59 protein-coding genes and 1 pseudogene (1 of these 60 cut by a window edge) are annotated in these 57,337 nt (G+C 44.1%); 13 read left to right on the plus strand and 47 right to left on the minus strand.

Annotation, left to right across the window (positions count from 1 at the left end; all coding sequences use genetic code 11):
* Window positions 1-892: 892 nt before the first annotated feature.
* Both AB6E51_RS18550 and AB6E51_RS18555 read left to right on the plus strand, forming a co-directional pair.
* Window positions 893-1,371, plus strand: a pseudogene (locus tag AB6E51_RS18550) (GGDEF domain-containing protein); the annotation flags it as partial.
* Between the two features lie 87 nt (window positions 1,372-1,458).
* Window positions 1,459-1,725, plus strand: coding sequence for a hypothetical protein (locus AB6E51_RS18555; protein WP_372058724.1), 267 nt, complete (start codon window positions 1,459-1,461; stop codon window positions 1,723-1,725).
* A gap of 193 nt (window positions 1,726-1,918) precedes the next feature.
* Here the strand turns inward: AB6E51_RS18555 and AB6E51_RS18560 are convergent, their stop codons facing one another.
* The 9 genes from AB6E51_RS18560 to AB6E51_RS18600 form a co-directional block, all read right to left on the minus strand.
* Window positions 1,919-2,071: a YoaH family protein gene (locus AB6E51_RS18560; protein WP_017073513.1), complete on the minus strand. Its 153-nt coding sequence runs from the start codon at window positions 2,069-2,071 to the stop codon at window positions 1,919-1,921.
* Between the two features lie 41 nt (window positions 2,072-2,112).
* Window positions 2,113-3,261: a conjugal transfer protein TraF gene (locus AB6E51_RS18565; protein WP_017079243.1), complete on the minus strand. Its 1,149-nt coding sequence runs from the start codon at window positions 3,259-3,261 to the stop codon at window positions 2,113-2,115.
* Between the two features lie 50 nt (window positions 3,262-3,311).
* Window positions 3,312-4,199: a DUF2861 family protein gene (locus AB6E51_RS18570; RefSeq protein WP_065584952.1), complete on the minus strand. Its 888-nt coding sequence runs from the start codon at window positions 4,197-4,199 to the stop codon at window positions 3,312-3,314.
* Complete coding sequence (gene vxrB / locus AB6E51_RS18575) at window positions 4,199-4,858, minus strand: response regulator transcription factor VxrB (RefSeq protein WP_009845363.1); 660 nt, start codon at window positions 4,856-4,858, stop codon at window positions 4,199-4,201. Before vxrB ends, AB6E51_RS18570 begins: the two co-directional genes overlap by 1 nt.
* Window positions 4,833-6,305 carry a sensor histidine kinase VxrA gene (gene vxrA / locus AB6E51_RS18580; RefSeq protein WP_065584951.1) on the minus strand — a complete coding sequence of 491 codons (1,473 nt, stop codon included), beginning with the start codon at window positions 6,303-6,305 and terminating at the stop codon, window positions 4,833-4,835. The genes vxrB and vxrA overlap by 26 nt, the downstream gene beginning before the upstream one ends.
* 289 nt (window positions 6,306-6,594) lie before the next feature.
* Entirely contained in the window at window positions 6,595-7,992 is a 1,398-nt protein-coding gene (pntB, locus tag AB6E51_RS18585; RefSeq protein ID WP_065584950.1) for a Re/Si-specific NAD(P)(+) transhydrogenase subunit beta, read from the minus strand.
* A 10-nt stretch (window positions 7,993-8,002) separates the two neighbouring features.
* Window positions 8,003-9,550 carry a Re/Si-specific NAD(P)(+) transhydrogenase subunit alpha gene (pntA, locus tag AB6E51_RS18590; RefSeq protein ID WP_017069088.1) on the minus strand — a complete coding sequence of 516 codons (1,548 nt, stop codon included), beginning with the start codon at window positions 9,548-9,550 and terminating at the stop codon, window positions 8,003-8,005.
* Window positions 9,551-9,850: 300 nt separating this feature from the next.
* The gene (locus AB6E51_RS18595; protein WP_065584949.1) at window positions 9,851-10,132 is read right to left on the minus strand and encodes an HlyU family transcriptional regulator; all 282 of its coding nucleotides are present in this window, start codon (window positions 10,130-10,132) and stop codon (window positions 9,851-9,853) included.
* Window positions 10,133-10,172: 40 nt separating this feature from the next.
* Window positions 10,173-10,541, minus strand: coding sequence for a late competence development ComFB family protein (locus AB6E51_RS18600; protein WP_017060104.1), 369 nt, complete (start codon window positions 10,539-10,541; stop codon window positions 10,173-10,175).
* Window positions 10,542-11,017: 476 nt separating this feature from the next.
* Between AB6E51_RS18600 and AB6E51_RS18605 the strand changes: the two genes are divergently transcribed.
* Window positions 11,018-12,259 carry a GGDEF domain-containing protein gene (locus AB6E51_RS18605; RefSeq protein WP_065584948.1) on the plus strand — a complete coding sequence of 414 codons (1,242 nt, stop codon included), beginning with the start codon at window positions 11,018-11,020 and terminating at the stop codon, window positions 12,257-12,259.
* Window positions 12,260-12,403: 144 nt separating this feature from the next.
* Here AB6E51_RS18605 and AB6E51_RS18610 read toward each other — a convergent pair whose 3' ends face one another.
* Both AB6E51_RS18610 and AB6E51_RS18615 read right to left on the minus strand, forming a co-directional pair.
* Complete coding sequence (locus AB6E51_RS18610; protein ID WP_029235232.1) at window positions 12,404-13,414, minus strand: Solitary outer membrane autotransporter beta-barrel domain; 1,011 nt, start codon at window positions 13,412-13,414, stop codon at window positions 12,404-12,406.
* 78 nt (window positions 13,415-13,492) lie between these two features.
* Window positions 13,493-14,464: a diguanylate cyclase gene (locus tag AB6E51_RS18615; RefSeq protein ID WP_170791831.1), complete on the minus strand. Its 972-nt coding sequence runs from the start codon at window positions 14,462-14,464 to the stop codon at window positions 13,493-13,495.
* 131 nt (window positions 14,465-14,595) lie between these two features.
* Here AB6E51_RS18615 and AB6E51_RS18620 point away from each other — a divergent pair, with 131 nt between their 5' ends.
* A complete protein-coding gene (locus AB6E51_RS18620) occupies window positions 14,596-15,033 on the plus strand; it encodes a DUF3069 domain-containing protein (RefSeq protein ID WP_017060108.1) in 438 nt (145 codons plus the stop codon).
* Window positions 15,034-15,344: 311 nt separating this feature from the next.
* Here the strand turns inward: AB6E51_RS18620 and modC are convergent, their stop codons facing one another.
* From modC to AB6E51_RS18640, 4 genes are read right to left on the minus strand one after another with little or no spacing between them, the layout of a single operon-like run.
* Window positions 15,345-16,451 (minus strand): molybdenum ABC transporter ATP-binding protein ModC, encoded by a 1,107-nt coding sequence (gene modC, locus AB6E51_RS18625; RefSeq protein ID WP_017060109.1) that lies wholly within the window; start codon window positions 16,449-16,451, stop codon window positions 15,345-15,347.
* The gene (modB, locus tag AB6E51_RS18630; protein ID WP_017060110.1) at window positions 16,448-17,146 is read right to left on the minus strand and encodes a molybdate ABC transporter permease subunit; all 699 of its coding nucleotides are present in this window, start codon (window positions 17,144-17,146) and stop codon (window positions 16,448-16,450) included. The genes modC and modB overlap by 4 nt, the downstream gene beginning before the upstream one ends.
* Complete coding sequence (gene modA / locus AB6E51_RS18635) at window positions 17,147-17,905, minus strand: molybdate ABC transporter substrate-binding protein (protein ID WP_017060111.1); 759 nt, start codon at window positions 17,903-17,905, stop codon at window positions 17,147-17,149.
* A gap of 56 nt (window positions 17,906-17,961) precedes the next feature.
* Window positions 17,962-19,428 carry a cobyric acid synthase gene (locus tag AB6E51_RS18640; RefSeq protein ID WP_171733216.1) on the minus strand — a complete coding sequence of 489 codons (1,467 nt, stop codon included), beginning with the start codon at window positions 19,426-19,428 and terminating at the stop codon, window positions 17,962-17,964.
* Between the two features lie 278 nt (window positions 19,429-19,706).
* Here AB6E51_RS18640 and AB6E51_RS18645 point away from each other — a divergent pair, with 278 nt between their 5' ends.
* On the plus strand, window positions 19,707-20,099 hold the full coding sequence (locus AB6E51_RS18645; protein ID WP_017064574.1) for a YgiW/YdeI family stress tolerance OB fold protein: 393 nt from the start codon (window positions 19,707-19,709) through the stop codon (window positions 20,097-20,099).
* Between the two features lie 98 nt (window positions 20,100-20,197).
* Window positions 20,198-20,722 (plus strand): hypothetical protein, encoded by a 525-nt coding sequence (locus AB6E51_RS18650; RefSeq protein WP_017060115.1) that lies wholly within the window; start codon window positions 20,198-20,200, stop codon window positions 20,720-20,722.
* Window positions 20,723-20,859: 137 nt separating this feature from the next.
* On the opposite strand, the gene AB6E51_RS18655 is transcribed toward AB6E51_RS18650, so the two are convergent.
* From AB6E51_RS18655 to nrdD, 5 genes are all read right to left on the minus strand, one after another.
* The gene (locus AB6E51_RS18655) at window positions 20,860-22,467 is read right to left on the minus strand and encodes an ABC-F family ATPase (protein ID WP_372058722.1); all 1,608 of its coding nucleotides are present in this window, start codon (window positions 22,465-22,467) and stop codon (window positions 20,860-20,862) included.
* A gap of 324 nt (window positions 22,468-22,791) precedes the next feature.
* Window positions 22,792-23,478: a RimK/LysX family protein gene (locus AB6E51_RS18660; protein WP_372058720.1), complete on the minus strand. Its 687-nt coding sequence runs from the start codon at window positions 23,476-23,478 to the stop codon at window positions 22,792-22,794.
* 11 nt (window positions 23,479-23,489) lie between these two features.
* On the minus strand, window positions 23,490-24,674 hold the full coding sequence (locus tag AB6E51_RS18665) for an amino acid aminotransferase (RefSeq protein WP_372058718.1): 1,185 nt from the start codon (window positions 24,672-24,674) through the stop codon (window positions 23,490-23,492).
* Window positions 24,675-24,939: 265 nt separating this feature from the next.
* Window positions 24,940-25,407: an anaerobic ribonucleoside-triphosphate reductase-activating protein gene (gene nrdG, locus AB6E51_RS18670; protein WP_017064571.1), complete on the minus strand. Its 468-nt coding sequence runs from the start codon at window positions 25,405-25,407 to the stop codon at window positions 24,940-24,942.
* Between the two features lie 155 nt (window positions 25,408-25,562).
* Window positions 25,563-27,683, minus strand: coding sequence for an anaerobic ribonucleoside-triphosphate reductase (gene nrdD, locus AB6E51_RS18675; protein WP_372058717.1), 2,121 nt, complete (start codon window positions 27,681-27,683; stop codon window positions 25,563-25,565).
* Window positions 27,684-27,986: 303 nt separating this feature from the next.
* On the opposite strand from nrdD, the gene AB6E51_RS18680 reads away from it, so the two are divergent.
* Complete coding sequence (locus AB6E51_RS18680) at window positions 27,987-28,862, plus strand: endonuclease/exonuclease/phosphatase family protein (RefSeq protein ID WP_102333616.1); 876 nt, start codon at window positions 27,987-27,989, stop codon at window positions 28,860-28,862.
* A 163-nt stretch (window positions 28,863-29,025) separates the two neighbouring features.
* Here the strand turns inward: AB6E51_RS18680 and AB6E51_RS18685 are convergent, their stop codons facing one another.
* The 5 genes from AB6E51_RS18685 to AB6E51_RS18705 form a co-directional block, all read right to left on the minus strand.
* Complete coding sequence (locus tag AB6E51_RS18685) at window positions 29,026-29,457, minus strand: YeeE/YedE family protein (protein ID WP_016787649.1); 432 nt, start codon at window positions 29,455-29,457, stop codon at window positions 29,026-29,028.
* Window positions 29,457-29,918, minus strand: a complete 462-nt coding sequence (locus tag AB6E51_RS18690) for a YeeE/YedE family protein (protein ID WP_010429747.1) — start codon at window positions 29,916-29,918, stop codon at window positions 29,457-29,459. The genes AB6E51_RS18685 and AB6E51_RS18690 overlap by 1 nt, the downstream gene beginning before the upstream one ends.
* 202 nt (window positions 29,919-30,120) lie before the next feature.
* Complete coding sequence (locus AB6E51_RS18695) at window positions 30,121-31,353, minus strand: glycosyltransferase (protein WP_372058716.1); 1,233 nt, start codon at window positions 31,351-31,353, stop codon at window positions 30,121-30,123.
* Between the two features lie 97 nt (window positions 31,354-31,450).
* On the minus strand, window positions 31,451-31,915 hold the full coding sequence (locus AB6E51_RS18700) for a GNAT family N-acetyltransferase (protein WP_372058727.1): 465 nt from the start codon (window positions 31,913-31,915) through the stop codon (window positions 31,451-31,453).
* Between the two features lie 22 nt (window positions 31,916-31,937).
* A complete protein-coding gene (locus tag AB6E51_RS18705) occupies window positions 31,938-33,035 on the minus strand; it encodes a ketoacyl-ACP synthase III (protein WP_372058726.1) in 1,098 nt (365 codons plus the stop codon).
* Window positions 33,036-33,157: 122 nt separating this feature from the next.
* Between AB6E51_RS18705 and trxC the strand changes: the two genes are divergently transcribed.
* Window positions 33,158-33,592 (plus strand): thioredoxin TrxC, encoded by a 435-nt coding sequence (gene trxC / locus AB6E51_RS18710; RefSeq protein ID WP_017060125.1) that lies wholly within the window; start codon window positions 33,158-33,160, stop codon window positions 33,590-33,592.
* Window positions 33,593-33,694: 102 nt separating this feature from the next.
* On the opposite strand, the gene AB6E51_RS18715 is transcribed toward trxC, so the two are convergent.
* Complete coding sequence (locus AB6E51_RS18715) at window positions 33,695-35,374, minus strand: GMC family oxidoreductase (protein ID WP_102333614.1); 1,680 nt, start codon at window positions 35,372-35,374, stop codon at window positions 33,695-33,697.
* On the minus strand, window positions 35,367-36,971 hold the full coding sequence (locus AB6E51_RS18720) for a long-chain fatty acid--CoA ligase (protein WP_017060127.1): 1,605 nt from the start codon (window positions 36,969-36,971) through the stop codon (window positions 35,367-35,369). The genes AB6E51_RS18715 and AB6E51_RS18720 overlap by 8 nt, the downstream gene beginning before the upstream one ends.
* A 369-nt stretch (window positions 36,972-37,340) precedes the next feature.
* On the opposite strand from AB6E51_RS18720, the gene AB6E51_RS18725 reads away from it, so the two are divergent.
* Window positions 37,341-38,366, plus strand: a complete 1,026-nt coding sequence (locus tag AB6E51_RS18725) for an AraC family transcriptional regulator (RefSeq protein WP_372058714.1) — start codon at window positions 37,341-37,343, stop codon at window positions 38,364-38,366.
* 57 nt (window positions 38,367-38,423) lie between these two features.
* On the opposite strand, the gene AB6E51_RS18730 is transcribed toward AB6E51_RS18725, so the two are convergent.
* Complete coding sequence (locus tag AB6E51_RS18730) at window positions 38,424-38,663, minus strand: hypothetical protein (protein ID WP_017060129.1); 240 nt, start codon at window positions 38,661-38,663, stop codon at window positions 38,424-38,426.
* Between AB6E51_RS18730 and AB6E51_RS18735 the strand changes: the two genes are divergently transcribed.
* Window positions 38,635-39,786, plus strand: a complete 1,152-nt coding sequence (locus AB6E51_RS18735) for an MFS transporter (RefSeq protein ID WP_372058712.1) — start codon at window positions 38,635-38,637, stop codon at window positions 39,784-39,786. The genes AB6E51_RS18730 and AB6E51_RS18735 overlap by 29 nt on opposite strands.
* 136 nt (window positions 39,787-39,922) lie before the next feature.
* Here the strand turns inward: AB6E51_RS18735 and AB6E51_RS18740 are convergent, their stop codons facing one another.
* Entirely contained in the window at window positions 39,923-40,816 is an 894-nt protein-coding gene (locus tag AB6E51_RS18740) for a helix-turn-helix domain-containing protein (RefSeq protein ID WP_372058710.1), read from the minus strand.
* 50 nt (window positions 40,817-40,866) lie between these two features.
* On the opposite strand from AB6E51_RS18740, the gene AB6E51_RS18745 reads away from it, so the two are divergent.
* Window positions 40,867-42,264 (plus strand): MATE family efflux transporter, encoded by a 1,398-nt coding sequence (locus tag AB6E51_RS18745; RefSeq protein WP_372058708.1) that lies wholly within the window; start codon window positions 40,867-40,869, stop codon window positions 42,262-42,264.
* Between the two features lie 103 nt (window positions 42,265-42,367).
* Here the strand turns inward: AB6E51_RS18745 and AB6E51_RS18750 are convergent, their stop codons facing one another.
* Window positions 42,368-42,763, minus strand: a complete 396-nt coding sequence (locus tag AB6E51_RS18750) for a nitrous oxide-stimulated promoter family protein (protein WP_017064560.1) — start codon at window positions 42,761-42,763, stop codon at window positions 42,368-42,370.
* A gap of 3 nt (window positions 42,764-42,766) precedes the next feature.
* A complete protein-coding gene (locus tag AB6E51_RS18755) occupies window positions 42,767-43,282 on the minus strand; it encodes a GNAT family N-acetyltransferase (RefSeq protein WP_372058706.1) in 516 nt (171 codons plus the stop codon).
* Between the two features lie 97 nt (window positions 43,283-43,379).
* Here AB6E51_RS18755 and AB6E51_RS18760 point away from each other — a divergent pair, with 97 nt between their 5' ends.
* Entirely contained in the window at window positions 43,380-43,589 is a 210-nt protein-coding gene (locus AB6E51_RS18760; protein WP_017060973.1) for a DUF2986 domain-containing protein, read from the plus strand.
* Window positions 43,590-43,703: 114 nt separating this feature from the next.
* Here the strand turns inward: AB6E51_RS18760 and AB6E51_RS18765 are convergent, their stop codons facing one another.
* The 9 genes from AB6E51_RS18765 to AB6E51_RS18805 form a co-directional block, all read right to left on the minus strand.
* Window positions 43,704-44,627 (minus strand): ABC transporter substrate-binding protein, encoded by a 924-nt coding sequence (locus tag AB6E51_RS18765; protein WP_372058704.1) that lies wholly within the window; start codon window positions 44,625-44,627, stop codon window positions 43,704-43,706.
* Between the two features lie 2 nt (window positions 44,628-44,629).
* Window positions 44,630-45,505: a metal ABC transporter permease gene (locus AB6E51_RS18770; protein WP_372058702.1), complete on the minus strand. Its 876-nt coding sequence runs from the start codon at window positions 45,503-45,505 to the stop codon at window positions 44,630-44,632.
* Complete coding sequence (locus AB6E51_RS18775) at window positions 45,505-46,239, minus strand: metal ABC transporter ATP-binding protein (protein WP_136978235.1); 735 nt, start codon at window positions 46,237-46,239, stop codon at window positions 45,505-45,507. The genes AB6E51_RS18770 and AB6E51_RS18775 overlap by 1 nt, the downstream gene beginning before the upstream one ends.
* The gene (locus AB6E51_RS18780; RefSeq protein ID WP_372058699.1) at window positions 46,239-47,174 is read right to left on the minus strand and encodes a metal ABC transporter solute-binding protein, Zn/Mn family; all 936 of its coding nucleotides are present in this window, start codon (window positions 47,172-47,174) and stop codon (window positions 46,239-46,241) included. The genes AB6E51_RS18775 and AB6E51_RS18780 overlap by 1 nt, the downstream gene beginning before the upstream one ends.
* A 16-nt stretch (window positions 47,175-47,190) precedes the next feature.
* Window positions 47,191-47,769 (minus strand): DUF6162 family protein, encoded by a 579-nt coding sequence (locus tag AB6E51_RS18785; protein ID WP_372058698.1) that lies wholly within the window; start codon window positions 47,767-47,769, stop codon window positions 47,191-47,193.
* Window positions 47,766-48,101 (minus strand): hypothetical protein, encoded by a 336-nt coding sequence (locus tag AB6E51_RS18790; protein ID WP_215405835.1) that lies wholly within the window; start codon window positions 48,099-48,101, stop codon window positions 47,766-47,768. The genes AB6E51_RS18785 and AB6E51_RS18790 overlap by 4 nt, the downstream gene beginning before the upstream one ends.
* Window positions 48,102-48,216: 115 nt before the next feature.
* Complete coding sequence (locus tag AB6E51_RS18795; RefSeq protein WP_372058697.1) at window positions 48,217-49,053, minus strand: DUF4198 domain-containing protein; 837 nt, start codon at window positions 49,051-49,053, stop codon at window positions 48,217-48,219.
* Window positions 49,054-49,153: 100 nt separating this feature from the next.
* A complete protein-coding gene (locus AB6E51_RS18800) occupies window positions 49,154-49,672 on the minus strand; it encodes a DUF2271 domain-containing protein (protein ID WP_372058696.1) in 519 nt (172 codons plus the stop codon).
* Between the two features lie 97 nt (window positions 49,673-49,769).
* On the minus strand, window positions 49,770-50,399 hold the full coding sequence (locus AB6E51_RS18805; RefSeq protein ID WP_372056395.1) for a PepSY-associated TM helix domain-containing protein: 630 nt from the start codon (window positions 50,397-50,399) through the stop codon (window positions 49,770-49,772).
* Between the two features lie 343 nt (window positions 50,400-50,742).
* On the opposite strand from AB6E51_RS18805, the gene AB6E51_RS18810 reads away from it, so the two are divergent.
* Complete coding sequence (locus tag AB6E51_RS18810; protein WP_372058694.1) at window positions 50,743-51,063, plus strand: hypothetical protein; 321 nt, start codon at window positions 50,743-50,745, stop codon at window positions 51,061-51,063.
* A gap of 130 nt (window positions 51,064-51,193) precedes the next feature.
* Here AB6E51_RS18810 and AB6E51_RS18815 read toward each other — a convergent pair whose 3' ends face one another.
* The 7 genes from AB6E51_RS18815 to AB6E51_RS18845 form a co-directional block, all read right to left on the minus strand.
* Entirely contained in the window at window positions 51,194-52,372 is a 1,179-nt protein-coding gene (locus AB6E51_RS18815) for a tetratricopeptide repeat protein (protein ID WP_372058693.1), read from the minus strand.
* Window positions 52,369-52,989 carry an energy transducer TonB gene (locus AB6E51_RS18820; protein ID WP_017067523.1) on the minus strand — a complete coding sequence of 207 codons (621 nt, stop codon included), beginning with the start codon at window positions 52,987-52,989 and terminating at the stop codon, window positions 52,369-52,371. Before AB6E51_RS18820 ends, AB6E51_RS18815 begins: the two co-directional genes overlap by 4 nt.
* A gap of 19 nt (window positions 52,990-53,008) precedes the next feature.
* Window positions 53,009-53,413, minus strand: coding sequence for a biopolymer transporter ExbD (locus tag AB6E51_RS18825; protein WP_004739212.1), 405 nt, complete (start codon window positions 53,411-53,413; stop codon window positions 53,009-53,011).
* Window positions 53,410-53,970 (minus strand): MotA/TolQ/ExbB proton channel family protein, encoded by a 561-nt coding sequence (locus AB6E51_RS18830; protein WP_010429842.1) that lies wholly within the window; start codon window positions 53,968-53,970, stop codon window positions 53,410-53,412. The genes AB6E51_RS18825 and AB6E51_RS18830 overlap by 4 nt, the downstream gene beginning before the upstream one ends.
* On the minus strand, window positions 53,970-55,346 hold the full coding sequence (locus AB6E51_RS18835; RefSeq protein WP_372058691.1) for a MotA/TolQ/ExbB proton channel family protein: 1,377 nt from the start codon (window positions 55,344-55,346) through the stop codon (window positions 53,970-53,972). Before AB6E51_RS18835 ends, AB6E51_RS18830 begins: the two co-directional genes overlap by 1 nt.
* Entirely contained in the window at window positions 55,346-56,113 is a 768-nt protein-coding gene (locus AB6E51_RS18840; RefSeq protein WP_102333605.1) for a DUF3450 domain-containing protein, read from the minus strand. Before AB6E51_RS18840 ends, AB6E51_RS18835 begins: the two co-directional genes overlap by 1 nt.
* Before the next feature lie 193 nt (window positions 56,114-56,306).
* A protein-coding gene (locus AB6E51_RS18845; protein ID WP_372058690.1) for a TonB-dependent siderophore receptor crosses the window boundary here: on the minus strand, window positions 56,307-57,337 show its 3' portion. It continues 1,066 nt past the right edge of the window; the window shows 1,031 of its 2,097 coding nt (coding positions 1,067-2,097); its start codon lies off the right edge, out of view — the gene reads right to left on this strand; its stop codon occupies window positions 56,307-56,309.

The following is a 57,337-nucleotide window of genomic DNA, read 5'->3' on the forward strand; positions in this document are numbered from 1 at the left end:
ATTTCATTCAGGCTTTCAGCAAACCTCTCAACATAATTCATAACCATAATACGCAGTTAATAATACGTGTAGTTAATTCTAAAGGTAGTATTCTCATCTTTTGTCCTTAAAATCCTTGTTCCAACTGACTCTCACGCTTCTTGCGCCGTTCAGGGTTTTCTTAGCGCATTTGAAATCAAATAATTATATGTGCGGCCAACATCTACACAATCCAACCTTCATTCAGCAAATCTAATTGACGAGAAACTTTGTCCATCTGATTTAACTTATCTTGCCACTTCTCTGTTTGCACTAACGAACCGCCGCGTTGTGTGTGATTCTTGTGAGCATTGCTGTTGTTTCTTTTTCAGATTTCACACACGCGACCAATGTTTTTTATCAACTGCACATGCTGAGCTTTCGTTCAAATCCATCAGCTAATAAAGTTCGTCTGTCTTACGTAGATTCGCACACACATTTTTCAAACCTTCTTAACGATTCTCTCTAGAGTTAGTACTTTGTGTTCAGTTTGCATAGATTCATTACACTTATTGCTGGTACACAACACCGATACTTGGCAGATCCATAATCACGGTTTGCCCTGAAATTACGTTCAATTGGACTTAGGTAGCTTTGGTAATAAACCTAAGAGTTACTTTAAACCCATTGCGCTTAGTTTTTCTTTACTTGTTTTCTCTAACTGATATGCCTGCTTTGAAGTCGCAATGGTGTTACCGCCTGAGATTAGAAAGCTTATAATGTTTATCGACACATGTAATCAATAAGTAAAGTGACACTGTAGCTAGCTGTACAGGTAAAGCTTGGTCCTATGGAACACAAAATAAAGAACCCAAATAATAACTGTATATTTACACAGTTAAATTATTATCCCCTTAAAAACGTTACCTTTCGTATAAATACCGAACAAAAACAACGCTATTTAGGCATATATCTGTCGCTGGGCGCGTATTTTTGCCTAGCAATCACGCTAGTGTCGTTGATCTCTTTTAATACGCTCATATCATCACACCTGACAGATAGCCTACGCGCGTAAATACGGACAGAGACCACGATGGTGGCACCGTAGGCTCATTACATAAGTCAGAAGATGGAATTAAGTTACAGCGTGACTTTGAACAAACCTATAGCTTACCCTTCTGTGAAATTGAGTACGTTAAGAGATCGACCCAAAATAAAGGGCTCGATCTCTCAACGTTCGATTCGGTCACCATCAATATAGAATATGAAGGTCAAGAGGAGCCAAGGTTTCGATTCTACATACGTAACCACGACGACAACTACAGCGCTCAAAGCGACCCTATTTCTAACAAGTTCTATCGCTTAGACTTATCATTCCCCAATAGAAAACACATCGATTTAGCATTCTCAAATTGATACGCGCCGCATTCCTTAATCGACTTCTACACAACACCTTACGCCTCGTAAGCTTTTTAAATACTTATTCTGTAAAGCACATATGTGGCAACGAAGCGCGCTCTAACCAGTGGTAAGTCACTCGCGGTATCGGTTTTGAACATTACCGTCGTCACTTATCTCGCACTGTTCTTAGATGAAATCCTCATTTGTCTGCTTCTGAACATTTATGCACTCGTACCCACTAAAAATAGAAGTCACAACGTCACTAGCCTTAAAAAACGCCATATATTTAACCACTTAGACGTGGTGACACAAATACTGACACCTAAAATGGCGATTGTTTTACTTTCAGATCTTACTGTAATTTAATTACAACTCAAAGCCAAGGAAAGCCTGAAAAGTGGATTACTCCGACGTAACTTGCTGAATATATGGTATTTAATGGTTTTTGGTAGATCGGGATTTAGGGTAACTAAAGAGTTGGGATGTACGAGATAATATACTAGAGGGTAATATATTTAGTTATAGTGCACTAAGGTGTTAAAAAAGAAGGGCTGATGCCCTACTCTTCTTTATTACTCATTTCTTCACGAATTTGCTCAGCAACAATTTTAATCGCTTGTCCTGTGCTGATGCCCTGAGTCATCATTTCTTGAATTCGTTCAACAGCTTTCTGTTGTTCTTCGTGAGAAAGGGTTGGTAAGTCGTTTAGCATGCTCTGCTCCTTTATTTAGGAGCAGAACTATATAAGGACTGTTAGTAACTAGCAAGGAAATTGATTGAAGCACCCATTGCATTTTCGTTTGTGTAGTTCGCACTTAGATCTAACTGGAACAAGTTGAGTGGCGAGATACCAATACCGGCTGTGACTGTTCCTTCCGAATCAGAGTAAGCTAGGTTCTTGTAGTACCCTCCCCTTAACTTAAGCTGACGCAGAAGATCGACTTCGGTACCAACACGAATCATCTGTTCGTTATCAGCAAACGAAGTAAACTTCTCAGTCTCATTTAGGTCGTAATCAACACTGAAAGAAAAGTAATCCGATACGATGCCAGCACCCACTGTGTATACCGGTTCAAGTTGGTAAGTGTATTTACCGCCAACTTGGTGTGTCGCACTACTTGTGCTGCTGTTTAGCGTTCTCGTCGTATCTTTGGTTTCGATGTCACGAGAGATTAAGTTAGTTGCTGCAACACCCACTCGGAACGGGCCGAAGAACCAAAGCGCACCAGCATCCATGTTAAATGCTGTTTCACCATCACTGTTTTCTCTTACATCAGATAAGTCGTAATCATCAACCGATGCGACATAGTTGTACGTGTAAATACGTTGGATTTTAGGTGTGATACCAAATGAGATGTGTTGCCCCATAAATGTTTGGTATTTTGCTAAAGAAAGGCCGACTTCTGCGACACCGATTGAAACCGCTTCAACGGTAGACAGTTCCACTTTATCTGCATCTGAACCTGTTGTGTAAACGTTAGGTGTCGCAAATGATTCTGTGTAGGCTTTAGCGAAAAGGTTTGCCGCGATAAACTGATTAGGAAGAGCAAAGGCGACTACACCACCCAGTTCAACATTGGCTTGGTTGCCATCCAACTTATTCAACGCCGCATCGAGTTCTGCGGTGTTTGATGCATCAACAACACTATCGATGTTCGATTTCATGTCGTTGGGGTCGTTATAGCTACCACCAAAACTTGGCGTGATCATTCCCATATCATCGTTACGACGATAAATGGCAACAAGTGCTGGGTTATAGAATGGAGCGGTTAGGAAGTTTGCTGAAACAACACCAACACCACCCATCGCATCACCACGCGCTTCAATGGCGTAGTTTGCTGCTGAAAGAGGAAGACTGGCGAATGCAATTGATGCTGCGAGTAGTTTAGTCGTATTTTTCATGCCGTTTATCTTTGTTAGATCCCTTACATAGTTAACGGCTCAATTCTAAATTACTTTAACTCTTCTTCGCTAGAAATATCATAAGTTTTACTGATAGTTTGTGCTTGTTCTATCGCTATGTCACCTTGCCAGCGTGAATGCACCATTGAAACCGCCAAAACGTAGCGATCATTGGGAAGTTCTTCGCCAGTTAGGTTCATTGGATAATCAGATTCATAGCTCTTGCCCCACACCTGCTCATAGTGTTCATCGATGTAATCGTACAAACCAATTTCGAGCTTAGGAAGCGGACAATAAGGGTTCAGCAGTTCTTTTTTATCGATGCGCCACGTGTCTTTTGATGCCCAACGAACTTGCTGACGAAAAGCAACGTCACCAAGAATAATCCAAGTACTCCATGAATTACCGCCATCGCCTTTCACACTTAAACGATACAGGCCTGACTCAAGTTGAGATGCTAAATTGTAACGCTTGCGGTATAGGCTCACCGATGCGTTGTTTACCACTTCACTGTCTTTGGTTAGCTCACTGTCCGATGAAACAATCTTATCGACCCATTTCTCGAAGGTAATATCTTGAATGTTGTTTTCGGATTCAACATCAATCGATACGCGAAAAGTATCTCGGCCAGGGCTTTGAATGATGTGTCTTTTAACGACGACTGAACTGATCCAATCTGGGAGTGTTTTTCTGGTGAGGGTTTTACCACAATCTTTGTTCAATGCTTGATCGAACAGCTCATTGAGGTGATCTTCTCGTGATTGAGAAGAGTTGATTTGCCAAACTTCCACTAGTGAATCAAACATCTGAGGTAAGTCATTATCCAACAGGTGTTTATGAACTTGAGTTAGAGTATCACTACTCTTAAACCAATCCGCAGCTTGCGCGGTATTCACCACGCAAGACAACATTAATAGTGGAAGTAAGGCTTTTTTCATTACGCTTTCATCTTGTAACCAACGCCACGCAGCGTTTCGATTTCTAGACCCGGCAGTTTCTGTCTTAGTTGCAGAACGTGCGTGTCTACCGTACGTGTTGTTGGGAAATGGTTGTAACCCCATACATGGTCAAGCAGCTCATCACGAGTGAATACACGGCCAAGGTTGCTTGCCAAAAATAGCAGTAGGTCAAACTCAGTACGCGTTAGGGTGACTTCCAGTTCATTGAAAAACACTTCACGTGTCGCTTTATCGATAACTAGATTTTGAGCCATCACTTTTGATGCATCTTGATCTTCAGCATCAGGCAGGCGTAACTGCGCGCGAATTCGAGCAAACAATTCAGCTTCAGCGAAAGGCTTAGTTAGATAGTCGTTTGCACCTGAGTCTAGGCCCGCAACTTTGTCTTTTACTGTGACGAGAGCCGTTAGCAAAATAACTGGGATGTCTTTCTTTTTCTTCCAACCTGGAAGTGAATCTACTGAGTCACCATCAGGAAGTTGACGGTCTAGAATCACTAGGTCCGCTTGTTCCCAGTAGCCTTCAACTTCAGAGATCAGTTCTGCATGCAAACATTCATATCCAGCTTGCTCAAGGCTAACTAATAAACCGTCAGCTAAATTTTTATCATCTTCAACGAGAAGCAATGTCTGTTTCACAAGGTATCTCCAAAATAAATGTTGTTGGGGGGCCGATAAGCGTCATGTGACCGCCCATTTTTCCGACCATAGATTCCACTATCGTCAGACCTAAACCGAGTCCACTCTTACTTACGAATGGCTTTCTTAGTTGCCCCCAATCTTTGCGGGACAAGTCTCCATTATCTATAACTTTGAATGTCAGCTTCTTGTCAGAAGTATTCAGTTCTAGTATCACTGGTGCGACACCGTATTTCACGGCGTTTCTGATCAGGTTGTCGATGCACGTTCCTAACCAATATACGTTTATTTTTGCAGCAATATCTTTGTTTACACGGAGTTCAATACCCGGTGCAAATTCTTCTTCAACTTTGTATTGAAGCCACTCTTCAACGCTTGGTACCCACTCTGTTGCGAGCGGTTGGTTGTCTGATTGCAAATAGTCTTTACTTGCTTCTGCCAACTGTCTTAAACGGCGTGTATCTTCACACAGCCTACGAAACTCATCATATACTGATTCTGGTAAGTGTTCGAACTCGCGTCTGAACCCTTCAACCGTCAATGACAAACTTGCAATCGGCGTTCTTAATTCGTGCGTTAGGATTTGAAGCACCAGCATGCGGCTCTTCATCTCTTGTTTCTTACTGTTCCAACGGTAAACCGCCCAACCTAAGACAAGCATGATGTTGGCAATAACCAAGATAAACATGGCGACTTGCAGAAGCTCTGAATGATCTTCTATTTCCCAACACACATTACCACGCTGGACAAAACAGCTTTTACCTTCTGAAGACAAGCTAAACGATAACCCAGCAAGCGTGGCATTTTCGTTCCAGACTGATTTTTTATACAGGTAATATCTGTAGCCGCGTTTTACCCACATCTCATCAAGCTCAACAAACATACTCGCACCCGCTAACAGCGCGGTGATTGCTTCGCTATCCATTTGTTGCAAGCGAGACAGTAGTTCATCGTGTTCGGTGTTTGGTCGCTCTTGAATATGCATAAAGCGCTTCAGAGAGTCGAATTTTTCTGGGTACTTCTCAACGTATCGTGCCGCATAAGAACCGCCGCCAGGGTGAATCAAACCACTACGGCTAAACCAACGGTCAGAAAGCTTGGTGCCTTTACACATTGCACGAGTAAAAACTAAAGGCTCAGTAATCAAAGGGCTTAACGGCAGTTTACCACTACAGGTTTTTGATAACTGGTACAAGCGCTGAATGTCTTTTAACGGGTACTCTGCTGTTTGTGGCAGCATAGAAGACGGCATGATCAAACGTGTTGGATAATCAGCCTGTAGCACTCGAATATCGTAAGATTCGATTGCCGTTTCATGATCAAAGAGTTTGGTGAAATTATCGATACGCTCAGGTAAAGAGTCGGCAAATGCGTTTGCAGACACAGACAACGTAGCGATAAGAAGAGTAAATGTTCTTTTGATGATCACAAACCAACGCAAATTCATATAGATCAACCAAATATATACCATTCGCTATCAAAGATAAATTTTTAACCGCATGAAAAACATTGAGAATGGCGAGCTACAGAGATAAAGGCCAATATATTACGGCCACATTGTACATACGTACTAGTAGGCTGATTGGCAAGCCAAACCTCAATTGCGACAAGTTTTGCATCAGGCTTCGTCAACTTCGTATCAACTGAGATCACACATAGAGTCGCTTTCGTAAGATAAAAAAAGGAGCTCAAATGAGCTCCTTATCGAGTTGTTACATATTGTTTAGAGGTGATCTCTATAGATGTTCTAAGATACTTAGACAACTCTTTTTAGCATCGCCAAACAGCATCTGCGTGTTCTCTTTGAAGAACAGTGGGTTTTGCACACCGGCGTAACCTGTGTTCATCGAACGCTTGAATACGATAACATTCTGAGCGTTCCAAACTTCAAGTACTGGCATACCAGCAATTGGGCTGTTTGGATCTTCAAGTGCTGCAGGGTTTACGGTGTCATTCGCACCAATTACCAATACAGTATCTGTCTCATCGAAGTCATCGTTGATTTCGTCCATTTCTAGAACGATATCGTAAGGCACTTTCGCTTCAGCAAGCAGTACGTTCATGTGACCCGGTAACCTACCAGCAACTGGGTGGATACCAAATCGAACATTAATGCCCTGCGCTCGTAGCTTGTCAGTGATTTCATGCACTGGGTATTGTGCTTGAGCTACTGCCATGCCGTATCCAGGAGTGATGATTACTGACTTAGAGTTTTTCAGCATATCAGCCACATCTTCAGCTGATGTTTCGCGGTGTTCACCTTGCTCTTCATCGCCATCAGACACAACCACTTCTTGGCCGAATCCACCAGCAATAACGCTGATGAAAGAGCGGTTCATCGCCTTACACATAATGTAAGACAGAATCGCACCCGACGAACCAACCAATGCACCAGTTACGATAAGCAGATCGTTTGCAAGCATGAAACCTGCCGCTGCTGCTGCCCAACCAGAGTACGAGTTCAGCATAGAGACAACTACTGGCATATCTGCACCGCCAATCGATGCCACTAGGTGGTAACCGAATGCGAATGCGATAAGTGTCATCACCATTAGTGCGAACATGCTGCCGTCTGCTTTAACGAACATGATCATCAGCAGTGTAGAAACTACGATAGCCGCTAGATTCCACTTGTGCTTATGAGGGATGTTCAATGCAGACGAAGAGATAACGCCACGAAGCTTACCAAACGCAACAATAGAACCCGTGAACGTCACCGCACCGATAAACACGCCAAGGAACACTTCCACTAGATGGATAACGTGCTCTGCATGAATATCTGCAGGGTTGATAGAAACAGCAGCAGGTGGATCGATGTAGCTGTTGTAACCTACAAGTACTGCAGCCATACCTACGAAGCTGTGCAGAATTGCAACCAGCTCTGGCATTTCAGTCATTTCTACTTTTCTTGCGTAGTGGATACCAATACCACCACCGATCACCATAGCAATGATGATCCACACAATACCAGCAGAGTGAGGGCCAAAGATCGTTGCGATCAACGCGATTGCCATACCCGTGATACCGTAATAGTTACCTGCACGCGCAGATTCCTGTTTCGATAACCCAGCCAAACTCATAATAAAAAATACAGCAGCAACAATATAAGCTGCTTGTACTAATCCTTCAGACATCTGTTACTCCTTAGTCTTTACGGAACATTTCAAGCATACGTTTGGTCACGGTAAAGCCACCAAAGATATTGATACTTGCAATTAATACGGCAATAAATGATAAGAACGTGACGACGCCACTTCCTTGTCCGATCTGTAACAGTGCACCTACTACAATGATGCCTGAAATCGCGTTAGTCACAGACATCAAAGGCGTATGCAGAGAATGGCTTACATTCCAAACTACGTAATAACCCACCACACAAGCGAGAACAAAAACGGTAAAGTGAGATAAGAACGCAGCTGGAGCAACCGAAGCTACCCAAGCGAATGCACCAACAGCTACCGCCATACCCGCCACTTTCTTAATTGGAGAAACAGGTTCTTCAACTTTAGGCTCTGGTTTGGCCGCTTTTGGCTTAGTTTGTTGTGGTTGAGCTGAAACTTGAATTGGTGGAGCTGGCCAAGTGACCTCGCCCTCTTTAACGACAGTAACACCACGCAGAACAACATCTTCAAAGTCGATATTGATGTTGCCATCTTTCTCTTTGCAAAGCAGTTTCAAAAGGTTAACTAGGTTCGTTGCATACAGTTGAGATGATTGAGTCGGCAGTCGACCAACCATATCAGTGTAACCAACCACCTTCACGCCATTAGCCGTTGTAATGACTTGATCCGCAACCGTGTATTCACAGTTACCGCCATTGGCCGCCGCAAGGTCTACAATCACACTACCTGCACTCATGCTGTCTACCATCTCTTTGGTAATCAGCTTCGGAGCCGGGCGACCTGGAATCAGCGCCGTAGTAATGATGATATCAACGTCTTTTGCTTGAGCTGCATAAAGCTCTTCCGCTTTCTTATTGAATGCTTCAGACATCTCTTTTGCGTAGCCGTCACCAGCACTGGTATCTTCCTTGAAATCCACTTCCAAGAATTCAGCACCCATCGACTCAACTTGTTCTTTAACTTCAGGACGAACATCGAATGAACGAACGATCGCACCTAAGCTACCCGCAGCGCCGATTGCCGCTAGTCCAGCAACACCAGCACCTGCAACCAGTACTTTTGCTGGTGGAACTTTACCCGCAGCCGTAATCTGGCCCGTGAAGAATCGACCAAACTCATGCGCCGCTTCAACAACAGCACGATAACCCGCGATGTTTGCCATAGAACTCAATGCATCTAACGCCTGAGCTCTTGAAATTCGTGGTACAGAATCCATCGCCATCACGTTGATGTTACGACTGGACAATTGTTCCATTAACTCTGGATTTTGAGCAGGCCAAATAAAGCTGACCAATGTTGCGCCATCTTTAAGAAGATCGATTTCATTTTTAGACTCGTCAACGATCGGAGCGTTAACTTTAAAGATAATATCGGATTTCCAAGCTTCATCTGCGGTGACAACTTTTGCTCCAGCTTGTTCATAAGCTGCATCTTCAAAACTTGCTAACGCACCTGCTTGTGATTCAACACAAACTTCAAATCCTAATTTTAGAAGCTGTTCTACCGATTTCGGCGAAGCAGCGACTCGCGTTTCACCTGCGAGCGTTTCTCTTGGTACACCAATTTGCATAGCTATTCCTTGACTATTGGCACGAATGACTTATTCGTTTGTATCTAACGACAACTAATACTTCAAGCGTTTTGTTCAAAGAACAGGAAAAGTTATTACTTATAACGATTTGGACGGAATTTAAGCGCTTCATTCGGATAAATGACGACCGTCTCGAACCAAGAGGTCAAACCACTTGCAAATAATCCTTTTAATAACAACTCACTAGCTGTTCTTTATCCATAAAACTAAAAAGAGCTTTCAGCATATACACTGAAAGCTCTCTAAATTATGACCAACATCAATTCTAACCCTAATTGGTTAGCTAAATATATTGTCGCCCATTTGGTCGATGAACATCTGCGATTTTTTGAGCATCAATTCATCGGCATCTTGTTTGTTTGAAACAACATCTGAACGAATAAAACGGTGAGTTTTGATTTCACCATCGAATTCTTTCTCGATTCGCCCAGCAACACGGTATTGACCAGTTTCTGCAATGGCATCTTGATAGATATTGAAACCCTTATATTCGACTGGCTCAATCTCTACTTTTTGTTCGGTTTTTTCTTTGCCACCAAATAATCTAGAAAAGAATCCCACGTTTTTTTACTCCTTAAATGACCGTATTCACCCTAAACTATCATGACTGTTTACGGTTCAACAACGGCTTTTCATACCATTGCAATTCTACGTCATCGTCAAAATTGTGTTGACTAAATATAACAGGCACATTGTCGTCACGTTCACGTCTTCGATCGTCAATAATCATACTTTCTGCATTTTTGACCGCGATCTCACTATTGCGTTTATAGAGCACCAATTTGTCTTCTGGCAATGCTGACAGAAAATCGATATCAAAACGAATATAGATAGGTTTTAGCTGGCCCAAAGCCAAGCACGCGAGATCGGCCAACTGTTCGTTGGTATAACTAGACACATATTCCTCGGTAGCCAATACATGACCGACCAGAGTTTCCATATAGTTATGTACATCAACACTAATTTGCATACCACACCTCCATTTGTAGCGGTTTTTCTAGTCGCAGTCGTTTCTAAAGTCACTTGAAACCATGCAATTCCTAATAGCTTTCTATAACTCAGTTATAGGTTTTACTGTCCATAGTTGAAACTTAGGTATTATTTAATCTTACTCTGACTTCATTACAGATCTTCGTCGCTTAATGAAAAGGTCACTCAATGATAACTGATCATCAAGCCCTTTAAGTGACAGCGCCAACGTAAGAGCAGCAGAGCAGATTTTGTTAAGTATCTATAACGACTAATTAATTTCTCATATATACTGTGTAGTTCGTTCTAAGGTTAATAGCAACTCAAAATACATATAAAAATGATTGCACCAATAGCGACCTATGACTATGTTTTTGCTCTAATTTAGGTAAAAAGCTTGGCAATCGCTTGTTTAACCGTATCCTACGCATAGTATTAAATAATAAGATCATCAATATAGTTAGGCTCACCACATAAATGGCATCATCTTTTGTAACGTCGAGCATGTTTCGATTTTGCTTCCCTTTAGTCCTGTTAACAATTTTGCTCGTTGGTATGGACAACGTCATTCTCGTGACGGACTCAAATTTAGGGTTTGCTAGCAACCTCCCTTACATTTTATTGAGCGTTGCGGTTCTGCTATGCCATACGTTCAGACAAGGTCGAATGGCGATGGTATCGGTGACCATGCTTGTCGCTTATCTGATCATCCAAGTTCGCTTACAAACGCCTCTCAATACTGGCACAACGCTATTAGAGCTTTCGTTACTTGCGGCATTAGTACCTGTCACTTGCTTACTTGTTTATGCCTTCCCTGATAACGGCGTAAACTCAAAGTCGATGCTGCTCTACGCCATCGTTCTTGTTCTGTTTATGGTGTGGGCACAATTGATCGTCTCTCACTTCCATGCCGGCGGTTTTGAATCATGGAGTGATGGTCTTCTATTTATTGTCAGAGACTTCTCCAAACTGCCTTTTGTTTTAGTGCTGTATAGCCTTTGCTTGCTTGGCCTTACTGCCATTCTCGTGTTGGTGTATAACCGCTCTATCGATGTTGTGGTTTATAGCGCTATCCTGCTTTCTTCTTGTACGTTCATCTTCTTCGATATTCAGTACATCTCGAGCACCATGTTCTCGCTGTCAGGCACGTTGATCATCGTCTATGTGATGTCTGCTAGTCATGATATGGCCTTTAATGACCAACTGACTAACATTCCAGGTCGACACGCCTTAGAAGTCGATATGAAGCACTTGGGGCGTAAGTATTCGATGGCGATGGTCGATATCGATCACTTTAAGCAATTCAACGACACCTACGGACATGACATTGGGGACGATGTGTTAAAACTGGTGGCACGCATTCTGAGAGAAACCACAGGCGGCGCTAAAGCTTATCGCTATGGTGGTGAAGAGTTCACGATTATCTTCAAAGGCAAACATTCGGAACAAGTTAAAGAGCACCTTCAAGCTCTGATTTCCGAGGTTCAAAACTACGACATGACGATTCGCAATAGTCACGAGCGCCCTGACGATCATGAAGTGGGGATGAAAAAGCGTGGTAAGAACGGCAAACCATCGGAAGTGGTGAATGTGACGGTGAGTATTGGATTGTCTGACAGTACAACCACCAGACATCCTGAAGAGGTGTTGAAGCTTGCTGACCAAGCGCTGTATAAAGCGAAAGAAACCGGTCGAAACAAACTGTGTATTGACCGTTAACAATAGTTGATAGCGAAAGATATTGAGTGCTAGAGATCTAAATAGCTTAAGCCATTAATAGCGATCTGCTTCAATAACTATCACTTCCAAGTTCAACGAGCCTCATTGATTTGAGGCCGTATGGGCTTAACTGGAAAAAAGAGCTTAATCTTGGTTGAAGAATATAACCAAGCTGCCACCTTTTAAGCTACTTCCGTAGTTAATCGTAAAACCTATTCCCACGTTATCGACCCACTCATTAAACAGGTTTGGGTTAAGCAACCAACCAACACTGCCCTCGTAGTAAGATGTGGTGCCCATAGATGCCACGGTGTCACCACCAATATCAATTCGTCTTATACTCGAGTACATCGAAGTGATGTTCTTATCCCAACGCACGAGATCATAGAAAACCTTGGCTTCATTGGCGATATACCACCCTTCAGGATGACCGACATTGCCATTATTCGCCTCGCCCCAGCCGATGCCATTAAAGTAATGCCAACTGGTGCTCAATTTATACTTTCCCCAGTCATTCTTATCTTCGTACATCAGCTTGATTTTAGGCTCGATGATGTAAGCCCAAGCATCAGTATTGAGATATACGCCATCCAGTTGGTCTTGAATAGGCTTTAGCAACGAAGCGCGATATTCATAATCATTGCGGTAGTAAGAGATGTGGTTACCGATTGCAGAGCTGAAGCTCCAATATTCGTCTAGCTGGGACACATTCGCGAATTCGACGTAGCCAGACACTACCGACTCTTTTTGAAAATCGTTTCTGTTTGCTGCCGCGTACTCGACATCGTTCTCGATTCGCAATGCAGACAAGCGTAGCGTCACCTCTTGATGGTTGTCTTCGATGTAACTTGGTAATTCAAATGTGTAAGGCAAACTCAGGGAGGTGATGTTTTGGCGACGACTTACCGAATCATTCGAACCGATGTCTTCATTGTCCAAACTAAACACTTTATTGGGGTCAAAGTTATTGATACCAAAAGTGAAAACATCGGTGTCGTTGAGCAATACACTGGTGGCAAAGCTCTGCTCTAGATCCTTTCGAAAAAGATCAGATAGCGTATTGGCATTAACAGTGGTCGCCAAAGCGGTAAAAAATAGAGGAACCGCAAGCGTCCAAGATGTGTTAGTCATAGAAAATGACTTCGAATGTGGCATTTCTTTTATCACTTAAAGCACTTCCTAGCTCAAACGCTATTAGAAGTATAAATTCAAATATCGAAAAGAGCTCGCCAACTAACGCGCAAGCTCCAAAATGTTACGTTGTACAAAGGTATTTCTACCACTTTGCTTCGCTTGATAAAGCGCTTGATCGACCTTTTCGTAAATAGACGCAATAGATTCGCCACCTTCTGGCACAAATGACAACACACCTTGTGACGCTGTCACTCTATCCGATACCGTTGAGTGTTCATGAGCGTAGTTCATCTCATGCAATGCCTCTTTAACTCGAGTCGCGTGTACCTTAGCGCCTTCACTATCTGTATCGCTAAGAATCAGAACAAACTCTTCACCGCCATAACGACCTACAAATTCTCCCGCACGAACAAACAGCTGTTTCAAGGTATTAGCAAGCCCTTGTAAGCACTTATCCCCTTGAATATGACCATAATTATCGTTGTAAGGCTTAAAGAAGTCTACATCTAGAAGTATGACTGTCATGGATATATTACGTCTTCCGTGCCACGCTATGCTCTCTTCAAGCTTAGTATCCATATATCGACGGTTATACAATTTGGTCAGGCCATCTTCGTTGGCTTGTTGCTGCAGAAGGATGTTCAGTTCTTCGAGTTTGGCTGTGCTTTGTTTTAGCTCTCGTCTCATGTGCGCGATACGTTGCATCGCAATCAGCTTAGAATTCAAAACAACCTTGTTTACTGGCTTGATCAGGTAATCATCGCCACCAGCGTCAATCGCTTTTGCGATCATCTCAGGTTCTTCGTGACCACTAAGAAAGATGATGGGAACCCATTCTGGGAATCGGCTTCGAACCTCATTCGCCACTTCAAAACCATCCATATCAGGCATGCTGATATCAAGTAACACGAGTTCAGGATCAAAATCAGAATAAACACTCAGGGCTTCTTTTCCGCTACCGACAGCTTCTACAATATGACCCAGTTGCTTGAGTCGGATAGCAAGTTGCATCCTGTCTAGTTGAACGTCATCAACCAGCAATATGCGCATTGAAGATCCCTTTTCTATCATCACATCACCTTTATCTAGTGTTGAATATTCAAAGTAGCTCAAATTTGGGCTTAAATCATGCCCTAATCTCTATATTAGATTGACTTTTTTACAGATCTTTTTAGCATTGTTTCTTTTTAAAGAGAAATACTATGTCAGACGCTACAAACAACGAACAACAAGAAATCGATTTAACCACCATCTCACCAGAACTTCGTCAAGTTATCGAATTTGATGGCGTACCAAAAGAGATGCACTTTATGGTTACTTCTATTCACGAAGTGTCTGAAGAAGCAGTACGCGAAGCTTGGGATAGTCTTCCAGCAAGCGCACAAAATGTTTTAGACAACTTCGAGCAGTTCCACGCTCTAATCTCAGTTAGCCAAGCTTTCGCTGGTGTTAACGTGATGGAAGAGTTCCCTACTCTTAAACTTCCAGAAGACATGTCTGACGAAGAAAAAGAAGAGTACCGTGCTCAACTGCTAGACCAAGTTCTACACAACTGTGTAAAAGACATGGTTAAACAAATCAAGAAAGCTCGTCGTGATGCAATCTTGAAGCGTGATTTCAAAGAAGTTTTTACTAAGTAAGTCGCTAGTCGCCTAAACTAGGCTAAGCGCTAACAGTACTACTTAGAATTAAGCCGCATGTTTCTTTAAACACGCGGCTTTTTTATATCCGCTATTTTCTGTTCGTCGATCGTTACGTCTGTATGTTCTTGTTGCTAATGTTCATATGATTCGACAAATCATATGCTTTAACACTCATATAGTGTGGCGCAAAACTGGCAGTTATACCGTATAAAAATGACGCATGTATCCATTCATGGAATCAAGACCGAATTTTCAGAACCTATAACAGGCAGTATCGCGGCAATATCGAAAAACTGACCTTGTCAGGTTTAATGCGTTACCGCGATATCTCTTTGAGCGACACTCACACCTTTAATTTGAGCGTAAACACGCTGCCCGATTTCTAGATTTAACTCATCCAGCGCCCACAATGTAATGGTTGCCCATAGGTAGCACCCAGACTCTAACTCTAGCTCGACCTCGACACTCTGCTTATTTGTGCCTTGTTGGTGCGTCTCTACGCTTTTAATGGTGACAGGAAGGATGTTACGTATAGAAGTCCCTTTCGGCCGTTCTAGCGTGATAGAGACATCATTTGCCCTAACTTGCAGCCTCACTGTCGTACCAAGCTCACTCGATACTTTCTGAACCCATAACGACGTCGACTTTCCTAGCATCAGGCGAGACAGCGCATAATCGTCATTGTGTTCCGCTAATGTCGCTTCAAACAACGAGCTTTGCTCTGAGAAAGATTGCCAAGGTTGCATGGCTCTCGATGCCCAAACCTCTTCCGTCACACCCGACGAAATCACTTTGCCTTGGTCAATAATCACAAGGTGATTTGCCAAGCGTAAAATTTCATTGAGGCTATGGGTGACATAGATGATCGGTATTTGGACGGTTTCGGATAAGTTTTCCAGAAATGGCATCACTTCGCGCTTACGAGGCAAGTCGAGAGACGCTAAAGGCTCATCCATCAACAAAATGCTCGGCTTTGATAACAAAGCGCGGCCAATCGCCACACGTTGCTTCTCACCGCCAGACAAACGAGCTGGGTATCGGTCAAGCAATGAACCCAAAGACAACAGCGAGACTATTTGCTCAAAGTGCGCTTGATCGACGCTTTTCATACCGTATTTAAGGTTCGCTGCCACCTTCATATGTGGAAACAATCGCGACTCTTGAAACACATAACCGACGTTGCGTTTGTGAGTCGGCAAATTAATGCCATTTTCACTATCGAACAGTGTGGTTCCAGATACGCTGATCAGACCTTTATCGGGCTGTTTAAGGCCACTGATTGCATTGATAAGTGAGGTTTTACCCGCGCCAGAACGACCAAAAATTGCCGTAATGCCGCTACTTGGTAATTCCAAGTCGATATCAAAGAACGTTTCACCAAGTTGTTGTTGATATTGGAGGATCAAAGCACTCATGCATTGCCTCCCAAGCGTTGTGCTGACTTTTTGTTGAGCCACTCAGATAGCATCAATGAACCCAGCGCTATCACAATAGAAATGACACACAAACGCGCGGCTTCCATTTCAGCGCCAGGGGTTTCAATAAAGGTATACATAGCCAAAGGAATGGTTTGAGTTTCACCGGGAATATTTGAAACGAAGCTGATGGTCGCGCCAAACTCCCCTAGGCTTCTTGCGAATGAAAGCATGGTGCCGGTAATGACCCCTGGGATCATCAAGGGTAAAGTGATCGTGAAAAACACACGAAGAGGTGAAGCGCCTAATGTAGCAGCCGCCTCTTCAAGCTTACTGTCTACGGTTTCTAGGCTCAATCTAATAGAGCGAACCATCAGCGGCAACGCCACAACCACACAAGCGAGTGCCGCGCCCTTCCAGCTAAAGCTGAATACAATACCAAACACGTCATTGAGCCACGAACCTATGATACCTTGCCTGCCCATCATCACTAGCAGTAAATAGCCAATAACTACAGGTGGAAGTACCAAAGGTAAATGGACAATACTCTCAACAATGCTCTTACCTACAAATTGTTTCTTAGCAAGTAGCCATGCTAAGCCAATACCGATAGGGATAAGCCATAAGATTGCAAACCCAGCGACTTTTAAGCTCAGCATTAAGGCTTGGTATTCGTATTCCGATAAATACATCATTTAACGCACTTCAAATCCAAAACTGTTCAAGGTGTCTTTCGCTTTTTCGCTCTTTAGGAAAGTATAGAACTCTTCTGCCACAACTTTATCACTCAACTTCGCTACAGGGTAACGTATTGGTGTGTGCAGATCTGATGGGAAGGTCGACACTAGGTTTACTTCTTTAGAAAGCAACGCATCCGTTTTGTAGACAATGCCAAGCTTAGCTTCACTGCGCTCGACTAAGGCTAAGGCCATACGAACATTGTTACTTGGTGCCAATCGAGTTTTCACATCGTCCCATACACCTAACGTTTCTAACGCTTCTTTTGCATAGATACCAGCAGGAACCGACATGGTGTTACCCACTGCGAGCCTTTCATTAGTAAGCAGTTTAGCCCATTGTTCACCTTTTGATAGGTCTAACGTTACCGATGTCTCTTTAGGAGCAATCAGCACCAGTTCGTTTTCACATAGGTTTGTGACATTGTCACTATAAACCAATTTACGATCGACTAAATGCGTCATCCATTTCTCATTTGCCGAGATAAAAATGTCTGCTGGTGCTCCTCTTTCGATTTGTCGCACCAAAGACGACGTACTCGCGTACACAGGAATCACATCGACAGAATGGTCTTTCTCAAACTCTTCAACCAACAGATTAACCGCATTGGTCATCGACGATGCAGCGTAAACTCGTAGCTTTTCCGCAGCAAAAAGATGACTAGAACTCAATGCCGAAGTTAAAGCCATGGTTAAAAGGAAGACTCGCTTTTTCATTGTTATCACTTATCTATTGTTCGTTTAAGTTCTTTAGCTAACTTCTAAATGGCGGCTTAAGCTGTTAACTCTGGCCAAAGCAGATCAAGATTTAAGTACTCTTCGATGGCATCAGCGATTCGATTAATACCCAGCTCTTTAAGCTGTTCGTGGTCAATCGCGGTCACATCGTTGGCTCCTGCCCATTCGCAAATAAGCGACAACGCATCACTGTTGTCGAATACGCCATGCAAGTAAGTACCAAAAATCGAGTTATCTTGATTCACAGCGCCATCTAGGCTGCCAGATTCTAACTGAACCGGTAAGGCTGTTTCTTTGACATCAGTCCTACCTACGTGGATTTCATAACCTTTTACTTGTGCTGTTTTGCCATCCAGCGTCATGGTGCCGCGTACGTTGGTTAAGGTTTTCTGCTGTGTAAGGGTCGTTTCAGTATCCAGATACCCTAACCCTTCGCTGCTGCCGGGTTCCCCTTCAACGCCATCAGGATCGTGGATGATGTTACCTAACATTTGGTAGCCACCGCAGATACCCATCACTTTGCCGCCTAAGCGCAGGTGGCGTTGAATATCTTTATCCCAGCCTTGTTCTTTTAGGTAATCCAAATCTGCTCTTACCGACTTTGTACCCGGCAAGATAATTAAATCAGCATTGTTTACACGTTCGCCTTTACCGACATAACGTAAATCAATCGAAGGATTCAATCTTAACGCGTCAAAGTCTGTATGGTTGCTGATTCGGGTTAGCACTGGCACCGCCACCTTAAGCTTAGCTTCTCCGTCAGACTCTTGAGCAGAGGTAATGGCATCTTCCGCTTCTAAGTTAAAACCATGCAGATATGGCAAAACACCAATGACTGGCTTGCCGGTTTTTTCCTCTAGCCAATCTAGGCCAGATTGAAGCAGTGCGATATCGCCTCTAAAACGATTTATCACAAAGCCTTTTACACGAGCTTGTTCAGATTCAGACAATAGAGCTAATGTCCCGTAGAGATGCGCAAAAACGCCACCACGGTCAATATCAGCAACGATGAGCACAGGGATGTCCGCTTTCTCAGCAAATCCCATGTTAGCGATATCATTTTCACGAAGATTGATTTCGGCTGGGCTCCCCGCACCTTCAATCATCACGCTTTCATATTCTTCAGAAAGTCGGTCAAACGAATCGATAACTGTATCCATCGCCACTTTCTTGTAATCATGATAACCCGTCGCTTCCATGTTGCTCAGCGCTCGGCCTTGCAAAATCACTTGCGCGCCGGTATCTGAGTTGGGCTTTAGCAATACAGGGTTCATGTGAACGGTTGGCTCTATATTACAAGCTTGCGCCTGAACCGCTTGAGCACGGCCAATTTCGCCACCATCTTTTGTCACAGCACTGTTCAACGCCATGTTTTGTGGCTTAAAAGGTGCCACTTTGATTCCTTTCCTTGCCAAAACACGGCATAAACCTGCCACCAAAACACTTTTTCCGGCATCTGACGTTGTCCCTTGAACCATAAGGGCACTTAATGGTGCTCGCATTTGTACTTAAATCCTTAATTTCTTAATTTTCAATTTATAGCTGTGGGCAATATTTCTCTGCGACCATCTTAACGTCATTGCCGAGTAGATGCTCAATAAAATGAATGGAAAATGAATGTGTTACTCACTCTGGATTCAACCCCAGTGTTGTTTAATAGCTCCATCGAAACGAAGCTTGTGAACGATAACAGGCGCTTCAACAAAAAACGTACTAACGAAAAGAAACGTTTCAAATTCAGAAAAACGTTTCTACTAAAAACAACATTAAGGGATTCACCATGAAAAAAACTGTATTAGCTATCGCATCTACTATTATCCTTGCTCCTACTTTCGCAATGGCTAGTGACCACAACAGCAATAATAATGTCAACAGCAAGCACGAAAGCGCTATTGCTTATACTGGCCCAATTGAAACCGTTTCTGTTGCGACACTACTTGCCGACACAAGCATGTTCGCAGAGCAAGAAGCAATTGTGGATGGCAAGATCGTTCGTCAACTTAAGAATGACACGTTTGTCTTCTCTGATGGCCAGAGTGAAATTCAAATCGAACTTGATGATGATATCCGCCTAGCACAACCACTGACCGCTGATACAAAAGTTCGTATCTTCGGTGAATATGAAGGTGGTAAGACACCTGAAATCGAAGTGGACCACATCCAGGTTCTATAAGCGATTAATATAAAAATACCGACTTCAAATAATTGGCCTGCATATTGCAAGCTTTTTTGTATTATACTGCCGCAAAATACAATTTATATGGAGTCACCATGCTAGGTTGCACGAATAAGACTGTCCTTTTAGGGCTCGCTGCACTGTGTTCATTCTCTGCGTCTGCAAACAACTTTAACTACAACACATTCGAGCTGCGCATGGGTACTAGCCCAAGTACTTTCGGTGGTGAAGTCACAACAATGTTCACTCAGAACTCTCATTTTGTTGCTCGTATCGATTCAGAATTTGAAAGTGATTGGGATGCAGCGGTAGGTATGGGATTCAACGGCCCAATCAGTCAATTTGCTGACGTTACTGGCCAAATGTTACTGCACAACATTGAACGGAATGACGATAACCACATCAAAACAGAAATTAACCTTGGCTTGAGAGCTTGGTTAATGGCAAACGTTGAAGTTAACGCACGCCTTGGTCAACTGATCGACAACGATGACACTCGTTCAATTTTGGGTATCGGTGCTCGTTTCCATTCAACTGATCAACTGTCTGTTGGTCTTGATATGCGCAATAACGGCACATATGGCCACCAAATCTTAATGTCGGCTCGATTCGGATTCTAATCTAGATTTCAATTACTGAGTAATAAATAGCTAAACGTATTACATAGAAAAGCCCCGAACATATTAATGTTCGGGGCTTTTTTGTTTGTTAGTTTCGCTGGCTTTTAGTCGTTCACGACCTGAGCCTGCAACTTGCTTTATAAATTAACCATCAGCATCTTTTTCTGGTGGTCTAAGTACTCTTCATAAGTACCTTGGAAGCTCACTAGCTGTTGGTCTTTCACATCAATGATGTGTGTTGCTAGTGAAGAAACGAACTCACGGTCATGACTTACGAAGATAAGCGTGCCCGTGTAAACCTTCAACGCGTCGTTCAGGGCTTGGATTGCTTCCATGTCCATGTGGTTCGTTGGTTCGTCCATTACAAGCACGTTGATGTCTTGCATCATTAGCTTGCCGAATAACAGACGGTTCTTCTCACCACCAGAACAGTTACGCGCTTTTTTGTTCGCATCGTCAGCAGTGAACAATAGACGACCTAGAATGCCACGTACCATAAGGTCATCGTGCTTCACGGTGCGCCATTGCGAGATCCAATCGAAGATGATCAGGTCGTTATCAAAGTCAGACGTACTATCTTGTGGGCAGTAGCCTACTGATGCGTTTTCAGACCATTTAACGATACCTTCGTTTTGTTCTAGCTCTTGAACTAGACAGCGTAGAAGCGTGGTTTTACCCACACCGTTCTCACCGATAACCGCAAGACGAGTACCCGCTTCAAGCAGCAAGTTACCACCAGCAAACAATGTTTCGCCATCGAAGCCGTGACCAAGGTCTTGAAGTTCAAGCGCTTGACGGTGTAGTTTCTTACCTTCGCCAAAATCAATAGATGGGCTCATACGGCTCGATGATTTCACTTCATCAAGCGTGATCTTATCCATTTTCTTGGCACGAGAGCTTGCTTGTTTTGCTTTAGATGCGTTAGCACCAAAACGGTTTACGAAATCTTGAAGCTCGCTGATTTCAGCCGCTTTCTTAGCGTTGCTTGCTAAAAGCTGTTCACGAATCAAGCCAGATGCTTCTAGGAAGTACTCGTAGTTACCAGGGTAGACACGTAGCTCACCGTAGTCGATGTCTGCCATGTGTGTACACACAGAGTTCAGGAAGTGTCTATCGTGCGAAATGATGATCATTGTACATTTACGCTGGTTTAGCTCTTCAGCAAGCCAGTTGATCGTGTGAATGTCCAAGTTGTTGGTTGGTTCATCAAGAAGCAGGATATCTGGGTTTGCAAACAGAGCTTGTGCCAATAGCACACGCAGTTTCCAACCTGGAGCTACTTGCTGCATCAAGCCGAAATGGAACTCTTCTTCAATACCCGCTTGAATTAGGATGTCGCCAGCACGGCTTTCTGCTGTGTAGCCATCCATTTCCGCGAATTCACTTTCAAGTTCTGCGACTTTCATGCCGTCGTCTTCGCTCATTTCTGGCAAAGAGTAAATGCGGTCACGTTCTTGTTTTACTTCCCACAGCTTTCTGTCACCCATGATCACAACGTCGATAACGCTGTACTGTTCGAAAGCGAACTGATCTTGGCTTAGCACACCCAGTTTTTCTCCTGGAGTGATAGAAACGTTGCCCGAGCTTGGCGTTAATGCGCCACTTAGGATTTTCATGAACGTTGATTTGCCGCAACCATTAGCGCCGATCAAACCATAACGGTTGCCGTTACCAAATTTAGCAGAGATGTTTTCAAACAGCGGCTCTGCGCCAAATTGCATTGTGATGTTCGCGGTAGATATCAAAGAACTAATTCCTAAGCGTGTACTGACAGATAATTATTAGGCTATTTCAAGAACCTAAATAAGAAGTACGAAAGTATGGATTAAACAAAAATCGAAGCGCGGATTATATAGAGATCTCGATCACGTTGTCGAGGCTAAACAGTAAACGAATAGTAAACATAGACCATTTAGATGCTTTTCATACGTTATGGGGTGTAAATAAAAAAATCCCCACCAGCAGAACTGGTAGGGATTTCATTTATCAACACTAAAAGTCTTTTAAGCTCGTCACCTTTGAAACTATAGCTCTTCAAAACGAAAAGCTTTGATGACGAGCAGAACTTGTTATTTAGTAATTTTCTTCTGAACGTATTTTTTGCTCACGTCGACAACCGCAACATCTCTAAAGAAGCTTCTACCCAACAGAAGTGGGAAAGAAAGATGCGTTCGGTCGGCTAGCGTAAATTCAGTTTTGTCTTTTAGATCGCCAATTTGAATCGAAGCTACAACCACAGCGCGTCGTTGTGTGCCTTCTGCGCTTGATTGCTTGATCTTAACCCAGCGTTCTACTGGTAAGCTCACCTCTTCAGTTGTAATTCCGTCGTGTTCAATCTTGAACTTAACCCAGTCTTTGCCGTCACGTTCAAAATCAACAATATCAACTGCACTGATTGAAGAGGTTGTTGCACCGGTATCGACACGTGCTTTAAACGCTTCTTTTAAACCAGGAACAAACACCCACTCTTCTTCACCAAGAATCAGTTTGCCGTCACTTGTTTTTCTAACCTTCTCTACTGGTTTTTCAACAGGTGCAGGTTTTACTTCCGGCTCAGTTGGTTTTACTTCTTCAGGCTTCTCAGTAGGTTCCGTTACTTTCTCGCCTTCTGTTGCGTCAGTTTTTGAAGAGTCATCCACAACAGGTTGTTCGATTTGAGGCTTTTGCTCTGGCTCAACAGGAGCTTGAGTTGTAGCCGAACAAGCAAACAGGCCACCACTTAGCATTAAAACTACAATCGCTTTCCAATTATACATTCAGTCACCTTCTATTTTGAAACGTTTGCTATCGCTTTTGCTACATAAGGAATATGAGATTCGGAAAGGCCTGCGATATTGATGCGTCCATCACCAACACCATAGACTCCATATTCTTCACGTAATTGATTCATTTGAGTTTCTTTAAAGCCTAGTACACTAAACATGCCTTTATGGCTTTCAATGAAGTCAAATTGTGACGTGTTATAAGTATTTCGCAATTCATCACATAAACTTTGGCGCAGATTTAACAAACGTTGCTGCATTTCACTCAATTCTTGCTTCCAAATCGAGGTTAGCTCTTGATTCTGAAGAATTGTTTTAACCAAAGCTGCACCATGATCTGGCGGCATTGTGTAAGTTGAACGAGCAAGCGTTAGAAGCTTACCTTTAGCATTGCCAACGTGTTCGCTGTTTTTGCCAATCACGATAGCGGCACCCGTTCTTTCACGGTATAAACCGAAGTTCTTCGAGCAAGATGTCGTAATCAACATCTCTTCGACGTTGTTAGCCATGTGTTGAAGACCTTTTGCGTCTTCTTCTAAGCCATCACCAAAGCCTTGGTAAGCAATATCAACGAACGGCAAGAAGCCATTTTTCTGCGATAGTTTGGTAATTTCCTGCCACGCCTCAAAGTCGATATCCGCACCCGTTGGGTTATGACAGCAACCGTGCAGTAGTACCACATCTGATGGACCCGCTTTTGAAAGGTCATCCAACATTCTTGCAGTATCAACTTGCTTCGTTTCAGGACTGAAATAATAGTAATATCGAACTTTTAAGCCTGCCGCTTCCATCACCGGTTTGTGGTTAACGTAGCTTGGGTTTGAAATCCAAACCGTGGTGTCTGGTTGAGAAACTTTCATTAAGTCACCCAACATGCGAAGTGCACCACTTGCACCCGGTGTTTGAATCGCAGCAACGCGATCCATTGCAGAAGTCCCTTTAAGCAGCAGATCAACCATGCTCTGGTTGAACTCTTCACAGCCTGCTAGGCCAACGTAAGCTTTGGTTTTCTGCGTTTCAACAACGATATCTTGAGCCATAGAAACGGCTTTCATGATAGGTGTTTCGCCTTGGTCGTTTTTGTAAACGCCAATACCTAAATCGACTTTGTCAGTACGAGGGTCGCCACGGTAAGCGACAGAAAGAGATAAAATTGGATCTAAAGTTGGTTTTGGTAGATGTGAAAACATGAAAGTCACAACCCTTTGAAATTCAAGTAATGGCCTCCAAGTTATCATTTTATTTACAATTTAAGAAACAGAAATTCATCAAAGTTTTGATTTTTAGGAGATAACTCTAGTTGAGACTGGTGCAATCTAATATTCCCTATTCCATATAGTTCAATATTCAATCAATTTACAAATTTAGAACGTCATAAAATAAAAAAGCCTCAACAGAGAAGCTGAGGCTACTAATTTGCACTAATGTAGGTTGACGTTAACTAACGAAAGTCTACTAGAGTCGGAACCGATGAATAATTTGGTTTGAACTACCACGCCAATCCAACATTGGATCCGCTTTATCTTGCTCAAAACGACCATCAATCAAAGTATCAACATATTCAAGTACTTGCCTCTGCTTTTCGTCGAGTTCGTCGAGCTCGTAGCCCGTCCACATCCAGATGTCTTTGCCTTCACATTCTGCTTTTACACGCTGAACAAGCTTAAGCACTTCAGATACATTTGCAGGATGAAGAGGATCACCACCTGAAAGCGACAAGCCACGACGCTTGATTCGTGGATCATTGAGATCAGCGATAATGTGGTCTTGCAGCTCTTGAGTAAACAAATGCCCGGAGTCCAACCTTTGCGTCGATTGGTTATAACACCCGCGACACTGGTGTACACAACCCGACACAAACAAAGTGCAGCGTGTTCCAGGGCCATTTACAACGTCGATTGGGTGATATTGGTGATAATTCATAAGGCAGTATTGAAAACTCGTGATTACTTAATAGTTTAAGAAGATGTGTTGTAAAAGCTGAAACGAAAGAATTGGTATCGACATAACGCCGATACCAATCATATTTCTTGAAACGTAGCTCTTCTAAATAAGCTAGCTAATAATCTTAGAGCTTACTAAAGATGCTTCACTCGGCGTTTAACTTCTTCTTGCTTACCGAAGTTAAATGGTCGTGCATCTGGGCTACCAAGGTAACCACAAACACGGCGTGTTACCGATACTTTGGTTGAGTCGTGGTTGCCACACTTAGGACACGTAAAGCCCTTACTAGTACAGTCAAATTCACCGTTGTAACCACATTCGTAGCACTCATCAATCGGCGTATTTGTACCGTAGTAAGGAACACGTGTGTAGCTGTAGTCCCATACGTTTTCTAGTGCTTCGATGTTCTTCTGCATGTTCGGGAACTCACCGTAACAGATGAAACCACCACTAGAGATTTCAGGATAAGGCATCTCAAAATCGATCTTGTCGTATGGGTTCACTTTCTTCTGCACGTCTAAGTGAAAGCTGTTGGTGTAATAACCACGGTCTGTTACGCCATCAATCACACCAAACTCTTTGGTGTCGATGCTGCAGAAACGACTACATAGGTTTTCACTTGGTGTGCCGTATAGGCTGAATGCATAACCTGTCTCTTTGGTCCAAGATTCTACTTCACGCTTCATGTACTCCACTAGCTCAAGCGCTTTAGCACGCGTTTCGCCATCGTCGTACAGGTGAACGTCAGTACCGTAAAGCGCAGTCATTGCTTCGTGGATACCAATGTAACCAAGAGAAACAGAAGCACGGCCGTTCTTAAAGATATCAGCGATAGAGTCGTCTGCTTTCAAGCGAACGCCACATGCACCTTCCATGTATAGGATTGGAGCAACACGCGCTTTCACGTTTTCTAGACGAGAAATACGAGTTTCTAATGCACGACGAGCCAGCTTGAGTTTATCATCAAGCAGTTCGTAGAACTGAGCCATATCTTGTTTTGCGTTAATCGCAATACGTGGCAAGTTCAAGCTAACAACACCTAAGTTGTTACGGCCTTCGTGAATCAACTCACCATTTTCTTCGTAAGTATTCAAGAAGCTACGACAACCCATAGGAGTTTTAAATGACCCTGTCACTTCTACTACTTTGTCGTAGTTAAGAATGTCTGGGTACATACGCTTAGACGCACACTCTAGCGCTAATTGCTTGATGTCGTAGTTTGGATCTTGCTTCTGGTGGTTCAAACCATCTTTGATCGCAAATACCAGTTTAGGGAACACGGCTGTTTTACGGTTCTTACCCAAACCTGCAATGCGGTTTTTCAAGATTGATTGCTGAATCAATTTCGAGCCCCAGCTTTCACCTAAACCAAAACCAAACGTCACGAATGGTGTTTGTCCATTAGCGGTGTGCAGCGTGTTTACTTCGTACTCCAGAGATTGGAACGCGTCGTAACACTCTTTCTCTGTGCGAGAGATAGCAAAAGCTTCTGGGCTATGAATGTCCCACTCTTTCGCTAGCGATAAGTGCTTCTCGTAGCTCGCCATAACGTAAGGTTCAAGAACCTCATCGATGCGGTTAATCGTTGTGCCGCCGTAGATGTGACTCGCCACTTGCGCGATGATCTGCGCGGTTACCGCTGTCGCCGTAGAAATAGACTTAGGTGTGTCGATTTCCGCGTTACCCATCTTGAAGCCATGCGTTAACATGCCTTTCAGATCGATAAGCATGCAGTTAAACATTGGGAAGAACGGTGCGTAGTCTAGATCGTGGTAGTGAATATCACCACATTCGTGAGCATGTACGATATCACGTGGCAAAATGTGAGTTTTCGCATAGTGTTTAGCCACGATACCCGCCAGCAGGTCACGCTGAGTTGGGATTACTTTGCCATCTTTGTTCGCGTTTTCATTGATTAGATCAACGTTGCTTTCTTCGATCAAACCTTCGATCTCACGCGTTAAAGCGCTTTGCTTCTCACGGGCGATGTCGCGGTCATGACGATATTCAATGTAGGCACGAGCCAGAGACTTGTATGGTCCCTGCATTAGCTCGTTCTCGACCATGGTTTGAATTTCAGAGATATGAACTTCATCGTAGTCTTCGAGCTTCAACTCAACTGCTAATGCCACATTCAGTGCATAAATAGCAATTTCCTTATCGGCTTTGTCTGATGCTGCTTCCACTGCAGCTTGGATGCGATCTCTACTGAATGGAGCTCTTGAGCCATCACGCTTGATTACGATTGATTTCACCACTTCTCCTTACTCTTGAGGTATTCACAGACTTATCCACAAACACACTATATAGAGCGATTTATCGTTTAACTAACACTAGATATTGTGGCGTATTTAACGAGAACCACCAACTTTGAGTATTGATTTGGATCAATAAAAAGAGAACGCTGACTAAGATCAATTCAATATTATTACGCTAGTTCTCAAGTCGAAAAGAAACAATGTAACAATAAAAAAACTCCTAAAAAGAGTTGAATTTTTGGTAAGTGTTGTAGGATAACGGCTCATCAATATTGGCAGACAAAATTAGGGATATTTGGCATGAAACGACTTCAAAACTGGATAATGTTAGGCTGCTTACTCAGTAGCCAGACATTTGCTGAACCTTTGACCATATCCAGTTGGAATATCGAATGGTTATCAACCAACGAGGCTGTGAATAAGTTTTCTGACAAACGTGATCAAGCTGATTTCGACAAACTCGCAACTTATTTTCAATCCTTAGACGCAGACGTGGTTGCGTTTCAAGAAGTCGATAACGTAAATGCCATTCAGCGTGTGGCTGGTGATCAATACAAGATATTGATGTCTGACCGGGCGCTATCTAAGAACAGCAACCGCCAATTTAAAGAAGTGAACCAATACACGGGATTTGCAGTTCGTAAAGGAGTAGCCCTCACCGACTACGCTGACTTTCCGCTTGAAACCACATCCAACAGTAAACTTAGGTTTGCCAGCTATATCGTTGTAGAAACAAACTTTAAACCCATTCACATGTTGTCTGTGCATTTAAAGGCAGGTTGTAGCGGAGCGTATAAGTCCAACCGCGATTGCTCTCGTTTAAAAGAGCAAGGTCAGCAACTGAACAAGTGGATAAAGCAAAGAGAGCGCAATAACGAAGACTACGCCATTCTTGGCGACTTTAACCATAACCTCGCTTACTCACGAGATTGGATGTGGAAAGAGTTATCACAATATACTGATGCGCAGTTAGCGACACGAAAGACCCGTGCAGATTGTAAGGTACGCTCTAACCGCAACAATTATCGCACACATCAGTTCCGCTCTGTTATTGATCATATTGTGGTGAGTGAGTCGCTAAATGCTTCTCCTGCAAAGCAGAAGGTATTTGAAACACAAGATGTTCTGGACTACAAACTCAGCGACCACTGTCCAGTTTCAACGACTATTAAATAGTAGATTTTAGATAACAGCAGATTGTAGATAGCTGAAACTAATAGAAACAGTAAATATAGAAAGAGGCTGACTGACTTTCGTGCTGAAAGCGAGTCAACCTCTATGCTTGGTCAGCTCAGAACGGATAACGTCAAAGCCAATGTAATCAGCTATAAGCTTGCTACTAACACGTTTTGTTCATACGATCCGCCAGCCACATTCCCACCAGCATGCTTATCATAAACACCCACACCGTCGGGTTGCCGCCACTTAGGCTGGTTACCGCAGGGCCTGGGCAAAAGCCTGCAATCCCCCAGCCTAAGCCAAACGCTGTAGATCCAAGAATCAGCTTTCTGTCTATCAACGGATTGTTACGGCTATCTAACGGCTCGCCATTGATGGCTTTAGCGCGCTTTTTAATGACCAGATGATAAAACGGTGCAAAGACCAATAGCGCGCCACCCATGACGAATGCCAAACTAATGTCCCAGTTACCGGTAATGTCTAAGAAGCCGAGTACCTTCTCAGGATCAACCATCCCTGAGATGATCATGCCAGAGCCAAAAAGAATACCTGCGACCAAACCGATAACGATAGTAAATGAAGCGTTTTTCATTATGCCCCCAAGCCAGTCAGATTCTTGATAAACACGGTTACGATTGCCACACCCATAAATACACAGGTCGCAACAATAGAACGTTTAGATAAACGCGCCATTCCGACAATGCCATGCCCGCTAGTACAACCGTTCGCTGTTTTAGTACCAAAGCCCACCAGAAGGCCAGCAATAATCACTAAAGCGAGATTCATCTCTTCTAACTGCGGAAGTTGGTAGCCCGTCGGAATTAATAGCCAACCACTTGCGACCATTCCCACAACAAAGGCGATACGCCAGTGTTTTTCGGTGTTTGCTGTATCCGCATCTTTACGTTCTTTGTTGCTGGTGCCAGTTGGCAATAATCGGCTGACAATGCCACTAATGCCAGCAACTCGACCAATCCCCAACATTAAAACAATGGCCGACACGCCTAACAACATGCCGCCGAAAAAAGCATCCCAAGGAATCAAACTAAGCACAAACCTCTCCTATCCACAAACATCATAAACTCATAACAACCTATAAATTAGAGTTTACTAATAAATATAAATTAGTCAATGCTAATGTACTGCGAGTATGTGTCGTTTTGTAAGTTTGGAATTAACAAGCGCCCTGCATGAAAAAAGCCCCTAGGTGTTAACCTAAGGGCTTAAGATTTATTCTGTCTTTGGTAAAGAACAGCTATTTGACCTTGTTCTTCTCAGCAATCCATTGCGACATGTACTTAGTGCTCGCCATACTATGGTGCTTAAGCATTGAACCAAAGAAATTATTCAGTCGATGCGCATCAAGCTCAGAACCTAGCGCAGTCAGTCGCTCGATCAATTTGTCGCCCAGTTGATTCTGTTCATAGTGCGCTTCAAGAATTGAATGACATTGGCTTTGAGCTTTAAGCCATTTCTTTTCATCTTTATAAAGAGCGACAGCTTGTTCAACAAACTCATCAATATCATCTGACACTGCACCCGGCCATTGCAGTTCACCTTGCGGTACCATGCCTTCACTGCCGATCTCGCTGGTTACATTCGGAGTTTGCAGCTTCATCGCATCAAGTAACTTGCCTTTAATGCCAGCGCCAAAACGTAATGGCGCAACACAAACACGTGCATCTTCCATCACTTCTTGAGCATCTTTAGCCCAACCTTTGATATGGAAACCGGTTTTTGGATTATGCAAAGCGGTTGCTTTCGGCGGCGGATAAGATCCGTAAATATGAAGTTCACTATCAGGCAACTGCTTACGAATCTTCGGCCAAATCTTCTGTAACTGAAGCACTGCATCCCAGTTAGGCGCATGTCTAAAATTACCTATCGTCATGAAATGCTTACGTTCTTCAAAGCTTTTCGTGCTTTCAGGAAGCGTATTAAGATCAACCATGAACGGCAGATGATGAAGCAGTTTGGGATCGATATTGAACTCAGATTGAAGCAGTTCCATCTCGTAACTTGAAATGATCAACGAAAGATCACAGCGCAAAATCGCGGCAATTTCACGTTTAGCCAAGTCACTGTACAAGTGTGCTTTGGTCAGATCTGTTTCTTTCTTAACCGCTTCGTGTCGAGCATTACGCAGAAACTGTAAGTCTTCCGTATCCAGTAACTTAAAGGCATTCGGGCATACTTTCTCGACACGCCAACCAAACTGTTCTTCCATCATAAAACGGTCAAACATCACAACATCGGGCTGCAGCTCTTCAATGTAATCGTCAAAGCTATCGCAATTTAACTGTATAGATTGGCTTGTGATGCCCTCTTCAGAGAGATCAATCATGTGCTCGGTTTCTTGAGCGGGTGTTGCAAATTCAACTGACCAACCTTGTCTCTTAAATAGACGTAAAAGAGACATCATATGGCTGCCAGCCGCCGATGAATTCGGTTCTGGCCAAACGTAGCCAATTGCTAAAACTTTCTTCAAAATACTTCCTAAGAAATAACAAAAGGGCCACAGAAGCCCCTAATAAAACGTTAATCGAGTTATGCCGCTGATAATAATGGTTCTAAGAACTCAGCGATCAGATTCGTTCACCTACATTGCGAGCTATCATAAGCACTTCATCGGCTGAGTAAAAGTTTGAAATCGTGGTTTCGACTTGAGCGCCCAATGTCGACTGATAGAGCTTTTGTGCAAAGTTATCTGCTCTGGTGGTCACTAATACATGTTTTAGTGTCGAGCCCTGCTCTGATAGCTTCTGCTTCACTTGAGGCAAAGAGTCTAGAATCAGCTTTTTGCCCAATCCTTGCCCCTGAGCACTCGGTAACACAGCAAGTTGTTCTAGCTCCAAAACAGCTTCAGGCCTAAACCCACTCTTTTGAACCCAAATAATGTAGCCGACAATCTCGCCATCGCTTTCAGCAACAAAGTTAAGAAAGCGTGGCGCAGCATTTAAGTTACATTGTAACCATTTTTTTGAGTTTTGCTGTCGAACAAAAGTAGCTTGGTGAACTAAAGCCGCTCCATCGAGGTCGGCTTCTGTCATAAAACGAACTTGCGCCATGCTGCTACTCATTCTCAGAATTAGGACGCGTTTTACAGTGTAAAATGGCTTTCTCTAGAAGTTCTAATGCCGAGCTATCTGCTTCTGGAAGCTTAGCGTCCGATTGACCTAACGGCTCAACACGGCTACCCCACTTAATATGGCCTGCCCCCCAAGTTAAACCGGCACCGAATGCCGCCACAAGAATGTTTGAGTTAGGTTTAACAAAGCCTTGCTCTAACGATTCACACAATGCAATCGGCACAGTCGCAGCCGATGTGTTGCCGTAGTTTTGAATGTTCACAAACGCTTTCTCACGTTCAATGCCCGCCATATCACACAGAGTTTGAATAATTCGGATGTTCGCTTGGTGCGGAATCACAACATCGATGTTTTCAGTTGAGATGCCAGTGCGACTCAATACTGTATGTGCTGCAGCGCCCATTCCTTTCACTGCACGCTTGAAGATCTCTTTACCAACGAAATCAAAATCCCAGTAACCGTTATCAGCAGCAAAGCGGTCCATAGAAGTACCGAATTTTGGTACTGCTAGAATGTCACGGCCCTCTGCGTCACAACCGATTTGAGCTTCTTGTAAACCCACTTGCTCTTCAGTACGTGATAGAACCACAGCGCCAGCGCCATCACCGAATAGAACCGCAGTATCACGCTTGGTCCAGTCGATGAAGAATGAAAGACGCTCTGCACCCACAACGATCGCATTGCGGTAGTTGCCCGCTTGAATCAATCGAGTTGCTGTTTCAACACCGTAGATAAAGCCTGTACACGCTGCATTAAGGTCAAAAGCTGCTGCGCTCTTGATGCCTAAGTTCTGTTGAACTTTAGACGCGGTATTTGGAATAAGAGAGTCTGGACTGCACGTCGCTACGATCACAAGATCGATATCTTCGGCTGTTAAACCAGCACACGCCATTGCATGTTGAGCAGCAACGGTCGCTAGCTCAGAGGTATTTACATGACTGATACGACGATTTTCGATACCAGTTCGAGTACGAATCCACTCGTCAGACGTATCAATGAAAGTGCTTAAATCATCATTGGATAGCACGGCTGGTGGCAGACACTTTCCCCAGCCCGTAATTTCAGCGTAAAATTTTGTCATCATTTACCTGTTTATTGTTTGTTTTTATTTGAGTATCTTATTCTTGTTTTAAACAGTATAAGCGTTCCGTACATGATTCGTAAATCGCGTTAGGCACGGAGACGCAATAAAAAGAGAAAGTTATGTCTACATTCAACACACGTTGCCCTTCTTGCGGTGGCGTAAACCGAGTTCCTTCAGAAAGAATTTCAGAAAGCCCTACTTGTGGTAAGTGCAAAAACGCACTTCTAGACGGTGCACCAATCGAAGGTACGTCACTGAATTTCCAATCAATTTTGAACAGTTCACAGCCTGTCGTTGTCGATTTTTGGGCGACATGGTGCAACCCATGTGTAGGTTTCGCACCTGTGTTCAGCGATGTCGCTAAAGAGCGCGCTGGCGATGTTCGATTTGTTAAAATTGATACCGAAGCTCAACAGCAACTGGCGGCTATGTATCAAATCAGAAGCATCCCAACGGTGATGGTGTTCAAGAACGGTCAACGTGTTGATACGATTAACGGTGCACTGCCAAAAGGTCAATTTGATCAGTGGCTTAATCAAGCACTAACTAAGTAATACTATTGGTTAAGCTATTGATTTAGCATTACTTAATTCTAAGTAAGCACACAAAAATAGGTTAGAGAGTCTTACCAAATCAAGACTATCTAACCTACTGTTTTATTTATGGTTATCACTTAACTTCTTGAATAAAACTACAGCTTCGCCTTTCGCTTGAATATTAGATTCTTGCTTGCCAAACCCGTATTGCTGTTTGATTTGATCTGCGACTTTCTCAGCAATCATAATGGTTGGTGCATTGGTGTTTGCCCCAATCAGTGTCGGCATCACAGAAGCATCAATGACTCTCAAATTATCCAATCCATAAACTTTGAGATCTTTATCTACCACAGCTAAAGAATCGCTACTAGGTCCCATTTTACAGGTCCCGATCGGGTGATACTGAGTGTCTGCACGATTGCGAATATCTTGCTCGATAGCCTTGTCATCACTGGCGTCCACAGGGTAGAAAGCATTGCCTCGGATATCATCAAACGCGGAACTCTCTAACATTTGATACTGCTTCTTCCAGCCCTTAATCATGATCTCCATGTCTTCAGGATGACTGAAAAACGCAGGATCGATCTTAGGCGGATCATAGGGATCATTACTATTGAGCGTTACGGTGCCGTAGCTCTTCGGTCGCAATAAGGTGACATGAGAGGTAAAGCCATGACTGGTATGAATTTTTCTAGCATGGTCATCTACAACAGCGACCACAAATACAAACTCTAAATCCGGTACAGCGATATGATCTTCGGAACAGAGAAAGCCTATTCCCTCTGCAAAATTACTGCTCATTTTACCGCGGCGTTCTTTGTGCCATAGTGGTAAGGCTTTGGTCATTTCAGAGGCCATTTGCAGCGAGATACCAAAAGTTTCACGCTTTTCACTGCATTTATACGAATGTACTAAGTCGATATGATCTTGAAGGTTCTTGCCCACTCCAGGTAATTCATGAACCTGTTCGATTCCATGTGTCTCTAGTTCAGTTTGAGCACCGACACCAGACAGTAACAGCAATTGGGGAGAACCAAACGCGCCAGCGGAAAGAATCACTTCTTTGTTGCATCGTATCTGATAACGCTTTCCGCTAGAACCATATTCAACACCAATCGCCTTCTTGCATTCAAACAAAACCTTATGTGTGGTGGCTTTAGTCACGACCGTGAGATTCGATCGTGAAAGGTTTGGCGTTAAGTAAGCCTTGGCAGCACTGCATCGTTCACCATTCAGCTGTGTTACCTGCGTCGGCATCGCCCCAAACTGAGCAGCGCCGTTAATATCCTCATTGCGAGGTACACCTATCGATTCACACGCCGTTAAATAACGTTCCAACATAGGGCTTGGCGATCTAAGATTGGCCACATTAAGAGGACCACCTTGGCCATGGAACTCATCTTGGTGGACTTCGTTGTTTTCTGCTTTCTTAAAGTAAGGCAAACAGGATTCATAGTTCCAGCCAGCATTGCCCAAGCTTTCCCATCTATCGTAGTCATAGCGATGTCCACGAGCGTACATCATGGCATTGATAGAGCTAGAACCGCCAAGTGTCTTACCTCTAGGCTGATAGCCTTTACGACCGTTCAAACCCGGCTGTTCAACCGTTTCGAATGCCCAATTATTGAGTTTGGTTGGCATCATCGCCACCACGCCAACGGGTGTGTGAATGAATGGGCTGGTGTCTTTACCACCCGCTTCTAACAAGCAAACCGTCACATCAGGATCTTCCGACAGCCGAGAAGCCATCACACACCCAGCTGAACCACCGCCAACAATAATAAAATCATAACTATCCATTTGCCATCTCCGCTATTTCTAGTGGGTGTAACTCACGCTTCAAGATTTTTCCGGTTGCTGTCATGGGTAAGGCTTTACGAATGAATACCTTACGCGGGTATTTGTAGTCGGCGAGTTGCTCACGACACCATGCTATCAAGGCGGCACTATCACATTGCGTATGTTCGTGAAGAACCACATGCGCGTGGATCTCCTCGCCTAAATGTTCATGATGCTCGCCTACCACCGCGACCATTTCGACATCGGGGTGACACATCAACACTTCTTCGACTTCACGTGGATAAACGTTGTACCCACCACGAATAATCATGTCTTTAACACGGTCAACAATGAACAAATTGCCATGCTCATCGACGCGACCGATATCTCCCGTTAAGAACCAACCATCACGAATAGATTCAGCTGTCGCCTCTGGCCTTTGATAATAGCCTTTCATCACACTTGGGCTTTTAATGCAGACTTCGCCGAGTTCACCCATAGCGACAGAGTTGCCTTGTATATCAGTAATCTTGATGAGGTGGCCACATAAAGGCTGACCGACACTACCCGATAAACGATCGCCATCAATATGATTAAAGGTCGCAACCGGCGCCGTTTCCGAGAGCCCATAACCTTCTAAGACTGGTAATTCAAAACGAGATTCAAACTGTCGTATAACCTCAAGCGGCATAGAAGCACCGCCAGAAACACCTAACCTCAAACTGTGTTTAACCTGTTCAGAGCGTTTGCTTGTGTTTTCTAAACTATCAGAAGACTCTTCTCCCGCCTTTAATAGCGCGATATACATAGTAGGAACACCCGCAAACACGCTGACTTTATGGCTAATGATCTGTTCAATAACCAATGACGGTTCAAAACGAGGAATCAACACCATGGTGGACCCTGTTAGCACACTCGCGTTCATCATCACCGTCTGACCGAAGCTATGGAATAAAGGCAGTGTAGCCATTGTGGTGTCGCTGTACTCCAATCTCATTAGATACTGTGACGACATCGCATTGGTTTGCATGTTGGTGTGGGAAAGCTCAGCCCCTTTTGGTTGACCCGTCGTGCCAGAGGTATAAAGGATCACAGCGGTATCATCGCCATGACAAGCCACAGACTCAAAAGGAGTAAAAGGTTGTGCCAACCAATCAGCGATTGATTCATGCTCCTCATTACTTTCTAAAGTAGTGTCTGTGTTTGTTGGGATAGGCATCTCGACAAAGTGTTCACAGTGGTTTGCCTGCTCAAAACCTTGTAAACCATAGCGACCAATTGGAAGCTCTTCACTGCCGTCAAAACATAAATAGGCCTTCGCGTTAGAGTCATTAAGGTGATAAGCGATCTCTCTGGCCTTGAATAGCACGTTCAAAGGCACGACTACACAACCCGCTTTTAGAATCCCGTAATAGGCTATCGGAAAGTAAGTCACGTTCGGGCATGACAACGCTACCTTATCTCCGTTCTGCAACCCAAGTCTTTTCAAGTTAGCAGCCACGTTTCCAGAAAGTTGTTCTAACTGAGAAAAACTGATTTCATCCGATCCCATACGCAGAGCGGCTTTAGTTGGAAAAAGCGAAGCGCTACGCTCCAAATTAACAGCAAGATTGTGCATCCATGATCTCCTTGTGCGGCTTAGACCTGTTTGTGACGGTCACCGTAGACGTTCTAATCGTTGTAATAAGTCTCTTTCTTGTCATCACGAGCCTGCACATTGGTGTGTCATGTAGATAAGAGTCGTTATTGAGCAAAATGTTTGAGACGCTCCAATGTGCAGCCCAATAAATTACAACATTTCGATAACATTTCGAACAGGTTTCAAAAAGACAAAAACCGGTGATATTCGGACACGACCTGTGTAAGCCCAATAAAACCTTGCACACATAAACCAAAATTTGGAACAAGCTTGCGAAAGTGAGAACAAGCAACAGGCGTAAATGTTAAAAGTTCGGTTAAGATATCGATATTCAACAAGAGGCAGCTTATGGAATACACCGCAGTTTACGAACCCGACATGCAAGCATTCGGCATTCTGGATCTTCAGTTGCTGCATCGTTACCTGTCGCCTGTTCTCAGTATCGAAGAGTTGCTCGAAGGAAGTAACATCGATGCTCTCCAACTCAACACACCCGATACACACATCACTTTGGCGCAAAAGCTTGCTGTGTTCAGTAATGCGTTAGCGAATTCCAACGAAGACGGATTGGGGCTTAAAGTTGGCCAACAAGCGAGGTTCAGCGATTTCGGCGTGCTCGGTTATGCGGTGTTTAGCAGCGAAACACTACTCGATGCCTTTTTAATCGGGTTTAAGTATCTGCAACTTGCTGGCCCTGTCCTCAGGAAAACCATGTCTGTAGAAGACAACATTGGTTACTTTCGCGCAGAGCAACTTATCGAACTCGATTCTTTACTGCCCTTTTGTTGTGAATACTGGTTCTCGGCGATACACAGTTTGTGCGAAGAGGTCTTACAGCAGCCCTTTCCTTCTCAAGTGATCCGCTTCCCCTATCCAAAACCTGAATACGGCGATCTATACACAGAGATTTTCCGCTGCCCGGTTGAATTCAATAGTGACCGGCTTGAATGGGAGTTCGACGCAACCACCTTGTATTCATCTCTTCCTACCGCCAACCCCATCACTTTACAGATGTGCTTAAAATCGTGTGATGACATGTTGGCAAAAGTCAGTGCACCCAGTAGCCTCAAAGAGAAAGTCTCTCAGATGCTGATTGAAAGGCCAGGATGTTACCCTTCTATAGAATCCATTTCTTCAGAACTGGGCATGTCTTCTCGAACTCTGCGTCGTCACCTGAAAGCAGCCGATACCAGCTACCAGAAGATACTGGACCACGTTCGTTTTCACCTTTCTCGACACTACCTTTCTTCAACTCAAATGAGCATTGAAGAGATATCTGAGCGCGTTGGGTTTTCAGACAGCGCTAACTTTCGACATGCCTTTCGTAAGTGGAGTGGAAGCTCGCCACGTCAATACCGTAAAGAAACGGTCTAACACTTAAAATCCCACTCAATCCAAATCATAAAAAGACAATCACGCTGCAATCTTTTTCTAAATTAAACCACCAATGAACAACGGCTTAACGACTTTTTGCCCGCATAAAATCTCGCCAAACCACCAAATATCGCAACCGTATTTTAGTTTAGTTGGTCGATAAATTTCTTTTATCTTAACGACCATTTTTATTTGTTTTACCCAATTCAGTTTCTCCCCCATAGTCGCGGAAAATTCATCGTTTCTTTTACTATCAGAGGCTCCTGCATTGGACAACATCCAACCAACAACTCGCATAACTGTTCCTGTTATTGCATTGTCTTTTTACGCGATCGCTTCAGGCTACTTAATGAGTTCATTACCATTAATGCTGTCTGAGTATGGCTTAGACAAAGATCTATCGAGTTGGTTGGCGAGTGCATTCTATGCAGGTCTACTGGCTGGTACATTATTGATTGAACGTGCCATTGCGCGTGTTGGCCACAAAGATGCGTTCGTCATCGCATTGAGTGTGTTCATCGCAACGATCCTTGTATTGCCATTGATCCCACACCAAGCAGTATGGCTACTAGCTCGCTTTGTGGCTGGTGTGGTGGTTGCAGGTATCTTCGTGATTGTAGAGTCTTGGCTAATGAGCGGTGACGAGTCACAACGCGCAAAACGTCTCGCTATCTACATGTGTTCACTGTACGGCGGTTCTGCAGTTGGTCAGCTTGGTATCGGTTACTTAGGTATTACTGGTGGCGTACCTTTCATCGCAATGTTCACCCTTCTGTTTGGTGCGATCATTGTGCTGATGTACGGACAAGCAACTCCACCACAGATCCACGATGCGCAATCTTTGTCTTTAAAGCAGATCAGCAAATTAAGCCACAGCGCGCTAATTGGCTGCATTGTTTCCGGATTAACGCTAGGTGCGATTTACGGCTTGATGCCAGTTGAACTTGCTCAACGTAACATTGCACACGAAGACATTGGTGGTTTGATGGCTTTGGTTATCATGGGTGGTATGGCTGTACAGCCGATGGTGACTTGGTTATCTCACCACGTAGGACAAGTGTTATTAATGGCTCTGTTCTGCCTGCTAGGGGTTGCAAGCATTGGTGTGCTGACTATCAATCACGATTTCTACGTACTAGGCATGAGCTTGTTCGTATTAGGCATGGCCACATTTGCGCTATACCCAATCGCGATTAACTTAGGTTGCCGTAACCTTGACCCAAGCTACTTGGTGTCAGTGACTCAAATCATGCTACTTTGCTACAGCATCGGTTCTGTTGCGGGACCAATCGTTGCAGACAGCTTTATGGATTCACAAGCAGGATTGTTCACTTACCTGTTCGCGTCTCTACTTGCTACAACGATCTACATGTTGATTGCTAGCCTAAAGCGCTCTCACCTACAGATTGCAGGCGAGTAAGCTTAAATAGACAGACACTAGATGCGTGTCATTAGGGCTCCGAGTTCAGACTTTATGTCTAAGCGAAGGGCCCTTTTCAACTCATGCCTATATGTAACCTTCTTCTCCCACACTTCTCATTTCATCGTGCAAGATGCTAACCGCGACCTCGATGGCTTTTACGGTATTGGCTTGGTGATAAACCGAAATGCTTTTTGAAGCGATGCGAAAAGTTATAAGGATCTTTGTAGCCCAAGCGATTAGCAATCATAGAAACTGACCAATCTTGATATTTCAACAGGCTGGTGGCTTTATCCATGCGTAATTGAATCAATTTACTGCGTGGCGACAGGTTGAATAGCGTCTTGGTGACTCTATTGAGTTGCTCTTCACTGATAAACACTCTTTCAGCCATCCCTGCCACTGTCCATGGCTGATGCAGACTACTTTCAATTTCGTTATAGAGCGCTTGAACACGTGCAGTGGTGCTGGTCGACTTAGGCTCAAACCCCGTCAATGTTCGGATAATTTCACTCAAGAGTAACTTACGGTAACTGGCTCTACCGCCTATCTCAAAGTAAACCAAGTTCATTAATGACCAGATCTGCTCACACTCTCCAAAAGGCACAATCCCCTGTCCTAAACTTGCTATGTGCTGCCATTGCTTGGTGTCAGGCGTCAGCATCCACGCCATTTTCCAATAATTATATTGAGGATCGAGTTCAAAACGAAATGGGGTTTCAGCAGGAAGCACCACGAGTGTATAAGGTGTAATCGCTTGGACCGATGTTGCGGTTGTTAGAATGCCGCCACCTTCCATAGTGAAAATCAACGTATGAACATTAACGGATTCGCGCTCAACCCAGTAGCCATCATATAGCTTCGCCATGCCGCCCATATAGACACCAAAGCTTTTCATCTCTGGAATATCTTCAACGGTCAAAAAACGTTCTTTGCACTGTTCAGCGAGAAAAACATCATCATGCCAAGTTGATTTTGGTCTCATTGAATCAATGACGGATTCGCACAGGTTTTGTTGTTTTTTAAACATGTTGTTACTTCGCTCAAATCACTATAGTTCTGCCATAAATCGGAGAGCTTATGACAACTAACATCAACCCTAACTCATCTATGAATAACAAGCCAGAGAGCATCTTACCTCGTATCGTTAAACTGGGTTTACCTGTTGCTTTACAAAGTGCGCTTGTCGCTATTCTTGCCCTTGCTGACGTATTAATGGTCAGTGATTATGGTATGGAAGCAGCTGCGGCTGTGGGAATTGCATCAAAATGGCACTTCGTTGCTATTATGATTATGGCAGGGTTGGCCTCAGCAAACGGAACATTAGTCGCTCAATACTGGGGAAAGAATGACCGAAAAAGCGCGCGAACAGTATCATCTATCGCGATGGTGTTTGGCTTAAAAGTTCTGCTGCCTGTTACTGCAATCATCACTCTTGGTTCTCAGTTTTTAATGATGTTGCAGACCAGCGATCAAACCGTGATTGAACTTGGCGCGACTTACCTGTGGTATGGATTCCCTGTCCTTCTGCTGACTCACATTGTGGTCGTGGTAGAAGCAAGCATGCGCTCATCAGGTGACACCGTAACACCACTATTACTTGGTGCGGTCACGATTGCCCTCAACATCGCACTTAACTTCGTACTCATTAAAGGTGCCTTCGGTATTCCAGCGATGGGCGTTGCAGGTGCGGCATTGGCAACCACTTTAGCGCGCTTGATTCAAGTGGGTTTGATGTATGGCTATATGCGCATGCGTAAACACTGGTTGTTAACCACGCCTAGCTCACCACATCGTCCGTCATTATGGTTGTCTTACCGTCGTATTGCTTTGCCACTAACGATGAATGCCGTGTTATGGGCAATGGGTACTATGGCATACCAAATGATCTTCGGTCACATGGGCACAACGGAACTTGCTGTGTTCTCTATGCTCGCGCCTTTTGAGTCGCTGTGTTACTCGATATTCTTTGGTATTTCTGTAGCGTGTTCCGTGTTGCTTGGTCACTCACTCGGTCGTGATGAGTTTGATGACGCTATGAGTATGGGTCTGACGTTCATCAAAGCCGTGGTTGGTTTTGGTGCGGTTGTAGGCTTGCTATTGTTTATGGGTAAAGAGCACGTTCTGTCATGGCTAAACCTGGCCAAAGACGCTTTATACCCGCTTGCTTCACCTGCGATGATGATCATGTGCTTTGCGGTCGTGATTCGCATGCTCAACATGGTGATCATTAACGGTATTATTCGTGCTGGTGGTGATAATGCGTTCTGCCTTCGCATGGATTTCATCGCGATGTGGATGGTGGGCATTCCAGTATGTGTTTACGGCGCGTTTGTCGCTGGATGGGATTTCAAATACATCTATGGTTTGATGTTGGTGGAAGAAGTGGTGAAACTGGCAATTTGTTCTCATCGTTACCTAAGCCGACGCTGGATTAACAACCTCACAGTGACCTATGACGAGCCTCAAGCGGCATAGGCTACTTGGCTAGATTCAAGCTGAGATGGAAGTGTATCTACATCAAAAAGGTCTGCGCAATCAGACCTTTTTCGTTTCTTCAGCAACCACTTTTAAACGCCAGTTACTTCTTATTCATTCGGATATGGCGGTTCGACACATTCGACAGTGGCTTCTCAGACACTTTTCGCTTTTCATGTATCAAATGTCTGATCGCTAAAATCGGATGCTTGAGTAACATTCTTGGCCCAGCATAGCGCATGACTAAACGCATCTGCTCTTTCGGATCGGGCTTATAGCAATGAATCGGACACTTATTACAGGTCGGTTTGGCTTCACCATAAGGGCATCTATCCAGTCGTGTTTCGGCGTAACGCAACAGTTGCTCACACTCCTCACATAACGCGTTATTCTGACGAACTTCACCGTGGTGATCTTTGCAATAGATGTGCACCATCGCAATAACGGTTTTGTACTCCGTTGCGAGCTCACCTTGTAGAATATTGTTATGTTGGAACATGTTTTAATTACCTAATGAGAAACCGTACAGGTTGAGATTAACGCTTTCGCTTATCACACCTTCAACTCGCTCGAACACAAAGCCTAACTTAGTCAGTAGTGTGATACTTCGAATGTTATCAGAGGTAGTGATGGCAACTAAATGATCGATATCAGCATTCTGCTTAGCTTGTTCAATTATCGCCTCCGCGGCTTCTTGGGCAAAGCCTTGACCATAAAACTCAGGAGCAAACCCGTAGCCAATATCATGCGACGCTAAGGTGTCTCTTTTTATTAATCCGCAGATACCAATTGGCGTTGAAGTTTCTTTGATTTCAACCATCAACAAACAGACACCCTTCTCTTCATGCATCTTAAGAATGTTGTTTTCAATGTACTCGACAGCCTTTTCAGTGTCGTTGATTTCCTTATCACCAATGTAACGCAGGAAATCTTCTGAGCTGTATAGTCGTTGAATAAACGCCGCATCTTGAGGTGTGATCATTCTTAATCTTAAACGTTCGGTCTCGACTGACTGCATAGTGATATTTTCCTTGCTGAATACCATGTAAATATTGAGTTCTAGAGCTAAAATGATTATCCTCCACCGCCTAAACTAAATACAAGGCTATGCAGCAATGAACCGTAAGAAAAAAATCAATCAAATTCTAAAAAAGAAGCAGAAACAGGCGAATTCTAAACTGCATAGTAGCAACAAGCCTCGCTACATCTCTAAAGCTGACCGTGCAAAAATGGAAGCTGAAGAACAAGCGAAAGCAGCTCAAGAGCAAGCTGAAGGTTCAGTAGAAGCAACGGTTGAAGCTGAAGAGACAAAAGCTGCAGAGTAAGTTTATACTCGCAGTCCTCTTGTCTGACACTCTTTTCAGAGCCAACAGACAAGAACAAAAAAGCAGCCTCAAATTGGGCTGCTTTTTTGATCCTACCATTTTTAATCGCGCTGGTTAGCCTTTGAATGGCTGCACTTCCCAACGGGCAAACGGTGCTTTTGCGTTGATTCCCGCTCTGCCCCAACGATCAACAGAATCCACTACCAAGATACGCTCATTCGGTACCAATGATTTAATCAAGTTGCTTGGCTTTTTCGCTGTAACTAACCATAGAGCATCATCTTCCGAAAACATCGCTTTGAGTTTGGCTTTGTCTTGAACTGTCCATTCCAGTTCAGCTTTGAATATACGCTCTTCAACAAACAGTTGACTACCTGAAGCGAAATCTTCCAAGCTTTCTGAAATCAATAACACTGAATCTACATCATTATCCAGTAATACCGCCTGTTGCTTGTTAATCAGTTCTCGAACATCAAGCATCACACGCTGTAAGTTGCTATCAATCGTATCTGCTTGCGCCGGCCACAATAACTTAAAGTCATCAGCCACAATTGCCGCCATACGCGTTAGATTGGTTGGGTTTAACCATGCGTATTTAGACACATCACCATTCGACAATGTAAGCGCAGCAACGCCTTGTGCACGCGGTGTAATCGCTTGAGCGGCATCAACCTCAACTAAACGGATATTGCTTTGTCTTGCGTATACAAACGTAGGGTCGGCTTGCCAGATCGATGACAACGTTACCGCAACGGTCGCCTTTTCACCCGATTGAAGCACTTTACTCGCACCCTTGGTACCAAACCAATTCGGCAGACGGTCAATACCGTAGCGCTTTGGTGGCAGATATTCGGTGGTAATGTCTGTGCCTTTGGTTAGCTCTGTCGCCAAAGCATAAGTCACAGGCGTACTGGTAAGGATATCCTCGGCATTAGCACTGATAGACACCATTGAGCCGGCCAACCATAGGCTGCTAACGGCACCAACTTTAGTAATAGCCTTCACTGTTCTTGAGATACGATTAATTAAAGAGGTCATGATTATGCCTTTCTTATAATCCGGTATAGCGTTGCCGCTAGGAAAAATGTCGCTGAAACGATGATGATCGAAGCGCCCGAAGGTACTGGTAGTTTCAATTCCATAGGTAAGACGGTTCCAACTAAACACGCGACTGTTGCCAGTAATGCCGACAGCAATACAAAGCTGCCCATGCGTTTAGTTAACAAGCGAGCTGTCGCACCTGGGATCAGCAATAATGCACCAACCAGAACAGCACCTACGATCTTCACCGCTGCAATCGTCACTAAGGTGATCATCATGACAAACAAGTAGTCGTAGAAACTGGTGTTATAACCACGAACCTTGGCAATATCAGGGCTGATACAGGTTAGAAGAATACGGTTGAACGTCGGTATCAAGAGCAAAATAATGATCGCGCAGCTGCCTGCGAGAATCGCCAAGTCTTGGTCTGTTACCGTCAAAATCGAACCAAATAGTACGTTCTCAAGCATGTGGATGTTGATCTTACGCGCCACGTACATCAGCAATGCCGCACCCACTGCCAGTGCTAAAGCAAGGAAAACGCCAACTAAAGTATCGTATGGCACATTGGTTCTGTTTCTTACAAAGTGAAGAAGCAGCGCGAAGATCATACAGAAGCTAAACAAACCAATAATTGGGTTTTCTGGTGGCTCGCCAAGCAAAACACCAATAGCGATACCGGTTAACGCTGCGTGGCCGACGGCTTCTGAGAAGAAAGCCAGACGCTTGGCAATCACCAAAGTACCCAGACCACCTAACAGAGGACCAAGTAGTAACGCTGCAACCAAAGCATTGACCATGAAGGCATACATGAAACTGTCTGATAACAAGCCCGCTTCCACGCCACTAATGGCTAGTTGTCGTAACCAATCCATTACGCAACCTCCTTCGATTTGGTCATCGCAGAGCCACTGCTGTAGTGCTGGAACAGGCTCTCGATTTTACTTGGGTGTAAGACTTGTTCGTGTGGGCCACTATCAACCAAGAATCGATTCACAACATGTACGTTCGCTTCGAGTCGACGCACTGCCGTGACATCGTGGTGTACCGCAAGGATCGTACGACCTTCACTAACACATTCACGAATTAACGATTCAAGATAACGAACGCCCTGCTCGTCCATACCCGTGGTTGGTTCATCCAACACCAGTAGACTTGGGTTATCTAATAGCGCTTGGGCAAACAGCACGCGTTGCTGCTCACCACCCGATAACTGTCCCATGCGGCGGTCGCTACGAGTAACCATACCAACGCGATCTAATTGTGCGAGTGCAAGATCCAATTGCTTAGATTTACGACGCCAAAATAGCGGAATTCGAGTTTGGTTAAGCAACACGAAATCCATGACCGTCAAAGGCAAGCTCGATTCGAAGGTCGCTTTTTGTGGAACATAACCGATACTTGGCTTTTCTGGCCAATGAATATTGATTTGCCCAGAGAAAGGCGTCAAACCAAGAACAGAGCGTAGCAGAGAGGTTTTACCACCGCCGTTTGGCCCCATGATTACATGGCACTCGCCCGCTTTAAGTTCGAGCGAGATATCATCAAGAATTACGTTGTTATCGTATTGCAGACCGAGTTTATTAATTGAGATTGATGGACCTAACATTATGCGTTCCCGCTTTTAGCTTGGTTCGCCGCCGCAAATTTCATGGCTTCGATTAACGTCTCTAGGTTCTTCTTCATCTCAACTTCGACTTTATCGCCTTCATATTCACCGTGCGTCATGTGAGAAAAACGATAAAGCTGAACGCCTGTTTCCGCTTCAATTGTGTCAACAAAACGGTTTGGCATGTTTAACTCGTAAAACAGAACATCAATGCCTGATGCGCGGATCTTCTCGATCGTCTCTTGCAGTTGACTAGCACTTGGTTCAACACCGTGTGCAGGCTCGATTACTGCCGCAACATCCACACCAAACTCTTGAAGGATGTAGCCATAAGCATTATGTGTAGTCGCGACCTTCATACCTGAAGTATCTAACTCACCTAATGACAACATCGCATCGCGCTTCATAAAGCGAAATTGCTTTGCGTATTTACGTGCATTCTTACGATAAAAAGCCGCGTTGTCAGGGTCGAGCTTAGAGACCTCACTCGCGATGGTGTAAACCTTTTGAATTGTTGTCGAAAGCCCAACAAAGGTATGTGGGTTAACGGCACCTTGACCAACAGACTGACCAAGAGCAGGAAGTAGAGGCACTTCTTTGTTTGCTTCGATCACGACTAGGTCATCACGTTGCGCGGCTGAAATCACTTTAAGCGCGAAGTCATCGTGACCAATACCGTTTACCACGATGGCGTCCATCTGGCTCAATCTCTTCAAGTCGTTCGGTTGTGGCAAGTAGTTATGCGGATTAAAGCCGGCATCAACCAAAGGAAGGATGTTCACTTTGTCGCCTACTACTGCTTTTACGTAGCTGTAGTAAGGTTGAAGCGTGATACCAATCGTCAGCTTGTTGCTGTCGATCTTATATTCTTTTGCCAATGCATTGGGTGCCATGAACACCGCTAATAACGACATGAACAGAGTCATAATTCGCATAGTAATTCTCTTATTATTAGTGAGCATCGCTTTCATGATGCTGTTCAATTTCTGATTCGTTCACGACCATTTTCCAACCCGTAGACTCTAGCGTGTGTTGGTCAAAAGTAGCGGGCTGTTTCGCTACACCGCCCAAGAAGATCCAGATTTCAGGAGAAACGCTGTTCGCATTTAAAATAAAGGAACCCGCAAAACCATGATCGGTAGGCGTAGCTTGTTCACTTGGAGTAGAAAAGTAATAACCACGCTCGTCCAGTACCCAAGCATGAGAACCTTTGCGCTTCCAACTCTGATCTTCTATAAACGGGGCAACCCATTCATCTTTAAGTGATGCAACACTCGGCCATTCACCATCTGAGTCCATGCGCAGGTCACGGATTTCTTCATGCGCTAAACGCAGCTCTGATAGCATCGCCAAGTTTTCTTGTTCAACATCAGTCACTAGAATTTGATGATCAAGCACTGCTTTAACGTGGGATTCAGCCTGATGAAATGGGATTGCGACAGTTGCAAAGCAAAGGATGAACACAATGATCAGTCCTACCCATTTGCCCTCTCTGCCGCCCGTATCAGCACGTACGCTTTGAATCATCATTTTTCACTGATCTCTACAACATCAACTTCAACTGGAAACTCATGACCTGAATCGAACACAAGGTAGAACTCAGTGTCAGGATGTGGGAATTCAACGATAGAACGTTTATCTGTCATCTCTTTTGCAATCAAGTTGTCTTCGTAATCGTACATCTCAACCGCGTAATCAATCGCTTTACTACCATCAGAGTAACCCGCTTCGCAAGCCACGGTTTTGCCTTCAAACCAGCAGCTCATCAGTGGGAAGTGTGCTTGCGCAGGTAATGCAGCGAAACCAAGTCCCAGGGCTAAGCAAGGAGTTATTAGTGCGTTAAGTTTTGTTTTTATTGTCATGGTTCGTACCCTAGCCACAGTGCAAATTCTCAGTAGTAAACTGAGCGATAAAGGGCTCAAATGAGCCCTTAAGTTTTTGATTGCTTAATCAGGGATCTAGCCCCGACATCACAAATTATTGAAGCAGTGCTTCGAACGTTAGGTGAACGTTCGCGCTTGCTTTGTCTGCCAGTGGGTTGTCAATCAACTCACCTTTGTAGTTCGCTTTCATTACGTAACGACCCGCTACGTCTGGAGTGAAGGTAATCTCACCGTTCTCGTCACTCACAACATCAATCTGCTCTTGGTGGTTACGGTAAAGTGTGCCTTCACGAGTGATCTCCGCTTTCACGTCTTTCTGGATTTCACCGTTGTAGAAGAATTGGAATGTCACCGGTTCGCCTTCAATGATGTCTGAAGGGTGCGTTACTGGCTTCATTTCAAGTAGCTTGCCTTCAATTTTGAAGACTGAATCCGATGGCTTACCTACTGTGATGTAGCTTTCAGTGCGAGTGAAGCTGATTTGCGTTACCACGTCACGCGACTTTTCAGGAAGAACTGAATCACGTTCCGCTTTGTTTGCTTTGACCCATTTCACTGTGTCACGACGACCCGCTTTGTATTGCGTGTAGTAAGAAGGCTCATTGTTAATCGCAACTTTGTGCGTGCCTTCTTCTTCAAAGTAGAAATCAAAGATTGAACGACGTTTACCGCGAATAACAAAGTTAGGACGCTCGCTGCGACCGTCTGGCATGATGATATGAGCGTTTTCACTGCCTGCAGGCTTATCAAAAACAAACGTACCGTGAGATGCAGTAACGTCGAACGTTAGCCAGTCACCGCCTTCTTTAGACACGGTAAAGTGAGACGGCAGAATCCAACGCGGGTGAGCTTGCGCTGTTGTCGTTGCTGCTAGGCCGAATACCATTACACCCGCTAGTGCAAGTGCCTTAATTTTTGTCTGTTTCATCATGTTCAATTCCATTATTTATAATTGTTAGCCGTGTCGCTCTATCTGAGCCTACGATGACCACTGTCTATTCTGTTCAGTTTGCTTTTGCTATTCGCACTTACTATTTAGCGATGTAGTTCAGAGTGATTTCGCCCGTCTCTTCTGTCGCCTTTAGCTCATAAGAAGCATTTACATCCGTTAGCGATACTTTTTGACGAAGGTAATTACGGCCGCCGTGTTCGCGAACAACTTCGATATGAACCGTGTATTCGCCTTGCTTTAGAGCTTGGCCGTCATCGCTCTTACCATCCCAAACGAAACGGTACTGGCCAGCTGGGCGCGTTGCAGAAGTCACTGCATCAACCAATTCACGATCGTAACGCCCAACTTTTCTCCACCAGCTGCGCAGATCCTTAAGCCATTCGTCTTTACCGACCCAAAGCTCAATGGTTTTCACTGACTTTCGTTCGCTGTTCTCTACCCACACCGCCACATAAGGACGCGCGTACATAGAGGTATCAACCTTTGGAAGCTTAAAGTTCACATCAAGTTTTGCCGTATCAGGGATCGCTTGTGCCATACCTAGGCTTGGCAAAAGAGATAAAGCAAGAAGCGCCTTGCTCCAGTTCATTTTTTTCATGTTTAACAACCTTTTAAATCCGTTTAACCTTTAGTTCGTTCTTCAGGCTGATTCATCAAGCAGACTCATCAACCTGATTCATCACGCTAATTAATAGTTAAGGTACGGCGACAAAATAGATAGCAAGCGAGATTGCAGACCCAAATACCGTCCATTTAATGGAGGTATTCAGTGTTTTTTTCTTAGGTAACAGTAAGCACACGCCAGTAAGTACAAAGAAGATCATCAGTAGCGCAGTGATATCGATAAACCATTTCCAAACTTCACCGCTGTTACGACCTTTATGCAGATCGTTCAACAATGCGATAACGCCGTAATTAGTGGTTTCGACTTCTACAAACTCAGACGTAACGTCAACAAAAACGGAAGCGTTGTAGCCGGGTCCTTTGAAGTCCATAGATACCTCACCGATGAGCAACTCACCATCTTCAATCTCTGCATAGATGTCCAAACCAGAAGGAACGCCGGAGAGGTTGGCTTCTTCGAACAGAAACGTTTCAAAGGCTGTCTCGTCAGCTTTTAAACGTCCGTCTTGAACCGTAAATAAACTTGTAGGAAGCGTTAGCGTAGAGCGTTGGATATTGGGTTGGCTTGATTCAAATAACTCAGGTCGGTTCAGGGTGATACCGGTTACTGAGAAAAAAAGAACCACGAACAGAAGCGCCATAGAAATATAAACATGAAGTCGACGAGCCCATGACTGAACCGCCCTACTTTTTAACGACATACAAACCAATACCTATAAATTTTATGTCGACAATTTAGTTGATAATCATTCGTATTGGCATTCAATTTACATTGTTTACGTTTGCCGAGTGGCGTAAGGAAATTTACATAACATTACATGGGAAGTAATCGAACTGTATGCATATTCTTGCTAACGTGTACTAAAGGGATTTGATTCGTTTTATTAGAGGTTATTGATAACAGGGTCAAAGCTCAAAAAAGCTCAATCTCAACATGCTTGATTGAGATGGGTTTAAGGTAACAGTCGTAGCTTTAAGGATAGAAAGTTGGGACTATTTGATCACTGGTTTGATGATAGCTAATGAAGCTTAAAAGGATTTGAAATGCGTATTTTTGTTTTGGCTTTTGCTGCGCTAGTGACGGCGTGCACCAGCCAAATAATCAGCACGGAAGAACATATTCAACAATACATCGGTTCAGACATAACCGATGTACAAGAACGTTATCTCACCGAACGGTCACGCCCTATCAGTTTTTGGGCGTCTCGAAACTATGCTTGGATTGAAACCAAGAAACCGTTAGACAATAGTTATACAGTACACGCATTCAAAAACCCTTATCGTGACTGCACCATTAATTGGGTTGCTGATACCAGCGGCGTGATTCAAAGTGCTACGTCCAGCGGCACGATGTGCGAGCCTTAACTGCCGCATTGGAACGATAAAGTTCAAAAAGCTTTAACCGCCAAAAATTAAAAAGGGTGTCATTTGAACCATCAAATGACACCCTTTTCTATTTACTACTTTCTCTTGTCTTCTTTTGCGTTAACAGCAGTTAGACGTTGCCGTTATCACTAACCGTTCTTAGCTGAGTCAGATATTTAATCCAACCTTTTGCTTCAGAAGAAGGCTCAATGTTGTTCGCACGTTTCGCTTGAGCAAGAGCATTATCAAGATTCTTTAGCTTGTACCATGAACGTACTTTCGCTAAAGCAACATCAGCTTGCTTGTTCTTGTCTTTCACTTTATCCAAAACAACCAGAGCACGATCGTAGTAACCTTGTTGAACCAGTAACTGAGCCACATTCCAATGATATTGCGTGTCTTTTCTAGACGCTAACGTCCACACTTCAATAGCACTGTCCCACTCTTTCGCTAACTGCCAGTAGGTTGCTTGCTCAGCCAGAAGTTGAACATCGCTGTTCGCATCATCTAACTTACTAATTTCTTGTGCTGCGCGCTCTGGAATGCCACGTTTCGCGTAAAGCTGCGCTAACAAGCGGCGATCTGAGTTCTTCAGCTCAACACCTTGTAGATCAGCCAGTGCTAACGTGTTCAATGCATCACGATTACGATCTAACCTAAGTTGAATACCAACCAGTTGACGCCACCAGTTATCTTTCTCGGGTTGAAGTTCAATCAAGCTTTCCAGTGTAGGAATCGACTGTTTCCACTGCTTTAACTGAAGCTGTGCGCCCAGTTTTAGCGATAGAGGTGATAACTCTGGTTTTGAATTGAACTTGTCGTGATTACCGATGGCCACTAGGACTTTCGACCAGTTTTCAATTTGGTATTCAGCTTGTGCAATTCGCATCCAAAGCGTGTCTTTCTTTTCCTTTTCAGGCGCTGTTTTCACTAACTCGTAGTAGTGCGGAAGCGCGTTTTTAAACTGCTGATCGTTCAACAACAAATCAGCCAGCATACGCTTCGTTATCCAAGCTTGCTCATCGACTAACAAATTCGTATCGACGGCATAAGTGAGCTGCTTAATCGCCGCGTCAGTTTTGCCATCTTGCCAGTAAAACACACCCAACATACGAGCTACGTATGCTTTGTCGTAACCTTTAGAAAGCTCCAAGCCTGCGAGTACATCAATCGCCTGTTTAACCTGTTCATCTTGAGCAAGCTTATGCGCCTTTTGAACACGAATGGCAGTATATTGAGATAGCTCTTGCGCTTGTGTTGTAAGGGGCATTAACAACAAGCCCACTAATATCCATATCTGTTTCATCATTTTGCCAACTTAAACTCTAGTTTCACGGTTTGACCAACCTGAGCTATCGCTTTTCCATCGACGACTTTTGGTTGATATTTCCATTTTTTAAGTGCTCTCATCGCTTCACGTTCAAACATACGACGTGGGTTTGCGTCAGTGACTTGAATGTCAATTGGGCGTCCCGTTTCGTCGATGGTAAAAGACATTATCACATGGCCTTCAGCGCCACGCTTCAGCGCTTTAGGTGGGTAACGAGGTTCTACTCGATACAAAGGCATTGCTTGTTGGTTTGACCCAAAATCAGAAAATGTCGGCGCGTTAATCGCTAGGCCGTCAATGGATGTATTCAAATCCAATGACGGCAGTGAAGACATCGAATTCAGAGGCGTGACTTCAGCTTGTGACTGAGACGTTTGCGCTTCTGGTGGTGGCTCTGGCATTTCTGGTTTTTCAGGGACTGCGCGTTGTCTTCTTTGAACTTCTTGTTCTTGTTCCACCATTACCATGTTGAAACTTAACGTCTCGCTATCGTCTGGTGAACGTTGGTGGCCATTATCGACCATCCAAGCCATGAAAGAAAACAGCGCTAAGCCCAACGCGCCCGCTAGCGGTAAAGCAAGAAATAGGCGAATCATTTATGAAGATCCTCCAAGATCATCGCTTATCAGCAGCAAGCGCAATGTTTTTAACACCTGCACCTTTCGCGGCATCCATCACTTTAACAACAGTACCGTTGTAAGCGTGTTCATCCGCTTGAATAACCAAAGAAGCATCAGGTTGTTCTAGCAACAAGTGCTCTAACGTCGCTTGGACACGTTCAACATCTACGACACGCTTGTCGATGAAAATGTCGTTTGCAGAAGTAATCGCAACAAAGATGCCTGCATCCTTTTGGCTTACTACGTTAGAAGCTTGTGGGCGATTGACTTCCACCCCTGACTCACGAACAAATGAACTGGTCACAATAAAGAAAATAAGCATGATAAAGACAATATCAAGCATCGAAGTAAGGTCTATTTGAGCCTCTTCGTTTTTAGAATGACGTCGACCGAGTCTCATCGTTGACTCCTTAAAGATTTTTCTAATTTCAATTCTAAGCGGTTACATACTTTCGCTAAGCGAGCGTGAACGAACATGCCCGCTAACGCTGCAACCATGCCTGCCATGGTTGGCAGTGTTGCTAACGAGATACCTGAAGCCATCAATTTAGGGTCACTGCTGCCTTGTGTCGCCATAACATCAAAAACAGAGATCATACCGGTTACAGTGCCTAGCAAGCCCAACATCGGGCAAATAGCGACTAACAGCTTAATAAAATTCAAGTTTTGGTTAAGCAAGATACTCGCTTGCCCTAACCAACCTTCACGAATGGCTTTGGCATGCCAAGAAGAGTGATCTTCTCTTTCATGCCATTTCGCTATCCAAGCTTGGCGTTGCTTAGGAAAGTAGAACGCAAGATAAAGCACACGTTCTACCACAAGCACCCAATACACTAGGACGACAGCCGCTAGCCACCACAGGACGAAACCGCCCTGCTCCATAAAGCTTGATAAAGACAGCAGCCAGTCACTCGTTAACCAACTCGCTGGTAATAGAGAACCCGACAAAATATCCATTACGCAGCAGTCCCAACTGGTGAAACAACAGCGTTTGATTCAACGGTCTTTTCAGCCTGCTCAGCAACAAGACCAATACCTTGCTTCTCAAGAATATTGCGAATGTTTTCTGCTTGAGTGCTAAGAATGTTGTGTGCCAGTAGAAGAGGCATTGCCGCAACCAGACCAAGTACCGTAGTTACAAGCGCCATCGAGATACCACCCGCCATAACTTTAGGGTCGCCATTACCAAACTGAGTGATCACTTGGAATGTTTCGATCATGCCAGTTACTGTACCTAAAAGGCCCAACATTGGTGCTAGTGCCGCCAATAGCTTAAGCATCGATAGACCTTTCTCTAGGTGAGTCTGCTCATCAACTACCGCTTCTAAAAGTCGCAACTCTAACGCTTCAACCGTTTGGTTTTGTTCCTTGTTGTACATCGCAAGAACACGACCTAGTGGGTTATCACCCGCTTGCTCAGGGTTCTTAAGTTGCGCGCGAATTTTCTGGCGAGCGATAGCCAAAGAAATACCACGAACCAATGCGATGATTAAGCCAATTGCCAACAAGCCAAGAATCACTTTACCAACCACACCACCCGCTTGAAGGCGATCAGTTAGGCTTGGTGTTAGCGCTAGTTGCTCTAGCATGAACCCACGAGAAGGGTCGACAACCACGTTAGACACGTCGCCATTCGCTAATGCAGATAGCGATGCTAAAGTTGGACCATTCGATGGTTGTTTCAGATACGCAATCGCATCTTCACGCTGAGTGTTCCAGCTAACATAGCCTTGTTCTGTTACTAGGCCGATTGAGCCTAAGCGATAAGCGTCGACAGTTTGTGTGTTGCCTTCACCATTGATGAATGCAATTTGAGATTTGCTAAGCTCAGAGCTCGCTTGGATCTGTTCAACCATGCTCATCCACAAACCGGTCAGCTGTGGCATTGAAGGCAGTGATTTAGCATCAATGATTTGATCAACAGTTGCAGTGTGTTCAGCACGATCAACACTATTCACGGTTGAGCTAAGCTCTGCGCCGAGTTCTTTTGCGTTTTGACGAACGACACCGAACAGCTCGCCTAAGCTACCGGTTTCTAAACGCAGCTTCTCTTCTAAGCGAGCAAGCTTATTTTCGTTATCACTGAACGTTTGAGTCAGAACATCTGTCGCACCTTGGATAGACGTACGCTTCGCTTCAAGCTGAGCTTTGATCGCTTTCAGTTCTTGTTCTGTCTTTTTGAAATCAGCTTCACGCACTACGTTGTGAGAAGCTTGAGTACGGTTTTCTGATTTTGCTTTGTTAACGAGCTGAGCCGTTGAGTCTGAAGCTGAGAAAGCAGAAAATGAAAGTGATGTAATGCAAAGCAATACTGCTAATGATTTTAAGTTCATTACTTAACCTCCGCAACAATTAAAGAAACAGGTAAAGTAATCAAGCTTGGGGCAGCTTGTTGGCCAGCAATATCGTACGCTTTATCTAGCTCAGACTTCATAGAAGAATCAAGTTCTTGCCATTGAGCTTCTGTTTGATTCCAAGCCCAGTATTGGCTGCCATTTAGGTTACGAGCAACTAAAGAGATACGACCTAAGTGCAGAACATCTGCCTCGATTGTTTTATCACTCGCCAATGCGACACGACCTTGGTAAACACCCAACTTAATGCCGTAGTCCATCTCGATTTGGTATGCCTCTAGGATACGGCGGTATTTCTCAGCGTCACTTACGTCAGCACGAGTCATCATTGCTTGTAGCTTTTCTACTCTTTCTAGACGCTGTTCTTTCTTAATCGGCACGTCTTTCTCTACCAACTGTTCAAGACCATCGATCATTTGATACATCAATGGCACAACACCTTGGCGTGTGTATTTGATTTCTTCGATCTGCTCTTCAATGCTTTGAGCTTCTTGGTTTTGGCTCTCAACTAATGCAGCAAGGTGATCGTGATAGATTTCTAGGTTTTTAACTTCTTCTTGCAGACGCTCAATCTCAGCTTGCAGCATTAAAGTCGCTTGTGAGCTTTTATCAATAACCTTTTGACTCGAAGCCGACGCGTTATTGGTCTTGTTTTGAATTGATTGAGCTTGATCCAAGCTATTTGCCATAGAAGACGTTGCAACCAAACTGATGGCAAGCGCTAGGCTAGTTTTTAAAAGATTCATAATTGTAGTCATTTACTATAGAAGAAGGTCAAATACATTTTATTGATAAATACTATTATTGATAAGCACTCTCATTATCATTAAAAGTCACTCGCATTACTAGGGATATTTTACTGAATAGCAGAATCACGAAAGGAGAAAGCCGAAACTTTCCCCTTAGTATTTAGGCTAACAATAGTACCCTACTAACAAATTAGTATTTTACCTGTAAAGTCGCCATGTAGTTACGGCCTTCGCCGATTACTACGTCTTCAGCAAATTGGTGGTTTGAAGATGTTGAACCGCCACCCGCTAGGTATTCTTTATCAAATACGTTCTCGACTGTTAGACGCGCTACGAAATCAAGAGAATCGTCGTACTTAAGCGTGTATGCAGCACCCATATCTACACGTGCGTAGCCGTCTTTCTTGAATGTGTTCGCGCTATCGCCGTAACGAGAACCTTCGTAGATAAGACCCAGGTTCACATCAACTTCGTTTGTTGCTGCATAGGTAGACCAAACGCTTGCTGCAAACTCAGGTACGTCTACTGGACGGTTACCTTCATATGTTTCATGGTTCGTGATTTCAGCATCTAAGTACATTGCAGAACCAGACATTGAGAAGCGCTCTGAAATAAAGCCTTGTGCGGCTAGCTCAGCACCACGGTGAACTTGTTCGCCACCTTGTGTCTTCGTCCAATCGCCTGATGAAGTGTCTTCTACATCCATTGAAATGTTTTCTTGGGTAATATCGAATACCGCACCAGAAACGAATAGACGTTCGTCCATCAGTTCCCACTTAGTACCGACTTCGTAAGACACGCCCGTTGCTGCGTCAAGAAGTTCGCCATCGTTGGTGTAGTTGCGGCTTCCGCTAGACACAACACCTTGTGGTTCGAAACTTTCAGAGTAAGAAGCGTAGATACTACCGTTTGATGCCGGGTGGTAAATCACGCCAAGCTTAGGTGCTACGTTTTCTTCTGCAACGCCATCACTTACTTTACGGTCGAAACGAGCGCCCGCAAGAACTTGCCATTCGTCATTGATAGTAATCAGATCTTGAATGTAGAAACCCCAAGTATCGTAAGTGCTCATCTTGCCTAGCGATGTTGGACCCACTGACGGTGCTGGTACCGTTGCATCTGGCGCGTATTCGCCGCTGCTGAAACGATCCATACCACGGTAATAGCTGTAACCTAACCAGTTAGCGCCGAATAATAGTTGGTGCTCTGTGCCAGCAAGAT

Source organism: Vibrio sp. 10N.247.311.47 (assembly GCF_041467535.1).
GTDB lineage: Bacteria > Pseudomonadota > Gammaproteobacteria > Enterobacterales > Vibrionaceae > Vibrio > Vibrio crassostreae_C.

Excerpts from the sequence above, each read along its gene's own strand:
- AB6E51_RS18650 (WP_017060115.1), top strand. The coding sequence starts at position 20,198 with ATGCTAGGTTGCACGAATAAGACTGTCCTTTTAGGGCTCGCTGCACTG.
- nrdG (WP_017064571.1), bottom strand. The coding sequence starts at position 25,407 with ATGAATTATCACCAATATCACCCAATCGACGTTGTAAATGGCCCTGGA.
- AB6E51_RS18750 (WP_017064560.1), bottom strand. The coding sequence starts at position 42,763 with ATGTTCCAACATAACAATATTCTACAAGGTGAGCTCGCAACGGAGTAC.
- AB6E51_RS18680 (WP_102333616.1), top strand. The coding sequence starts at position 27,987 with ATGAAACGACTTCAAAACTGGATAATGTTAGGCTGCTTACTCAGTAGC.
- AB6E51_RS18600 (WP_017060104.1), bottom strand. The coding sequence starts at position 10,541 with ATGCAAATTAGTGTTGATGTACATAACTATATGGAAACTCTGGTCGGT.
- AB6E51_RS18815 (WP_372058693.1), bottom strand. The coding sequence starts at position 52,372 with ATGATGAAACAGATATGGATATTAGTGGGCTTGTTGTTAATGCCCCTT.
- AB6E51_RS18615 (WP_170791831.1), bottom strand. The coding sequence starts at position 14,464 with ATGATAGAAAAGGGATCTTCAATGCGCATATTGCTGGTTGATGACGTT.
- AB6E51_RS18560 (WP_017073513.1), bottom strand. The coding sequence starts at position 2,071 with ATGCTAAACGACTTACCAACCCTTTCTCACGAAGAACAACAGAAAGCT.
- AB6E51_RS18740 (WP_372058710.1), bottom strand. The coding sequence starts at position 40,816 with ATGTTTAAAAAACAACAAAACCTGTGCGAATCCGTCATTGATTCAATG.
- AB6E51_RS18835 (WP_372058691.1), bottom strand. The coding sequence starts at position 55,346 with ATGAACTTAAAATCATTAGCAGTATTGCTTTGCATTACATCACTTTCA.
- AB6E51_RS18685 (WP_016787649.1), bottom strand. The coding sequence starts at position 29,457 with ATGAAAAACGCTTCATTTACTATCGTTATCGGTTTGGTCGCAGGTATT.
- AB6E51_RS18820 (WP_017067523.1), bottom strand. The coding sequence starts at position 52,989 with ATGATTCGCCTATTTCTTGCTTTACCGCTAGCGGGCGCGTTGGGCTTA.
- pntB (WP_065584950.1), bottom strand. The coding sequence starts at position 7,992 with ATGTCTGAAGGATTAGTACAAGCAGCTTATATTGTTGCTGCTGTATTT.
- AB6E51_RS18760 (WP_017060973.1), top strand. The coding sequence starts at position 43,380 with ATGAACCGTAAGAAAAAAATCAATCAAATTCTAAAAAAGAAGCAGAAA.
- AB6E51_RS18800 (WP_372058696.1), bottom strand. The coding sequence starts at position 49,672 with ATGAAAAAAATGAACTGGAGCAAGGCGCTTCTTGCTTTATCTCTTTTG.
- AB6E51_RS18720 (WP_017060127.1), bottom strand. The coding sequence starts at position 36,971 with ATGCACAATCTTGCTGTTAATTTGGAGCGTAGCGCTTCGCTTTTTCCA.
- AB6E51_RS18640 (WP_171733216.1), bottom strand. The coding sequence starts at position 19,428 with ATGCGAGCACCATTAAGTGCCCTTATGGTTCAAGGGACAACGTCAGAT.
- AB6E51_RS18830 (WP_010429842.1), bottom strand. The coding sequence starts at position 53,970 with ATGGATATTTTGTCGGGTTCTCTATTACCAGCGAGTTGGTTAACGAGT.
- modB (WP_017060110.1), bottom strand. The coding sequence starts at position 17,146 with ATGATGTATTTATCGGAATACGAATACCAAGCCTTAATGCTGAGCTTA.
- AB6E51_RS18610 (WP_029235232.1), bottom strand. The coding sequence starts at position 13,414 with ATGCCACATTCGAAGTCATTTTCTATGACTAACACATCTTGGACGCTT.
- pntA (WP_017069088.1), bottom strand. The coding sequence starts at position 9,550 with ATGCAAATTGGTGTACCAAGAGAAACGCTCGCAGGTGAAACGCGAGTC.
- AB6E51_RS18755 (WP_372058706.1), bottom strand. The coding sequence starts at position 43,282 with ATGCAGTCAGTCGAGACCGAACGTTTAAGATTAAGAATGATCACACCT.
- modA (WP_017060111.1), bottom strand. The coding sequence starts at position 17,905 with ATGAAAAAGCGAGTCTTCCTTTTAACCATGGCTTTAACTTCGGCATTG.
- AB6E51_RS18715 (WP_102333614.1), bottom strand. The coding sequence starts at position 35,374 with ATGGATAGTTATGATTTTATTATTGTTGGCGGTGGTTCAGCTGGGTGT.
- AB6E51_RS18790 (WP_215405835.1), bottom strand. The coding sequence starts at position 48,101 with ATGACAATAAAAACAAAACTTAACGCACTAATAACTCCTTGCTTAGCC.
- AB6E51_RS18795 (WP_372058697.1), bottom strand. The coding sequence starts at position 49,053 with ATGATGAAACAGACAAAAATTAAGGCACTTGCACTAGCGGGTGTAATG.
- AB6E51_RS18805 (WP_372056395.1), bottom strand. The coding sequence starts at position 50,399 with ATGTCGTTAAAAAGTAGGGCGGTTCAGTCATGGGCTCGTCGACTTCAT.
- AB6E51_RS18810 (WP_372058694.1), top strand. The coding sequence starts at position 50,743 with ATGCGTATTTTTGTTTTGGCTTTTGCTGCGCTAGTGACGGCGTGCACC.
- AB6E51_RS18775 (WP_136978235.1), bottom strand. The coding sequence starts at position 46,239 with ATGTTAGGTCCATCAATCTCAATTAATAAACTCGGTCTGCAATACGAT.
- AB6E51_RS18725 (WP_372058714.1), top strand. The coding sequence starts at position 37,341 with ATGGAATACACCGCAGTTTACGAACCCGACATGCAAGCATTCGGCATT.
- AB6E51_RS18785 (WP_372058698.1), bottom strand. The coding sequence starts at position 47,769 with ATGATGATTCAAAGCGTACGTGCTGATACGGGCGGCAGAGAGGGCAAA.
- AB6E51_RS18765 (WP_372058704.1), bottom strand. The coding sequence starts at position 44,627 with ATGACCTCTTTAATTAATCGTATCTCAAGAACAGTGAAGGCTATTACT.
- AB6E51_RS18700 (WP_372058727.1), bottom strand. The coding sequence starts at position 31,915 with ATGACAGAAGCCGACCTCGATGGAGCGGCTTTAGTTCACCAAGCTACT.
- AB6E51_RS18605 (WP_065584948.1), top strand. The coding sequence starts at position 11,018 with ATGGCATCATCTTTTGTAACGTCGAGCATGTTTCGATTTTGCTTCCCT.
- AB6E51_RS18840 (WP_102333605.1), bottom strand. The coding sequence starts at position 56,113 with ATGAATCTTTTAAAAACTAGCCTAGCGCTTGCCATCAGTTTGGTTGCA.
- AB6E51_RS18825 (WP_004739212.1), bottom strand. The coding sequence starts at position 53,413 with ATGAGACTCGGTCGACGTCATTCTAAAAACGAAGAGGCTCAAATAGAC.
- AB6E51_RS18705 (WP_372058726.1), bottom strand. The coding sequence starts at position 33,035 with ATGACAAAATTTTACGCTGAAATTACGGGCTGGGGAAAGTGTCTGCCA.
- AB6E51_RS18770 (WP_372058702.1), bottom strand. The coding sequence starts at position 45,505 with ATGGATTGGTTACGACAACTAGCCATTAGTGGCGTGGAAGCGGGCTTG.
- modC (WP_017060109.1), bottom strand. The coding sequence starts at position 16,451 with ATGAGTGCTTTGATCCTCCAATATCAACAACAACTTGGTGAAACGTTC.
- vxrA (WP_065584951.1), bottom strand. The coding sequence starts at position 6,305 with ATGAATTTGCGTTGGTTTGTGATCATCAAAAGAACATTTACTCTTCTT.
- trxC (WP_017060125.1), top strand. The coding sequence starts at position 33,158 with ATGTCTACATTCAACACACGTTGCCCTTCTTGCGGTGGCGTAAACCGA.
- AB6E51_RS18745 (WP_372058708.1), top strand. The coding sequence starts at position 40,867 with ATGACAACTAACATCAACCCTAACTCATCTATGAATAACAAGCCAGAG.
- AB6E51_RS18660 (WP_372058720.1), bottom strand. The coding sequence starts at position 23,478 with ATGTATAATTGGAAAGCGATTGTAGTTTTAATGCTAAGTGGTGGCCTG.
- AB6E51_RS18730 (WP_017060129.1), bottom strand. The coding sequence starts at position 38,663 with ATGCGAGTTGTTGGTTGGATGTTGTCCAATGCAGGAGCCTCTGATAGT.
- AB6E51_RS18780 (WP_372058699.1), bottom strand. The coding sequence starts at position 47,174 with ATGCGAATTATGACTCTGTTCATGTCGTTATTAGCGGTGTTCATGGCA.
- AB6E51_RS18665 (WP_372058718.1), bottom strand. The coding sequence starts at position 24,674 with ATGTTTTCACATCTACCAAAACCAACTTTAGATCCAATTTTATCTCTT.
- AB6E51_RS18570 (WP_065584952.1), bottom strand. The coding sequence starts at position 4,199 with ATGAAAAAAGCCTTACTTCCACTATTAATGTTGTCTTGCGTGGTGAAT.
- AB6E51_RS18565 (WP_017079243.1), bottom strand. The coding sequence starts at position 3,261 with ATGAAAAATACGACTAAACTACTCGCAGCATCAATTGCATTCGCCAGT.
- AB6E51_RS18645 (WP_017064574.1), top strand. The coding sequence starts at position 19,707 with ATGAAAAAAACTGTATTAGCTATCGCATCTACTATTATCCTTGCTCCT.
- AB6E51_RS18620 (WP_017060108.1), top strand. The coding sequence starts at position 14,596 with ATGTCAGACGCTACAAACAACGAACAACAAGAAATCGATTTAACCACC.